This window comes from Comamonas sp. Tr-654 (genome assembly GCF_011752915.1).
Lineage (GTDB): Bacteria > Pseudomonadota > Gammaproteobacteria > Burkholderiales > Burkholderiaceae_C > Comamonas.
In genome coordinates this window covers 575,923-631,925 of record NZ_VWWQ01000001.1, presented here as the reverse complement: position 1 = coordinate 631,925, position 56,003 = coordinate 575,923, and the positions used below count along the sequence as shown (strand labels likewise).

At 62.2% G+C, this 56,003-nt stretch carries 53 protein-coding genes and 1 tRNA gene (1 of these 54 running past the window's edge); 36 read left to right on the top strand and 18 right to left on the bottom strand.

Going from position 1 to position 56,003, the window contains the following annotated elements; translation table 11 throughout:
- The 14 genes from F3J24_RS02770 to F3J24_RS02705 form a co-directional block, all read left to right on the top strand.
- On the top strand, window positions 1–815 hold the 3' portion of the coding sequence (locus F3J24_RS02770; RefSeq protein ID WP_240154219.1) for a capsule biosynthesis protein. Its footprint begins 622 nt before the window's first position; only the last 815 of its 1,437 coding nucleotides appear in the window; its start codon lies beyond the left edge, outside the window; it ends in the stop codon at window positions 813–815.
- A gap of 21 nt (window positions 816–836) precedes the next feature.
- The gene (locus F3J24_RS02765) at window positions 837–2,147 is read left to right on the top strand and encodes a hypothetical protein (protein ID WP_167002504.1); all 1,311 of its coding nucleotides are present in this window, start codon (window positions 837–839) and stop codon (window positions 2,145–2,147) included.
- Window positions 2,144–3,529: a cytochrome P450 gene (locus tag F3J24_RS02760; RefSeq protein ID WP_167002502.1), complete on the top strand. Its 1,386-nt coding sequence runs from the start codon at window positions 2,144–2,146 to the stop codon at window positions 3,527–3,529. Before F3J24_RS02765 ends, F3J24_RS02760 begins: the two co-directional genes overlap by 4 nt.
- The gene (locus tag F3J24_RS02755) at window positions 3,526–3,873 is read left to right on the top strand and encodes a hypothetical protein (protein ID WP_003054158.1); all 348 of its coding nucleotides are present in this window, start codon (window positions 3,526–3,528) and stop codon (window positions 3,871–3,873) included. The genes F3J24_RS02760 and F3J24_RS02755 overlap by 4 nt, the downstream gene beginning before the upstream one ends.
- A 176-nt stretch (window positions 3,874–4,049) precedes the next feature.
- Window positions 4,050–4,547 carry a hypothetical protein gene (locus F3J24_RS02750; RefSeq protein ID WP_167002500.1) on the top strand — a complete coding sequence of 166 codons (498 nt, stop codon included), beginning with the start codon at window positions 4,050–4,052 and terminating at the stop codon, window positions 4,545–4,547.
- A gap of 385 nt (window positions 4,548–4,932) precedes the next feature.
- On the top strand, window positions 4,933–5,625 hold the full coding sequence (locus tag F3J24_RS02745; protein WP_205244576.1) for a substrate-binding domain-containing protein: 693 nt from the start codon (window positions 4,933–4,935) through the stop codon (window positions 5,623–5,625).
- A gap of 162 nt (window positions 5,626–5,787) precedes the next feature.
- The gene (locus F3J24_RS02740) at window positions 5,788–7,185 is read left to right on the top strand and encodes an MFS transporter (protein WP_167002498.1); all 1,398 of its coding nucleotides are present in this window, start codon (window positions 5,788–5,790) and stop codon (window positions 7,183–7,185) included.
- 40 nt (window positions 7,186–7,225) lie between these two features.
- Window positions 7,226–8,254, top strand: a complete 1,029-nt coding sequence (locus tag F3J24_RS02735; RefSeq protein WP_148729526.1) for an amidohydrolase family protein — start codon at window positions 7,226–7,228, stop codon at window positions 8,252–8,254.
- Window positions 8,255–8,387: 133 nt separating this feature from the next.
- Entirely contained in the window at window positions 8,388–9,071 is a 684-nt protein-coding gene (gene ligK / locus F3J24_RS02730; RefSeq protein ID WP_003067555.1) for a 4-carboxy-4-hydroxy-2-oxoadipate aldolase/oxaloacetate decarboxylase, read from the top strand.
- A 44-nt stretch (window positions 9,072–9,115) separates the two neighbouring features.
- Window positions 9,116–10,105 carry an MBL fold metallo-hydrolase gene (locus tag F3J24_RS02725; RefSeq protein WP_167002496.1) on the top strand — a complete coding sequence of 330 codons (990 nt, stop codon included), beginning with the start codon at window positions 9,116–9,118 and terminating at the stop codon, window positions 10,103–10,105.
- A 30-nt stretch (window positions 10,106–10,135) separates the two neighbouring features.
- Window positions 10,136–11,053: an amidohydrolase family protein gene (locus F3J24_RS02720; RefSeq protein WP_167002494.1), complete on the top strand. Its 918-nt coding sequence runs from the start codon at window positions 10,136–10,138 to the stop codon at window positions 11,051–11,053.
- A gap of 82 nt (window positions 11,054–11,135) precedes the next feature.
- Window positions 11,136–11,594: a protocatechuate 4,5-dioxygenase subunit alpha gene (gene ligA, locus F3J24_RS02715; protein ID WP_043003743.1), complete on the top strand. Its 459-nt coding sequence runs from the start codon at window positions 11,136–11,138 to the stop codon at window positions 11,592–11,594.
- Window positions 11,595–11,597: 3 nt separating this feature from the next.
- Window positions 11,598–12,467 carry a class III extradiol dioxygenase subunit beta gene (locus F3J24_RS02710; protein ID WP_003054198.1) on the top strand — a complete coding sequence of 290 codons (870 nt, stop codon included), beginning with the start codon at window positions 11,598–11,600 and terminating at the stop codon, window positions 12,465–12,467.
- 88 nt (window positions 12,468–12,555) lie between these two features.
- The gene (locus F3J24_RS02705; RefSeq protein WP_167002492.1) at window positions 12,556–13,515 is read left to right on the top strand and encodes a Gfo/Idh/MocA family oxidoreductase; all 960 of its coding nucleotides are present in this window, start codon (window positions 12,556–12,558) and stop codon (window positions 13,513–13,515) included.
- Between the two features lie 154 nt (window positions 13,516–13,669).
- Here the strand turns inward: F3J24_RS02705 and F3J24_RS02700 are convergent, their stop codons facing one another.
- On the bottom strand, window positions 13,670–14,677 hold the full coding sequence (locus F3J24_RS02700) for an AraC family transcriptional regulator (protein ID WP_240154218.1): 1,008 nt from the start codon (window positions 14,675–14,677) through the stop codon (window positions 13,670–13,672).
- A gap of 230 nt (window positions 14,678–14,907) precedes the next feature.
- Here F3J24_RS02700 and F3J24_RS02695 point away from each other — a divergent pair, with 230 nt between their 5' ends.
- The 4 genes from F3J24_RS02695 (at window position 14,908) to F3J24_RS02680 (ending at window position 19,606) form a co-directional block, all read left to right on the top strand.
- A complete protein-coding gene (locus F3J24_RS02695) occupies window positions 14,908–16,368 on the top strand; it encodes an NAD(P)/FAD-dependent oxidoreductase (RefSeq protein ID WP_167002488.1) in 1,461 nt (486 codons plus the stop codon).
- A gap of 52 nt (window positions 16,369–16,420) precedes the next feature.
- Complete coding sequence (locus F3J24_RS02690) at window positions 16,421–17,368, top strand: alpha/beta hydrolase (protein WP_167002485.1); 948 nt, start codon at window positions 16,421–16,423, stop codon at window positions 17,366–17,368.
- 10 nt (window positions 17,369–17,378) lie between these two features.
- On the top strand, window positions 17,379–18,335 hold the full coding sequence (locus tag F3J24_RS02685) for a 3-hydroxyacyl-CoA dehydrogenase (RefSeq protein ID WP_167002483.1): 957 nt from the start codon (window positions 17,379–17,381) through the stop codon (window positions 18,333–18,335).
- 248 nt (window positions 18,336–18,583) lie between these two features.
- Entirely contained in the window at window positions 18,584–19,606 is a 1,023-nt protein-coding gene (locus tag F3J24_RS02680; protein WP_167002481.1) for an aldo/keto reductase, read from the top strand.
- 36 nt (window positions 19,607–19,642) lie between these two features.
- Here the strand turns inward: F3J24_RS02680 and F3J24_RS02675 are convergent, their stop codons facing one another.
- Window positions 19,643–20,533 (bottom strand): CoA transferase, encoded by an 891-nt coding sequence (locus F3J24_RS02675; protein ID WP_167002480.1) that lies wholly within the window; start codon window positions 20,531–20,533, stop codon window positions 19,643–19,645.
- A gap of 260 nt (window positions 20,534–20,793) precedes the next feature.
- Here F3J24_RS02675 and ygiD point away from each other — a divergent pair, with 260 nt between their 5' ends.
- Entirely contained in the window at window positions 20,794–21,720 is a 927-nt protein-coding gene (ygiD, locus tag F3J24_RS02670; protein WP_167003417.1) for a 4,5-DOPA dioxygenase extradiol, read from the top strand.
- Window positions 21,721–21,910: 190 nt separating this feature from the next.
- On the opposite strand, the gene F3J24_RS02665 is transcribed toward ygiD, so the two are convergent.
- Entirely contained in the window at window positions 21,911–23,107 is a 1,197-nt protein-coding gene (locus tag F3J24_RS02665) for an amino acid aminotransferase (protein ID WP_167002478.1), read from the bottom strand.
- Window positions 23,108–23,281: 174 nt separating this feature from the next.
- Here F3J24_RS02665 and uvrB point away from each other — a divergent pair, with 174 nt between their 5' ends.
- From uvrB to F3J24_RS02615, 10 genes are all read left to right on the top strand, one after another.
- Entirely contained in the window at window positions 23,282–25,348 is a 2,067-nt protein-coding gene (uvrB, locus tag F3J24_RS02660) for an excinuclease ABC subunit UvrB (protein WP_167002476.1), read from the top strand.
- A gap of 228 nt (window positions 25,349–25,576) precedes the next feature.
- Window positions 25,577–26,113 (top strand): Fe-S cluster assembly transcriptional regulator IscR, encoded by a 537-nt coding sequence (iscR, locus tag F3J24_RS02655; protein ID WP_003054211.1) that lies wholly within the window; start codon window positions 25,577–25,579, stop codon window positions 26,111–26,113.
- 173 nt (window positions 26,114–26,286) lie between these two features.
- On the top strand, window positions 26,287–27,507 hold the full coding sequence (locus F3J24_RS02650; protein ID WP_029158470.1) for an IscS subfamily cysteine desulfurase: 1,221 nt from the start codon (window positions 26,287–26,289) through the stop codon (window positions 27,505–27,507).
- Window positions 27,508–27,541: 34 nt separating this feature from the next.
- Window positions 27,542–27,937, top strand: coding sequence for a Fe-S cluster assembly scaffold IscU (gene iscU, locus F3J24_RS02645; RefSeq protein ID WP_167002474.1), 396 nt, complete (start codon window positions 27,542–27,544; stop codon window positions 27,935–27,937).
- Between the two features lie 4 nt (window positions 27,938–27,941).
- Window positions 27,942–28,265: an iron-sulfur cluster assembly protein IscA gene (iscA, locus tag F3J24_RS02640; protein WP_003054214.1), complete on the top strand. Its 324-nt coding sequence runs from the start codon at window positions 27,942–27,944 to the stop codon at window positions 28,263–28,265.
- Window positions 28,266–28,412: 147 nt separating this feature from the next.
- Window positions 28,413–28,931 carry a Fe-S protein assembly co-chaperone HscB gene (gene hscB, locus F3J24_RS02635; RefSeq protein ID WP_167002472.1) on the top strand — a complete coding sequence of 173 codons (519 nt, stop codon included), beginning with the start codon at window positions 28,413–28,415 and terminating at the stop codon, window positions 28,929–28,931.
- Window positions 28,932–29,026: 95 nt separating this feature from the next.
- Window positions 29,027–30,886: a Fe-S protein assembly chaperone HscA gene (gene hscA, locus F3J24_RS02630; RefSeq protein WP_167002470.1), complete on the top strand. Its 1,860-nt coding sequence runs from the start codon at window positions 29,027–29,029 to the stop codon at window positions 30,884–30,886.
- A gap of 15 nt (window positions 30,887–30,901) precedes the next feature.
- On the top strand, window positions 30,902–31,240 hold the full coding sequence (gene fdx / locus F3J24_RS02625) for an ISC system 2Fe-2S type ferredoxin (RefSeq protein ID WP_003054218.1): 339 nt from the start codon (window positions 30,902–30,904) through the stop codon (window positions 31,238–31,240).
- A 173-nt stretch (window positions 31,241–31,413) separates the two neighbouring features.
- Complete coding sequence (gene dnaQ / locus F3J24_RS02620; RefSeq protein ID WP_167002468.1) at window positions 31,414–32,145, top strand: DNA polymerase III subunit epsilon; 732 nt, start codon at window positions 31,414–31,416, stop codon at window positions 32,143–32,145.
- Window positions 32,146–32,161: 16 nt separating this feature from the next.
- Window positions 32,162–32,236 (top strand) — tRNA-Val (locus tag F3J24_RS02615).
- A gap of 177 nt (window positions 32,237–32,413) precedes the next feature.
- On the opposite strand, the gene F3J24_RS02610 is transcribed toward F3J24_RS02615, so the two are convergent.
- The 7 genes from F3J24_RS02610 to F3J24_RS02580 are packed head-to-tail and all read right to left on the bottom strand — an operon-like array spanning window position 32,414 to window position 39,020.
- Complete coding sequence (locus tag F3J24_RS02610) at window positions 32,414–33,205, bottom strand: SDR family oxidoreductase (RefSeq protein WP_167002466.1); 792 nt, start codon at window positions 33,203–33,205, stop codon at window positions 32,414–32,416.
- Between the two features lie 5 nt (window positions 33,206–33,210).
- A complete protein-coding gene (locus tag F3J24_RS02605; protein ID WP_167002464.1) occupies window positions 33,211–33,771 on the bottom strand; it encodes a DUF3833 domain-containing protein in 561 nt (186 codons plus the stop codon).
- Window positions 33,768–35,057, bottom strand: coding sequence for an MFS transporter (locus tag F3J24_RS02600; RefSeq protein WP_167002462.1), 1,290 nt, complete (start codon window positions 35,055–35,057; stop codon window positions 33,768–33,770). Before F3J24_RS02600 ends, F3J24_RS02605 begins: the two co-directional genes overlap by 4 nt.
- Window positions 35,058–35,075: 18 nt before the next feature.
- Window positions 35,076–35,666, bottom strand: a complete 591-nt coding sequence (locus F3J24_RS02595; RefSeq protein WP_167002460.1) for a hypothetical protein — start codon at window positions 35,664–35,666, stop codon at window positions 35,076–35,078.
- On the bottom strand, window positions 35,663–36,937 hold the full coding sequence (locus F3J24_RS02590) for a cyclopropane-fatty-acyl-phospholipid synthase family protein (RefSeq protein ID WP_167002458.1): 1,275 nt from the start codon (window positions 36,935–36,937) through the stop codon (window positions 35,663–35,665). Before F3J24_RS02590 ends, F3J24_RS02595 begins: the two co-directional genes overlap by 4 nt.
- The gene (locus tag F3J24_RS02585; protein ID WP_167002456.1) at window positions 36,934–37,686 is read right to left on the bottom strand and encodes a DUF1365 domain-containing protein; all 753 of its coding nucleotides are present in this window, start codon (window positions 37,684–37,686) and stop codon (window positions 36,934–36,936) included. Before F3J24_RS02585 ends, F3J24_RS02590 begins: the two co-directional genes overlap by 4 nt.
- The gene (locus tag F3J24_RS02580; protein WP_167002454.1) at window positions 37,683–39,020 is read right to left on the bottom strand and encodes an NAD(P)/FAD-dependent oxidoreductase; all 1,338 of its coding nucleotides are present in this window, start codon (window positions 39,018–39,020) and stop codon (window positions 37,683–37,685) included. Before F3J24_RS02580 ends, F3J24_RS02585 begins: the two co-directional genes overlap by 4 nt.
- Window positions 39,021–39,160: 140 nt before the next feature.
- On the opposite strand from F3J24_RS02580, the gene F3J24_RS02575 reads away from it, so the two are divergent.
- On the top strand, window positions 39,161–39,799 hold the full coding sequence (locus F3J24_RS02575; RefSeq protein WP_167002452.1) for a TetR/AcrR family transcriptional regulator: 639 nt from the start codon (window positions 39,161–39,163) through the stop codon (window positions 39,797–39,799).
- 71 nt (window positions 39,800–39,870) lie between these two features.
- Here F3J24_RS02575 and F3J24_RS02570 read toward each other — a convergent pair whose 3' ends face one another.
- The 5 genes from F3J24_RS02570 to msrB form a co-directional block, all read right to left on the bottom strand.
- Window positions 39,871–40,560, bottom strand: coding sequence for a glutathione S-transferase family protein (locus F3J24_RS02570; protein ID WP_167002450.1), 690 nt, complete (start codon window positions 40,558–40,560; stop codon window positions 39,871–39,873).
- Window positions 40,538–41,032, bottom strand: coding sequence for a nuclear transport factor 2 family protein (locus tag F3J24_RS02565; protein ID WP_167002448.1), 495 nt, complete (start codon window positions 41,030–41,032; stop codon window positions 40,538–40,540). The genes F3J24_RS02570 and F3J24_RS02565 overlap by 23 nt, the downstream gene beginning before the upstream one ends.
- 97 nt (window positions 41,033–41,129) lie before the next feature.
- Window positions 41,130–41,894, bottom strand: a complete 765-nt coding sequence (msrA, locus tag F3J24_RS02560; RefSeq protein ID WP_205244575.1) for a peptide-methionine (S)-S-oxide reductase MsrA — start codon at window positions 41,892–41,894, stop codon at window positions 41,130–41,132.
- Window positions 41,891–43,723, bottom strand: a complete 1,833-nt coding sequence (locus F3J24_RS02555; RefSeq protein ID WP_167002444.1) for a cytochrome c biogenesis protein DipZ — start codon at window positions 43,721–43,723, stop codon at window positions 41,891–41,893. Before F3J24_RS02555 ends, msrA begins: the two co-directional genes overlap by 4 nt.
- A 13-nt stretch (window positions 43,724–43,736) precedes the next feature.
- Window positions 43,737–44,228, bottom strand: a complete 492-nt coding sequence (gene msrB, locus F3J24_RS02550; protein ID WP_167002442.1) for a peptide-methionine (R)-S-oxide reductase MsrB — start codon at window positions 44,226–44,228, stop codon at window positions 43,737–43,739.
- A 173-nt stretch (window positions 44,229–44,401) separates the two neighbouring features.
- Here msrB and F3J24_RS02545 point away from each other — a divergent pair, with 173 nt between their 5' ends.
- The 6 genes from F3J24_RS02545 (at window position 44,402) to F3J24_RS02520 (ending at window position 51,732) form a co-directional block, all read left to right on the top strand.
- Window positions 44,402–45,118 (top strand): response regulator transcription factor, encoded by a 717-nt coding sequence (locus F3J24_RS02545; RefSeq protein ID WP_167002440.1) that lies wholly within the window; start codon window positions 44,402–44,404, stop codon window positions 45,116–45,118.
- Window positions 45,115–46,584: a HAMP domain-containing sensor histidine kinase gene (locus F3J24_RS02540; RefSeq protein ID WP_167002438.1), complete on the top strand. Its 1,470-nt coding sequence runs from the start codon at window positions 45,115–45,117 to the stop codon at window positions 46,582–46,584. The genes F3J24_RS02545 and F3J24_RS02540 overlap by 4 nt, the downstream gene beginning before the upstream one ends.
- A gap of 458 nt (window positions 46,585–47,042) precedes the next feature.
- Entirely contained in the window at window positions 47,043–47,741 is a 699-nt protein-coding gene (locus F3J24_RS02535) for a gluconate 2-dehydrogenase subunit 3 family protein (protein ID WP_003054241.1), read from the top strand.
- 3 nt (window positions 47,742–47,744) lie between these two features.
- Complete coding sequence (locus F3J24_RS02530) at window positions 47,745–49,514, top strand: GMC family oxidoreductase (RefSeq protein WP_167002436.1); 1,770 nt, start codon at window positions 47,745–47,747, stop codon at window positions 49,512–49,514.
- Window positions 49,515–49,526: 12 nt separating this feature from the next.
- On the top strand, window positions 49,527–50,906 hold the full coding sequence (locus F3J24_RS02525; RefSeq protein WP_167002434.1) for a cytochrome c: 1,380 nt from the start codon (window positions 49,527–49,529) through the stop codon (window positions 50,904–50,906).
- A 370-nt stretch (window positions 50,907–51,276) separates the two neighbouring features.
- On the top strand, window positions 51,277–51,732 hold the full coding sequence (locus F3J24_RS02520; protein ID WP_167002432.1) for an Lrp/AsnC family transcriptional regulator: 456 nt from the start codon (window positions 51,277–51,279) through the stop codon (window positions 51,730–51,732).
- 178 nt (window positions 51,733–51,910) lie between these two features.
- On the opposite strand, the gene phnE is transcribed toward F3J24_RS02520, so the two are convergent.
- The 3 genes from phnE to F3J24_RS02505 form a co-directional block, all read right to left on the bottom strand.
- A complete protein-coding gene (phnE, locus tag F3J24_RS02515; RefSeq protein WP_167002430.1) occupies window positions 51,911–53,485 on the bottom strand; it encodes a phosphonate ABC transporter, permease protein PhnE in 1,575 nt (524 codons plus the stop codon).
- The gene (locus tag F3J24_RS02510; protein WP_167002428.1) at window positions 53,476–54,318 is read right to left on the bottom strand and encodes a phosphonate ABC transporter ATP-binding protein; all 843 of its coding nucleotides are present in this window, start codon (window positions 54,316–54,318) and stop codon (window positions 53,476–53,478) included. Before F3J24_RS02510 ends, phnE begins: the two co-directional genes overlap by 10 nt.
- A gap of 73 nt (window positions 54,319–54,391) precedes the next feature.
- The gene (locus F3J24_RS02505) at window positions 54,392–55,273 is read right to left on the bottom strand and encodes a putative selenate ABC transporter substrate-binding protein (protein ID WP_003075949.1); all 882 of its coding nucleotides are present in this window, start codon (window positions 55,271–55,273) and stop codon (window positions 54,392–54,394) included.
- Between the last annotated feature and the right edge of the window lie 730 nt (window positions 55,274–56,003).

Sequence of the window (56,003 nt, the reverse complement as noted above, 5' to 3'; positions counted from 1 at the left end):
TGAGCTATCTGCGCAAGTTCTGGTATCGGCGCACGGAAAAAGAGATAGAAAATCTGCTGCTCGGTGATCTGCGCAAGAAGTTTTTTCTGGCTCCCCTGCAGGTCTATAACGATGCTCAGATCGTGGTTCACTCGAACTATGATTTCGTGACAGATTTCATCAATCACGTGCTGCATTCGTTTTCCAGGGCCCAGGCCTTGGAGCGCACGAACGGCGTGCCCGAAGGTGGGAAGTCGATTGCGGACGACGTGGTGGTTTTCAAGCACCACCCCATGGACCGGGGGCACCGGAATTACGCCAATATCATCCGCTTGCTGGCGCGGCGCCATGGATTGCAGGGCAAGGTGTTCTATATCCATGATCAACACCTGCCTTCCTTGCTCAAGAGCGCCAAGGGCGTGGTGCTGGTCAACAGCACGACGGGGCTTTCGGCATTGGGTCATGGCGCTCCCGTCAAGGTCTGCGGCAATGCCTTGTATGACCTGCAAGGTTTGACCTATCAGGGCAAGATGCGGGACTTCTGGTTCAGGGCCCATCAGGCCATTCCTGATCAGGAAATGCTTTCGCGCTTTCGCAAGGCCTTGATAGAGTGCACGCAGATCAACGGCAGCTTCTATCGCCGGCTTCCTGCTGTCTCATGGCGTTGCGGGGCTTCACTGGATGGTCAGATGGCCCAGCGCCTGTGGGGTGGCGGCCTGTCGGTGGATCCTGTGCTCTGGCCCGAAGAGGATGCGGAGCCATTACTTGTTTCCAGGCCGGCCAATCAGGTCAATGCCATGCCTTCCATGCTGCAGGGGGTCGCCTCTGTCGAATAAGCCTTGGTATGAAGGGGGCCAGTGACTAGCAGCGAAAAGAATATCTCAGTCGAGTCTTCAAAGAAGGCGGAGGATTGCGAACGCCTGGTGATTTTCATGGGTGGCTTTGATCCGCGCGGTGCAAGGCACTATCACCAGTTGATGCGCGCAGAGTCGCAAAAGCAGCCAGTGGCTTCCGCGGGTCGAAAATACGCGATTGGCAGCAGAGAAAAATGGAATGAGGGTGAAACGGCGCAAGGAAAATCGCTGCATTCCCGCTGGAAAGTCTCTCAGACGGACTCCGGAAACTCGGCTAGCGCCGATTTTGTTTTTTTCGACTGGCATGATCAGGTCCGTCTGCACTGGCCTTCGAGCCGGGCAGAGGTTTTTCGTCAAGCCGTGGGCACCTATGCCTCCATCTGGAACTTGAAGCAGTGGCTCAAACCCGTTCGGGAGCAGGCGCGCTTTACCTTGTGGGCGCTGATGTATCCGCTGGTTTATATGCTGCTTGTGCTGCTGGCCGGATTGGGTATGGGCTCTATGCTTGTGAGTGCCTGGGACGGCTTGGCGCCACTGGGCGCAGCCGCTTTGATGCTGGTGGTGGTCGCTGCTGTCGGCTGGGGTGGCCTGGTGCTGGACGGTTATCTGCATATCAGCTGGCTTCTGAGAATTCTGAACTTTGCCCATATCAGTTCCCGAAAGTCCTTTCCCGTGCTGGACGCGCGCATCGAGGCAATGGCCACCGAGGTAGCACAGGCCATACAGAAGCAGCGCTGGCGAGAAGTGGTAGTGGTCGGCTTTAGCGTCGGCAGCGTACAGGCTTTGAAGCTGGCTCAGACACTTCGCCGCAAGCTGGCCGAAAGTCCCTTATCCTTGCAGCCTTCGCGCGCGCCGCTGGTGAACTTGGTTACCCTGGGCAATTGCATTCCGCTGTTCGGGCTGTTTCCAGGTGCTGGCGCTTTGCGGCAGACCTTGCGCGAGATCGCCATGGACGAAGCGGTGTACTGGGCGGATATTTCCTCTCCCAGCGACAGCGTGTGCTTCGGCATGTGTGATGTGGTGGGGCTGTCATTGCGCGAGGATGGGCGCAAGGATGAGACCCTGGCCGCCAGCTCCTTTACCGATGCCGGCAAGCGCCGGGCTCAGTGGGGGCTCAATCCGCAAGCCGTGTGTTCACCGCGTTTTCACAAGCTGTTTTTGCCGGCAACTTACCGTTGGTTGCGTAGGAACAAGATGCGCATGCATTTTCAGTATCTGATGGCCGGCGAAGTTGCCGGTGCCTATGACTATTTCGAGTTGCTCACCAGCGCCGGTCCGATGCGTGACTACATAGAGAGGAAATTGGTGCGATGAGTCGTTTCTGCCCCGCCTATCCCAAACCCCATCCCGAGCAGACATCGAAGCTGCGCATGTTCTGGCATGCGCGGCGTTCCTGGATGGACGCACTGTTCGAGCGCAGCTACAGCATGCAGATGGGCGAGGTCCATCTGCCCGGCGTGGATCTCTACATGCTCAATGACATTGCGGAAGTCAAGCGAGTCATGCAGAGCGAGGCGCAGCAGTTTCCCAAGAGTCATCTGCTTCATGAGTCGCTGGAGCCTTTGCTGGGCGACAGCATCTTCACGACCAATGGCGAGCAGTGGCAGCGTCAGCGCACCATGATGAACCCGGCCTTTGCCCAGGCCCGTGTGAACGTCGCTTTCCCGCGCATGCTGGGTGCCGCGCAAGCCATGCTGGAGCGCCTGGATAAGGTGGATGAAGCGCAGCCCTACGACATCGAGATCGAGATGACTCATGTCACTGCCGATATCATTTTCCGCACGATTTTTTCCACGCCCTTGCAGGGGCCCGATGCGCACCGCATCTTCGAGGCCTTTGCCCGCTACCAGGCACTGGCTCCCAAGCTCATGTTGCCGGCTCTGTTCGGCGTTCGCTGGCTGACCATGCCCTGGTATCGCTGGCAGAGCAACCAGGCCGCCACGGAGATTCGCGGCCTGCTGCACGCAATGATCAAGCCGCGCTATGAAGCGCATCTGAGGGGCGAGGCCGAGGAGCAGGAGGATATTCTTGCCGCCTTCATGCAGGCCAAGGATCCGAATACGGGCGAGCCTTTCAATGAGGAAGAGCTGGTCAATCAGGTCGCCATGCTGTTTCTGGCGGGGCATGAAACCTCTGCCAGCGCACTGACCTGGGCCAGCTATCTGCTGTCCCAATCGCCCGACGTGCAGCAGCGAGCCTATGAGCAGGTGCTGGAGGTGGCCGGTGAGCGTCTGCCGCAGCAGGCGGATATGAAAAGCTTCTCGCAGGTCTGGAATATCTTTCGTGAGACCTTGCGCCTGTTTCCGCCAGTGGGCTTCTTTGCGCGGGAGAACGTTCAATCCTGTCCCATCCGGGGCAAGCAATTGAAGGAGCGCAGCACGGTGGTGGTGGCACCCTGGCTGCTGCAACGTCACCGCAAATGGTGGCAGAACCCCGATGCCTTCGACCCTGATCGCTTTGACCGTGAGGAAGACAAGGAGGCGATCAAGCATGCCTACATGCCTTTCAGCATGGGACCGCGCGTGTGTCTGGGGGCAGCCTTTGCCCTGCAGGAAGCGGTCCTGATTCTGGCCTGCCTGCTGCAGCGCTACGAAATCCTGTCCGCGCCGGGTCATGTGCCGCAGCCCGTGGGGCGGTTGACGATTCGCTCCGAAAATGGTGTTCGTATCAAGTTGCGCAAGAGAGAGGATGCATGAAGGAGCGCCTGGCAGGTTTCGTGCTGATGTGTGCAGTGGTCCCGCTCGCGGTCGTGGGCTGGCTGATTCTTTGCTGGGTCGGCCTGTTCGGCAAGACGGAGCGGGGCAGGGCCGGAGTGCGGGCGCTGGACCACTTTGTCAATGCCGCCGTGCTCAACGGCTATGCCTGGGAAAGCGTTTCATCGCATGCCTGGCGCGAACGCGAGAACAAGCGCTGGGCGCGCTGGGTGATCAGGGTCACCGACCACTTCCAGAAGGATCACTGCATGCGCGCCAACAAGCGTGAGCAGCCCGTGGTGGATCTGATCCTGAAAAAAGGCCTGCAGGGTCAGACGATCAAATGAGTGGGTGGCCGGCCCGTTCAGCCGATTGAGCTGAATCGGCGCATTACGCCTCTTTACGCTTCGAGATGGATCTGGGTCAGCGGGAATCGGCCCTGGCGCGTTAAGGGCTTAAGCGTTTCCGGGTTGAAGCGCGATCTCGCCGCCCCAACGGTGATCTATATCGAGCATGGAGATATATGTCCAATCGCACTTCAATCATCCGCAGCCTGGCAGCCTTGGCGCTGGTTTGCGCAGCGGGTGCAGCCCAGGCCCAGGCCTATATCAGCGGCTCCATTTCCGGGCAGCTGTCGCCAGGGGTCTACGGTCAGGTCAATATCGGCAATGCGCCGCCGCAGCTGCTTTATGCACAGCCGATGTGGGGCGGCCCGGTAGTGCCGCAGGTGCAGCCCATCTATATGTGGGTGCCGCCGGGCCATTCGCGCAACTGGCGCCGTTACTGCGGTCGCTACCATGCGTGCGGCCAGCCGGTCTATTTCCTGCGCAATCCGCCACCTCATTGGCGTGCAGGACCTCCGCCTCATCACCATCACGACAGGCGCGACTGGCGTGATGATCGTCGCGATCATCGTCACTGGGACAGAGGCGATCGCCACGACCGACGTGACTGGGACAGACATGATCGTGACGACCGGGGGCGCGGCCATGGTCGCGGACATGGACGCCATGGCGACTGAATTAGGGGTTAACCACTAAATTTACTGTTGCTTATGCACAGCAATGAAGGCTGGATGCTATTGAAAAAATAGCATCTAGCCTTTTCTCTTTATTGGCTTTGTGGTTTGTTTGTAGGTATTTATACGTGATATGAGCAAGCACTTTGCTATGCCTTTATGGCATAGCTGCTAGCGGAGGGCTTGCCTAGTAGGGGCGCTCAGGGCTATCGACAATAGTCTCATTCGTTTTGACTAGATGGTTGCCCTGACGCAAGCCCTGTTCGAGCGTCCCAGTCCTGCCGATGCCGTGTGCCCGCAGCATGAGGGAGTAGCTCGCAAAGCCTTGAAGGCTGGGTTGCGGAATCTGGCAGGGCAGCCACTGCATCCACTTCAGGAGTCTTTCGGCATGAGCGCAGCACTCAAGGGCATTTCTTCCATGGCAACCCGCCAGGTCCTCGCCGATCTGGCCGCAGCCTGGCAGGAGCAGGGCGGCGAGCCGGTGCAGATCGAATCCGTGGGCGGTGTGGATGCCGCGCAGCGCGTGCAGTCCGGTGCAGAGTCCTTCGATGTGGTCTTCCTGGCCTCCAACGCCATCGACAAGCTGCAGGCCGCCGGTCGTGTGGTTGCAGGCAGCAAGGTGGATCTGGTGCTCTCCAGCACCGCTGTCGCCGTGCCTGCCGATGCGGCCCAGCCCGATATCGGCTCGGAAGAGGCCGTGCGCGCTGCCGTGCTGGCTGCGCCCAGCATCGGTTATTCCACCGGTCCCAGCGGTGTGGCGCTGCAAAAGCTGTTCGAGCGCTGGGGCATTGCCGACGAGATCAAGTCCCGCATCGTGCAGGCCAGGCCCGGCGTTCCCGTGGGCTCCATGATTGCTTCGGGAGAAGTGGCGCTGGGCTTTCAACAGCTGAGCGAGCTGATCCACGTCGAAGGCATTCGCATCGTGGGCGGCCTGCCTGCCGCGATTGCCATCGACACGGTGTTTTCGGCCGGCCTGGTGGCGGGCTCGGCCCATGCCGATGCCGTGCAGCGTCTGCTGGCCTTCATGGCTTCGCCTGAGGCCGCAGCGGCCAAGCGTCGCCAGGGCATGGAGCCCGCTTGAATTGATTTCGTGTCCAGGCGGGGGCCTGGGCACTGCACCCCATCCAGCAAAAGGGCAGTCATAGCCCTTTCGTGACGGACGTACCAGATGCCTTTGAGGCTTTGGCGCCAGCCGCGAGACAGGAGATAGAGGCGACAAAGAGAGGCAACTGAGATACCAAATATGACTTCGCAAACTAGCAAACAGAACACCGACCCGACGGTCGTCAACGTGCAGACCGTGCTCAACGAGAGCCCGTTCTCGGGCTTTCAATGGGGGATCTTCTTCCTCTGCTTTTTGATTGTTCTGCTCGACGGTTTTGATACCGCCGCCATCGGCTTCATCGCGCCTTCGCTGCTTGGCGAATGGGGCATCGACAAGTCCCATCTGGGCCCGGTGCTGAGCGCTGCCCTGTTCGGCCTGGCGTTCGGCGCGCTGGGCGCGGGCCCGCTAGCGGACCGCGTGGGCCGCAAGACCGTGCTGATCATCGCCGCGGTGGTGATGGGCGGTGCATCGATTGCTTCCGGCCTGGTGCACGATCTGCAGGCTCTGACCATCTGGCGCTTCATTACCGGCCTGGGTCTTGGCGCCGCCATGCCCAACGCCATCACGCTGATGAACGAATACTGCCCTGACAGCAAGCGTTCCTTCATTACCAACTGCATGTTCTGCGGTTTCCCCATCGGCTCGGCCTTCGGCGGCTTTATCGCAGCCTGGATGATTCCGCATTTCGGCTGGCGCAGCCTGCTGATCGTGGGCGGCGTGGTGCCCCTGATCCTGGCAGTGCTGATGATCGTGATGCTGCCCGAGTCGGTGCGTTTCATGGTGCTCAAGAACTACTCGGCCGACCGCGTACGCAAGGTGATGGTGCGCATCGCCGCAGGCACGCGCAATGCCGCGCGCTTCGTTCTGAACGACGGCGGCGAGGCTGCCGCCCAGGCACAGCAAGGTCCCCAGGGCCTGCGTCTGGTGTTCTCGCAGAAATATCTGGTCGGCACGCTGGCCCTGTGGGTGACGTATTTCATGGGTCTGGTGATTGTCTATGGCCTGGTCAACTGGATGCCTGTGCTGTTCAAGGAAGCGGGCGTGCCCGCCAGCCAGGCGGCCGTAATTGCCGCGCTGTTCCAGCTCGGCGGCGTGGGCGCGATCTTTGTCGGCCTGCTGATGGACCGCTGGAATGCCAATCTGATCATTGCGGCCGGCTACTTCCTGACCAGCCTGGGCGTGGCCTTCATTGGCCAGGTGCTCGGCGGCGGCGTGGGCATGCTGGTGGCTTCGGTCTTCATTGCCGGTTTGCTGATGAATGCGGCACAGTCGTCCATGCAGGCGCTGGCTGCCGAGTACTACCCCACGGAATGCCGCGCCAGCGGTGTGTCCTGGATGCTGGGCATTGGCCGCTTTGGCGGCATTGCAGGCTCCTTCCTGGTGGCCGAGCTGTCGCGCCGTCACCTGGAGTTGCCGCAGGTCTTCATGGTGGTTGCCATTCCCGGTGTCATCGCTGCGCTGGCGCTGCTGGTCAAGAACCGCTATGCCGGCGGCGCACCGCGCACCTCCATGCTGGGCCTGGGCGGCGCGCACTGAACTTTTTGATAGACGAATTATTTTTTAACGGAGCTTGAAGATGATCATTGACGTACACGGTCACTACACCACGGCGCCAGCGGCCCTGGGCGCATGGCGCGATTTGCAGATCGCCGGCCTCAAGGACCCGAGCAAGACCCCGTCGGTGGCCGATCTGAAGATCAGCGACGATGAAATCCGCGAGACCATCGAAACCAACCAGCTGCGCCTGATGAAGGAGCGTGGTTCCGATCTGACCATCTTCAGCCCCCGTGCCTCGTTCATGGCGCACCACATCGGTGACTTCCAGACCTCCAGCACCTGGGCCGCCATCTGCAACGAGCTGTGCTTCCGCGTCAGCGAGCTGTTCCCCGATCACTTCATTCCCGCCGCCATGCTGCCCCAGTCGCCCGGCGTGGACCCTGCAACCTGCATTCCCGAGCTGGTCAAGTGCGTGGAGCAGTACGGCAACGTGGGCCTGAACCTGAACCCCGATCCCTCGGGCGGTCACTGGACTTCGCCTCCGCTGTATGACAAGAGCTGGTACCCCATCTACGAAAAGATGGTGGAGTACGACATCCCCGCGATGATCCACGTCTCCACCAGCTGCAACAGCTGCTTCCACACCACGGGCAGCCACTATCTGAATGCCGACACCACGGCCTTCATGCAGTGTCTGACTTCGGATCTGTTCAAGGACTTCCCGACGCTGAAGTTCCTGATCCCCCATGGCGGCGGCGCCGTGCCCTACCACTGGGGCCGTTTCCGCGGTCTGGCGCAGGAGATGAAGAAGCCGCTGCTGGAAGAGCATCTGCTGAACAACATCTACTTCGACACCTGTGTCTACCACCAGCCCGGCATCAACCTGCTGACGGAAGTGATTCCGACCAAGAACATTCTGTTCGCCAGCGAAATGATCGGCGCTGTGCGCGGCATCGATCCGCAGACTGGTCATTACTACGACGACACCAAGCGCTACATCGAAGCCACGCAGAACCTGACGGCCGATGAAAAGCACGCCGTCTATGAAGGCAATGCCCGCCGCGTGTTCACGCGCCTGGACAAGGCGCTTAAGGCCAAGGGTCTGTAAATTCTCAAAAAGAAGAGCTGCTGGCGCATGCCATGAAAGGCTTTCAATAAGAAAGCTAATTGAATGTGATGAATCACAGGCGCTAGCAGCTCACTTTTTTGATTCAATAACGTCAAAGCAAAGAGGTATTTCCATGTACGAACTGGGAGTTGTCTACCGCAATATCCAGCGCGCCGACCGCGCTGCTGCTGACGGCCTGGCCGCCCTGGGCTCCGCCACCGTGCACGAGGCCATGGGTCGCGTCGGTCTGCTTAAGCCCTATATGCGCCCCATCTATGCCGGCAAGCAGGTCTCTGGTACGGCCGTCACGGTGCTGCTGCAGCCCGGCGACAACTGGATGATGCATGTGGCTGCCGAGCAGATTCAGCCCGGCGACATCGTGGTCGCTGCAGTCACCGCCGAGTGCACCGACGGCTACTTCGGCGACCTGCTGGCCACGAGCTTTCAGGCGCGCGGCGCACGTGCCCTGATCATCGATGCCGGCGTGCGCGACGTGAAGACGCTGCAGGAGATGGACTTCCCGGTCTGGAGCAAGGCCATCTCTTCCAAGGGCACGATCAAGGCGACCCTGGGCTCGGTCAACATCCCCATCGTCTGCGCCGGCATGCTGGTCACGCCCGGTGACGTGATCGTGGCCGACGACGACGGCGTGGTCTGCGTGCCCGCCGCGCGTGCCGTGGAAGTGCTAGCCGCTGCCCAGAAGCGCGAAAGCTTCGAAGGCGAAAAGCGCGCCAAGCTGGCCTCGGGCGTCCTCGGCCTGGATATGTACAAGATGCGCGAGCCTCTGGAAAAGGCCGGTCTCAAGTACATCGACTAATCGGAACATCGGTCCTCAAAAATCATTACAACAGGAGCAACCGCATGTTCTCTTCCTTCAAATCCTCCGTGAACCTCTCGCGCCGTAACTGTCTCGCCGCAGCGGCCAGCCTGGCTGGCGCCGGCGCACTGGGTCTGGGCACTGCCGGCAATGCATTGGCGCAGGCCGTCAAGGCTGCAGCCGGGAACAAGGGCACGCAGCTCGTGCTGCTGGGTACCAAGGGTGGCCCGCGCGTGGGCGGCGAGCGCTCAAACCCGGCCAGCGTGCTGCTGATTGATGGCGAGCCGTTTGTCGTCGACTGCGCCTATGGCGTGGCGGCCCAGCTGGTCAAGGCCGGCATTGCGCTGCCGCGTCTGAGCAAGGTGTTCATCACCCATATGCACTCGGACCACAACCTGGAATACGGTCCCTTGCTGTATTCGGCCTGGGCTGCCGGCCTGCGCAACCAGGTCGATGTCTGGGGGCCGCCGACGCTGGATGCGATGACCAAGGCCTTCATGGAGTCCATGAAGTTCGACATCGATATCCGCATCCCCGACGAGAGCAAGCCCGATCTGCGCAAGATGGTGAACACGCACGAGTTCTCCAAGCCCGGCGTGATTCTGGAGAACGACAAGGTCAAGGTGACGGCGGTGCGCAATATTCATCCGCCCATCGCGGACTCGTTTGCGTTGCGCTTCGACACCAAGGACCGCTCGGTAGTCTTCTCGGGCGACACGACCTACTGCCCGGCCGTGGCCGAGCTGGCCAAGGGCGCCGATGTGCTGGTGCACGAGGTGATCTATGTGCCCGCCGTGGACGCCATGGTCAAGCGCGTGCCCAATGCCGCCACGCTCAAGGAGCATCTGCTGGCCTGTCACACCACCTCGGTGGATGTGGGCCGCATCGCTGCGGCCGCCGGCGTCAAGAAGCTGGTGCTCTCGCACATCGTGCCGGGCGACGACCCCAGCATTACCGACGAAATGCTGCTGTCCGATGTGCGCCAGCATTTCAAGGGCGATGCCGTGGTGGGCAAGGATTTGATGGTGATCTGATCACTTTTTCAAGATAAGGACTGGATTGATATGAGCCAATTTGAAAAGACCCCCGGCTGGCTGGACTGGTATGCCAACCCCAGCAAGCCCCAGTTCAAGCTGCCTGCCGGCGCTGTGGATGCGCACTGCCATGTGTTCGGCCCCGGCAACGAGTTTCCCTTTGCCCCCGAGCGCAAGTACACCCCCTGCGACGCCAGCAAGGCCCAGCTGTATGCACTGCGCGACCATCTGGGTTTTGCACGCAATGTGGTGGTGCAGGCCACCTGTCACGGTGCGGACAACCGCGCCATGGTCGATGCCTGCAAGTCCTCGGGCGGCAAGGCCCGTGGCGTGGCCACGGTCAAGCGCTCCATCAGCGATGCCGAGCTGCAGGAGTTGCATGACGCCGGCGTGCGCGGCGTGCGCTTCAACTTCGTCAAGCGCCTGGTGGACTTCACGCCCAAGGACGAGCTGATGGAGATCGCCGGCCGCATCGCCAAGCTGGGCTGGCATGTGGTGATCTATTTCGAAGCCGTGGATCTGCCCGAGCTCTGGGACTTCTTCACCGCGCTGCCCACCACCGTGGTGGTCGATCACATGGGTCGCCCCGACGTCACCAAGGGCGTGGACAGCGAAGAGTTCGCCCTGTTCCTGAAGTTCATGCGCGAGCACCAGAACGTGTGGAGCAAGGTGTCCTGCCCCGAACGTCTGTCCGTCACCGGCCCCAAGGCCCTTCATGGTGAGCAGAATGCCTACCAGGACGTGGTGCCTTTCGCGCGCCGCGTGGTCGAAGAGTTCCCCGATCGCGTCCTCTGGGGCACGGACTGGCCGCACCCCAACCTGAAGGACCATATGCCCGACGATGGCCTGCTGGTGGACTTCATTCCCCATATCGCTCCCACCGCTGAGCTGCAGCAAAAGCTGCTGGTGGACAACCCCATGCGTCTGTACTGGCCCGAAGAGGCCTGACGGAGTTCCGGCGACACATACACCCGGAAACAGGCCGCAGCCTTGTCGCATGGGCTGCGCCATCCGTAAACGAGGAGAATTTATGGCTTTGGAAAAACCGTATCTGGACGTGCCCGGCACCATCATTTTCGATGCCGAGCAGTCTCGCAAGGGCTACTGGCTCAACCAGTTCTGCATGAGCCTGATGAAGGCCGAGAACCGCGATCGCTTTCGCGCCAACGAGCGTGCCTATCTCGACGAGTGGGCGATGACCGAGGAGCAGAAGCAGGCCGTGCTGGCGCGGGATCTGAACTGGTGCATGCGCACCGGCGGCAATATCTACTTCCTGGCCAAGATCGGCGCCACCGACGGCAAGAGCTTCCAGCAGATGGCCGGCTCCATGACCGGCATGACCGAAGAAGAGTATCGCGCCATGATGATGGGCGGCGGTCGCTCTGCCGAAGGCAACCGCTACGTGGGTGAGGACGGTGATGCGCAGGCACACCATCAGCCACAAGGAAGTGCTCGCAGCGCAGGCAACCAGAACCAGGAAGGCAACTAAGACATGGCACGCATCACCGCATCCGTTTTCACCTCGCACGTGCCTGCCATCGGCGCTGCCATGGACATGGGCAAGACCCAGGAAGCCTATTGGGCGCCCCTGTTCAAGGGTTATGACTTCTCCCGCCAGTGGATGAAGGACAACAAGCCCGACGTGATCTTCCTGGTCTACAACGACCATGCCACGGCCTTCAGCCTGGACTGCATTCCCACCTTTGCCATCGGCACGGCTGCGGAATTCCAGCCCGCCGACGAAGGCTGGGGTCCGCGCCCCGTGCCCAAGGTGGTCGGCCATCCCGATCTGGCCAGCCACATTGCCCAGTCCGTGATTCAGCAGGACTTCGACCTGACCATCGTCAACAAGATGGACGTGGACCACGGCCTCACGGTGCCGCTGTCGCTGATGTGCGGCGAGCAGGACCCCAAGACCGGCTCCTGGCCCTGCCCGGTGATCCCCTTCGCCGTGAACGTGGTGCAGTATCCCGTGCCCACCGGCCAGCGCTGCTTCAACCTGGGCCGCGCCATCCGCAAGGCCGTGGAGAGCTACGACCAGGACATCAATGTGCATATCTGGGGCACGGGCGGCATGAGCCACCAGTTGCAGGGTGCGCGCGCGGGCCTGATCAATAAGGAATGGGACAACCAGTTCCTGGACCTGCTGGTCGAGAACCCGCATGGACTGGCGCAGATGCCGCATATCGACTATGTGCGCGAAGCCGGCTCGGAAGGCATCGAGCTGGTGATGTGGCTGATCGCGCGTGGCGCCATGTCCGATGTGGACGGTCCCGCACCGCTGCCCAAGGTGGCACACCGCTTCTACCATGTGCCCGCATCGAACACCGCAGTGGGCCATCTGATCCTCGAGAATCAGTAAACGTTTCCCCACGTTCGCTGCTTCGCATATTCACTGCCCCCTGTGGGGGGCTTCGCCTCCCTGAGGCGGCTCTACGGAGATCCCAATCATGAGCAAGACCATCAAAGTAGCGCTGGCTGGTGCGGGTGCCTTCGGCATCAAACACCTGGACGGCATCAAGAACATCGACGGCGTGGAAGTCGTCTCCCTGGTTGGTCGCCGCTTTGACCAGACCAAGGAAGTGGCCGACAAGTACGGTATCGCACATGTGGCAACCGATCTGGCCGAAAGCCTGGCGCTGCCCGAAGTCGATGCCGTGATCCTGTGCACGCCCACGCAGATGCACGCCGAGCAGGCCATCGCCTGCATGAAGGCCGGCAAGCACGTACAGGTCGAGATTCCTCTGGCCGATGCTCTGAAGGACGCCCAGGAAGTGGCTGAGCTGCAAAAGCAGACTGGTCTCGTTGCCATGGTGGGCCATACCCGCCGCTTCAACCCCAGCCACCAGTGGGTGCACAAGAAGATCGAGGCCGGCGAGTTCAACATCCAGCAGATGGATGTGCAAACCTATTTCTTCCGCCGCACCAATATGAATGCGCTGGGCCAGGCCCGCAGCTGGACAGACCACCTGCTGTGGCACCATGCTGCTCACACCGTGGACCTGTTCGCCTACCAGGCCGGCAGCCCCATCGTCAAGGCCAACGCCGTGCAAGGCCCGATTCACAAGGATCTGGGCATCGCCATGGACATGAGCATCCAGCTCAAGGCTGCCAACGGCGCGATCTGCACGCTGAGCCTGTCGTTCAACAACGACGGCCCTCTGGGCACCTTCTTCCGCTACATCGGTGACACCGGCACCTATCTGGCCCGCTACGACGATCTGTTCAACGGCAAGGACGAAAAGATCGATGTGTCCAAGGTCGACGTGTCCATGAACGGCATCGAGCTGCAGGACCGCGAATTCTTCGCCGCCATCCGCGAAGGCCGCGAGCCCAACTCCAGCGTGCAGCAGGTCTTCAACTGCTACAAGGTCCTGCACGACCTGGAGCAGCAACTGAACGCGGATTGACCAGCGCGGACTGATTGCCTGGCGCATCTCCGCACGAAAGCCCCCCGCAGCCTGTGGCTGCGGGGGGCTTGTTTCGTTGCGCAAAGTCTCTGTCGCTGCGCGAGGAGATCGTGGTCGCATTCTTGTGTGGCCGAACCCAGAACCTATACCGAGGCTATCCCTCCCAAGAACCATGGCGCAGCTGACGGGGGGATTGGCCAAACCAGCGTTGGCACGCTCGGGTGAGCACGGCTTGGTCTGAATACCCCAGCAATTGCGCGATATGGCCCAGGCTCAGCCCGGGCTGTGCCAGCAATTGGGCTACCCAGGTCTTGCGTGCACTATCGCGCAGTTCCTCGAAGGCTGCGCCTTCCGCCTGCAGGCGTCGCTGCAGGGTGCGCGGGTGCTGGCTCAGGGCGCGTGCCGCCGAGGGCAGGTCGGCCATGCCCATGCGAACCAGATTGGCCAGCGCGTTGCGCACCTGGTCCGTCACACTGGTATCCCTGCCTGGCGCGGCTCCCAGCAGGAATCGTTCGACAAACTGCTGCAGCAGCCGGTTGTGCCGAGGCATGGGCTGACGCCAGGCCAGCGGGTCGACGGCAATGCCGTCAAAGCTGGAGCCAAAGCGCGGCAACTGGCCCAGGTGCCGCCGGTATTGCGCGCTGCTGCCCACAGGGGCATGGCGCAGATGGATGGCGGAGGGGCGTAGCGCCCCTTCGGACAGCACATGGATCAGGCGGCACATATAGGCCACGCAGATTTCCGTGCCCTGGGGCATGGGGGCGTGGGAGGGCAGGCGTGACAGCACTTCCACGCATTCCAGCCCCTCGTCAGGCGCCATGAAGGTTCTGTAGCTCAGGGTGGGGTTGTGAAAGTGGACGTACTTTCCACCCTGCATCATGCCCTCGCGCACGGTGGGCGCTGACTGTATGACAAGCCCCAGCAGGCCCAGGGTTTCGACACCTTGCCGGGCGCACAGGCGCAGCCCGAAATCCTGCACGCCCAGCACGCAGGCGGCTTCCTCTATGGCCAGGGCCACGGCGTGACTGGGCAGGTAGCGCTCGGGGTCGGCCAGATCGTCAGGCACCAGGCCGCAGGCGCGCAGAATGGCGGCGGGGTCGCCGCCCTGTGCGCGTACCAATTCTTCGAAGCCCGCGAGCGAGGCGGCGCGGACACTGGTCATGACGGCGGAATCAGCAGGCTTGGCAGGCATTGGGGTATGTACTGCATGTCGTTCAACATCAAAATCCTGTCGCGCAAACACAAGTTTTGCCATAGGGCTAGACCTAGCATGGCTGCGTGACAGACACGATTGACGCAAGTTGGGCCTAGGCAGGAGCTTCACCTCAAGGCCGCGATCCCTGCACATTCCTGTCGGCTCACGCCCCAGCAGACAAGCAGGAGACAACCGGTATGGCACAGCATTTCGACTTTCTCATCATCGGCGCCGGTATTTCCGGCATTGGCGCGGCCCGCCATCTGCGTGAGCAGTTCTCGGACCGCAGCCTCGCCATCCTCGAAGCCATGGACGGCTTTGGCGGCACCTGGTGGACGCACCGCTACCCGGGGGCGCGCTCGGACAGCGACCTGTTCACCTACGGCTATGGCTTCAAGCCCTGGACAGGCAATGCCATCGCCACGGCGGACGAGATTCGCCACTACCTGGCCGAGACCATCGAGGAGAACAGTCTGGCCCCGCTGATCCGCTACGGCCACAAGGTGCAATCGGCCCGCTGGTCGTCCGAAGGCAGGCTCTGGACGCTGGAAGTCACCCACAGCGGCTCGGACGAGGTGCAGACCTTCACCACGGGGTTTCTTTGGGTCTGCGCCGGCTATTACGACCACGGCCAGGGCTATACGCCACAGTGGCCGACGCTCAAGGACTTCAAGGGGCAGGTCATTCACCCCCAGCATTGGCCGCAGGACCTGGATTACGCGGGTAAGCGCATCGTGGTCATAGGCTCGGGTGCCACGGCGGCCACGCTGATCCCCAGTCTGGCGCCGGATGCGGGCCATGTGACCATGCTGCAGCGCTCGCCCACCTTCTTCCTGCCCGCATCCGAGCATCCGCTGGTGCCGCTGCTCAAGCCTTTGAACCTGCCCGAGGACTGGTACCACGAGATCATGCGCCGCGCCTTTATCGCGCGCACCGACGAGATCGTGCAAACCTCGAGGCAACACCCCGAAGCGATGCGCGCCTTTCTGCTTGGCGAGATCCGTTCGCACCTGCCCGAGGGCTTTGACATCGACAAGCACTTCAACCCCAGCTACCGCCCCTGGCAGCAGCGCATTGCCGTGGTGCCCAATGGCGACTTCTTCCAGGCCATGCGCGAGGGCAAGGCTTCGGTGGTGACGGACACCATAGAGAACTTCGACGCTGACGGCATCCAACTGACCAGCGGCGGGCATCTGGACGCCGACATCATCGTCACCGCCACGGGCTTCAACCTCAAGCTGCTGGGTGGTATTCCGTTCAGTGTGGATGGCGCGCCGGTGGACTTCCGCGAGCGCATCTCCTACCGGGGTGTGATGGTCGAGGGTCTGCCCAACATGGCCTACACCCAGGGCTACTTCCGCTCCAGCTGGACGCTGCGCTGTGATCTGGTATGCGACTGGGTGTGCCGCCTGCTCGCCCACATGCAGGAGCACGGCCACGCAGAGGTGCGGCCCACCGTGCCCGCAACTGATTCCGATATGCAGCGCCGGTCGTGGATAGAGGCCGACAACTTCAACGCCGGCTACGTCCTGCGCGCGCAGGACATGATGTACGGCCAGGGTGATCGCCATCCCTGGAAAAGCGACATGGAGTACGCAGAAGAGCGCGTGGTTCTGTCTGCCGCATCGCTGCAGGATGCTGCCTTGGCCTATCGCTAGGTCCTCCCCCGTATCCGTTCCCTCATTCTTTACAACGACAGGAGACTTCAACATGGCTCTCGATCCACATCTGGCCGGCGTCCTGCAGCAACTGGCCGCTGCCAACAGGAAAGCCACCGCGGACGGCACGCCCGAAGAAGGCCGTGCCGGCTATCTGGCGCTGACCCGTGGCTCGCTCACACCGGAGCAGATCGTGCCCGTGGCCAGCGTTCAGGACATCTCTGTGCCCGGTGGCGCGGGCCCTGTGGCCGCGCGCATCTATCGGCCCGAGGGCACGGGGCCATTTCCCACCGTGGCTTATTTCCACGGCGGGGGCTATGTCATCGGCAACCTGGACACGCATGACAACATGTGCCGTGAAATCTGCCGTGGCGCGCAGGCCGTGGTGGTGTCGGTGGACTATCGCCTTGCACCCGAGCATCCGTTTCCCGCAGGCATAGAAGACGCCGTGGCCTCTGCGAAATGGGTGGTTGCCAACGCACATGAACTCGGTGGCAGCAACGTTGTGGCCGTGGCGGGCGACAGCGCGGGCGGCAACTTCTGCGCCGTGGTGGCGCAGCAGTTGCGCGATGAGGGCATTCCTCTGGCTGCGCAGTTCCTCATCTATCCAGCGGTGGACCATGCTGCCGCCGAGTACGCCAGCGCCGAGCAGAACGGCAGGGGCTACTTCCTCGAAGCCGAAACCATGGCCTGGTTCTACAACCACTACGCGGGCGGCTACGCCGATACGCTGGACCCGCGCCTGGCACCGCTACAGGCCCAAAGCCTGGCCAACCTGCCGCCTGCCGTGATCGTGAATGCCGAATTCGATCCGCTGCGGGACCAGGGCGCGGCCTATGCCCATGCGCTGCGCGCCGCAGGTGGCCGGGCCGAACTGATCGAAGGGGCGGGCATGATCCATGGCTTCTTCGACATGGGCCGTTGGTCGCCGAGCGCGCAGGCCGTCATCACGCGCAGCATCGAGCGCTTTGCCGCGCTGCTGAAATCGCAAACCCGTTAAGGAAACCAATATGACCCATGTGAATCATTTGACCGTCCTGGGTTCGGGCGTGCTGGGCGGGCAGATCGCCTGGCACAGCGCGTTCAAGGGCAAAACCGTGGTTGTCTACGACATCTCGGAAGAAGCGCTGGAGCGCTGCCACGCAGCACAGGCGCAGTACGCCGCCATCTATCTGGCCGAAATGGGCGCCAGTGAAGCCGACATCGAAGCCACGCGCCAGCGCCTGAGCTTCACCACGGACATGGCACAGGCCGTGGCCAAGGCCGATCTGGTCATTGAAGCCGTGCCGGAGATCCCGGATGTCAAGACCGGTGTCTACCAACAGATGGCGCCGCTGCTGCAGGCCCATACCGTGGTCGCCACCAATTCGTCCACCTTTTTGCCCAGCGATTTCGCGGCTGCCACGGGCCGGCCCGAAAAGTTCTGTGCGCTGCACTACGCCAACTACATCTGGTCGGCCAATGTCGTGGAAATCATGCCGCACGCGGTGACGGCCCGGGCCACGTTGGAGACTGTCACCCGCTTCGGCATTGAGACCGGCATGGTGCCGATTCCCATCGCCGTGGAGCACAACGGTTATGTCATCAACACCTGGTTCCCCGCACTGCTCAAGGCGGCCCAGACGCTGGTGACCAACGGCATCGCCACGCCCGAGGATGTGGACCGCACTTTCCTGATTGCCAACCGCGGTGCCCGCATGGGGCCGTTCGGCATGATGGATATCGTCGGCATGAAGACTTGCTACGACGTGTCCTCCTACTGGGGCCGGCTGCAGGGCGATGCGCAGCAGCTGGCCAATGCCGAATACGTCAAGACCCAGTTGATGGACAAGGGCCGTACCGGCATGCTTGCGGGCAACGGCTATTACGACTACCCGAATCCGGCTTATGCAGCAGCGGACTTTCTCGCGGTGCCGACGCTGTCGCAGCTAGCCGACATCGTCGACCGCTGTACTTCAAGAGCCTGAGCCTTTGGTGCACCTATACGGCGACGGCACATGCGGCCCTGCCTCTGCGGCTGTGCCTGGCGCTGAAGTAAGGCGGTGCCGGGCAGGCACCTGACGAGCACAGATTTTGATGCGGACATTATTTTGGCTTGGCATCGGCCATACACGAACCGGAAGGCAGCTGCTGGAATAATATTGCTCCAGCTTGTATAGCGGCCTGCGCCCGCGCTTGGTTCGGTTGAAGGCCTTTGGATGCATAAGGAAAGTTAATGGAAAACCGCAAAATCGGCCCATTCAGCGTGGCCAATGTGGCGCTGGGCTGCATGAATTTCTGCCATGCCTACGGCAACCCCGTTTCCACCGAGCAGTCGCACGCCGTGCTGCATGCTGCGCTGGATGCGGGCGTGACGCTGTTCGACACCGCTGCGCTCTATGGCTTTGGCGCCAGCGAATCGCTGATCGGCCCCGTGCTCAAGCCTCATCGCAACCACATCACCCTGGCCAGCAAATGTGGCATGGCCGGCGTGCGCGGCGAAGACGGCGTGATGCGCCGCGTCATCGACGGTCGTCCCAAAACCCTGCGCCAGAACTGCGAAGACAGTCTCAAGCGTCTGGGCACCGATGTGATCGATCTCTACTATCTGCATCGCTGGGATAAGAACGTGCCCATTGAGGAGTCGGTGGGCGAGATGGCGCGCCTGAAGGAAGAGGGCAAGGTTCGCGCCCTGGGCCTGTCGGAAGTGGGGGCCGATGCGCTGCGCCGCGCGCACAAGGAGCACCCGATTGCCGCGCTGCAAAGCGAATATTCGCTGTGGTCGCGCAATGCAGAGCTGGGCACGCTTGCCACCTGCAAGGAACTGGGCATTGCCTATGTGGCCTTCAGCCCCATGGGCCGCGCCTTCTTCAGCGGCAAGCTGCAGCAGGTGGACAACCTGGTCAAGGGCGATATCCGCGCCGCCATGCCGCGCTTTGCCGGCGAGGCCTATGCGCAGAATCTGCGCCTGCTGGCGCCCATGCAGGCCGTGGCGGAAAAGGCCGGCTGCACGCTGGCCGAGCTGGCCATCGCCTGGGTGCTGCACCAGGGCGAGCATGTGATTGCCTTGCCCGGCACCACCAGTGTGGAGCATCTTCACGAAGACATTCGCGGTGGCCGCGTCCATCTCGACGCCGAGCTGCTGGCCGAGCTCGATGACATCTTCAAGCCTGAAGCGATTGCCGGCGACCGCTATGCACTGCAAGGCCAGGGCGAGGTGGATACCGAGAAATACGCGTTTGAAAAGCGGCCCGCCTGAGGCTGAACGCAGATTGTGCTGGCGGGCTCTGACCGCTTAGGCGGGCAGGGCATGCAGGGGAATATCCCTGTCCTGGGCTAGCTGCATCAGCTCCTCGCAGTTGCGCGCGGCCAGAAACAGTGCAACGCCCTGATGAATCTCGGGCTTGCGCATATCGGTGGGATGGCTGAACACCAGGTCTGCCGCTTCGCACAGGCGCTGTGCAAAGTGGGGCTCCAGCGCGGCCACGGCTACGATGCCGTCGGCACAGGGATAGATGCGGTAGCCTGCGTGGGCGCCGCCGACATCGCCCGCGGGCTGGGTCAGGCCCCAGTGCCAGGGCAGGGCCAGCCATTGCGCGGCCTGGGCCAGTCCGACTTCGCGCAGGATGCCGCGTCCGCTGCGGCTGCTGACGAGCACGGCCTGGAGCACGGCCTCGCTGGCCATCAGCGCTCCCGCCATATCGGCAAACAGGCTGGGGGGCAGGGCGGTGCTGTGCACAAGGCCCGCTTCAGCCTGATAGGTGAGGTCATGGCCGGGGACATCGGCCAGCTCGCCCGCGCTGCCGACCACGCGCACCAGTGATAGCCGCGGGTAGCGCTGCTGCAGGGCTTCCCAGCCCAGGCCCAGCTTGTTCAAGGCCGAGGGACGGAACGAGGTCAGCAGTACATCGGTTTGCGCCAGTTGCGCATGCAGGCTGGCCTGGCCTTCGGCGGTCTTGAGATCGGCCTGCAGGGTTTGCACTTTGTCATGCATCTGCGCATAGGCATCGGGACAGTAGAGGCCCATGGGGTCGGCGCCGCGGCCTGCGCTGGGGGCTGGAGGTTCGAGCTTGCGGCAATCGGCTCCCATGCCGGCGCAACGCCACAGGGCGGCGGGGCCGGGCAGGTTCAGAGCCAGGCTGAGTATGCGAATTCCTTGCAGGGGTTGAATGGCGGTGCTGGACATGAGTGGGAGCATTCCTTGTCTGGACTTGTGCAAGCCAGGGGGCATCAGGATCGAAGCCCTTGACTGAGCCTGATTGGCCTGCATCGTGCTTGTGCAACTGCGGTTGTAGTGCAAGCCAGGCCTTGACCCTGGCACTTTCAGGACAGTCTGTTGCGGTGGCGGTGCTTTCAGGCGCTGTTGCACTGTGGCAAGCTTGCCCCATCTGTATAAAGCGCCCCTAGTGGCGCATTCGATTGACCGAGATGCGTAGACGTACGCTTTTGTCCCTGGGTGCAGCCTCCGTGCTGGCCGCCGCCGGGGGCTGGAAGGCTTTTTCCATGAACTCCACTTCTTCTTCCCTGTTGCCCGAGCAGCTGCTGCAGCAGCTCAAGCCTTCGCCGCGCATGCCGGTGATGTTCCTGGGGCACGGCAGCCCCATGAATGTGATCGAGGACACGCACTGGCGCCAGAGCTGGAAGGCGCTGGGCCAGGAGCTGACGGCCAAGGGCATTGCGCCGCAGCTGATTCTCTGCGTTTCGGCCCACTGGCTGACCGAGTCCGACTGGGCGCTGACCGGCATGGCCCAGCCGCGCACGATTCATGACTTTGGCGGCTTTCCGCAAGAGCTGTTCGATCAGCAATATCCGGCGCCCGGTGCGCCCGAAGTGGCCAGACAGCTCGCAGCAGAGCTGCATTCGCCGCTGGACGGATCGGCCCTGCTGGTGGACCAGAAATGGGGTTTTGACCATGGCACCTGGTCGGTGCTTCTGCCCATGTTTCCCGATGCGAAGATTCCCGTCATGCAGCTGAGCATGCCTTACGGGCTGGCTCCCGAAAAGCATTTCGAGATGGGACGTCAGCTGCGTGCGCTGCGCGAGCGCGGCGTGCTCATCGTGGGCAGCGGCAATGTCGTGCACAACCTGCGCGCCATGCAGCGCGGAGCCAGCGACAACCAGGCCTATGACTGGACGATTCAGTTCGACACCGAAGTGCAGCAGCGCCTGGACAGCGGCAATCTGGTCGATCTGAGCACCTTTCTGGACTGGGGTCCGCAGGCCCGTCTGGCCCATCCCACACACGACCACTATCTGCCCCTGCTGTATGCGGCGGGTGCCGTGCAGGAGGGTGAAGCGCCGCGTGTATTCAACACGGCCTACCAGTATGCGGCGCTGTCCATGCGCTCGGCCATCTGGGGGCTGAGCGCTTGATTAAGATTTTGATAGCTTGCTGCGCTTGATTCAAAAGGTTTTCAGATACTTTTCTATCTAAAAACAATATGAGTAAGGCGCTAGCAGCTATCGAATATTGAACCGGAACTGAGGCAACCAAATAAAAAGAGCAACGGATTAAAAGTCCGTTGCTCTTTTGCTTTCAGGGATCAGGCCCCGAATCGTGAACTTAGATCACAGCGGCGATGGCCTTGCAGACATAGTCGATGTTCTTGCTGTTCAGCGCAGCCACGCACATGCGGCCGGTGTCGGTGCCGTACACGCCGAACTCGGAGCGCAGGCGCACCATCTGGTCCTTGGACAGGCCGGAGTACGAGAACATGCCGATCTGGGTGGTGATGAAGGACATGTCTTGTTGCACGCCGGCAGCCTTCAGGCCGTCGACCAGCTTCTGGCGCATGGCCTTGATGCGCACGCGCATCTCGCCCAGTTCCTTTTCCCACAGAGCGCGCAGCTCGGGGTTGTTGAGCACGGCTGCCACCACGGCGCCGCCGTGTGTGGGTGGGTTGGAGTAGTTGGTGCGAATGACGATCTTCAGCTGCGACAGCACGCGAGCGGCTTCGTCCTTGTCGGAAGCCACCACGGACAGGGCACCCACGCGCTCGCCGTACAGGCTGAAGCTCTTGGAGAAGGAAGTCGACACGAAGATGTTCAGGCCGGCGGCCACGAACTTGCCGATCACGGCGCCGTCTTCGGCGATGCCGTGGCCAAAGCCCTGGTAGGCCATGTCCAGGAAGGCGACCAGGCCCTTGGCCTTGACGACGGCAATGACTTCATCCCATTGGGCGGCAGTGATGTCGTAGCCGGTGGGGTTGTGGCAGCAGGCGTGCAGCACGACCACGGTGCCGGCGGCGGCAGCGTTCAGGTCGGCCAGCATGCCGGCGAAGTCGATGGAGCGGGTGGCTGCATCGTAGTAAGCGTAGGAGCCGACTTCAAAACCTGCGTTGGTGAAGATGGCCTTGTGGTTTTCCCAGCTGGGGTTGGAGATCAGGACCTTGGCGTTGGGGTTGAGCTTCTTCAGGAAGTCGGCGCCGATCTTCAGACCGCCGGTGCCGCCGATGGCCTGTACGGTGGCCACGCGGCCGGACTTGACCACGTCGGACTCGGCACCGAACACCAGGGCCTTGACGCCGTTGTCATAGGCGGCGATACCGTCGATGGGCAGGTAGCCACGGGCGGTGGGCTTTTCCATCATGGCCTTCTCGGCGGCCTGCACGCACTCCAGCAAGGGCAGCTTGCCGTTGTCGTCGAAGTACACGCCCACGCCCAGATTCACTTTGTTGGGGTTTGCGTCAGCAGCAAATTGCTCGTTCAGACCCAGGATGGGGTCGCGGGGGGCCATTTCGACGGCGGTAAACAGAGACATGAAAAAATCCTTGAGGGATGGAAATAAGTCAGGTCACCCCCAGCTATTGCTCCGAGCGCGTTTGACGGACAGGGCATTGCCCGGTGCTCGAAAAAACGCATCAGCCTAGGTTAGGCTTGAGGGTTGGGCTGCCATTCTACTCGCGCTTACCCTATGCGTCATGGACATGAGATCATGCAAGAACAAAATATGACTGCCGAGCCGCAAGGCCGTTTCGTGCAATATCCGGACTCGCCGTTCGAGCTGTTCCAGCCCTATCCGCCCGCCGGAGATCAGCCCGCGGCCATTGAAAAACTGGTCGAAGGCGTCAATGACGGCGAGTCCTTCCAGACGCTGCTGGGCGTGACGGGCTCGGGCAAGACCTTCACCATGGCCAACGTGATCGCGCGTCTGGGCAAACCGGCCATCGTGTTCGCGCCCAACAAGACGCTAGCGGCACAGCTGTACTCAGAGTTCAGGGAGTTTTTCCCGAAAAACGCGGTCGAGTACTTCGTCAGCTACTACGACTACTACCAGCCAGAAGCCTATGTGCCCCAGCGCGACCTGTTCATCGAAAAGGACAGCGCCATCAACGAGCACATCGAGCAGATGCGCCTGTCCTGCACCAAGAGCATCATGGAGCGGCGCGACGTGGTGATCGTGGCCACCGTCTCGGCCATCTACGGCATCGGCGAGCCCGAGAGCTACCACCGCATGATCATGACGCTGCGCGCGGGCGACACGCTCAATCAGCGCGACGCGATCGCGCAGCTGATTCGCATGCAGTACCAGCGCAACGACCAGGATTTCTCGCGCGGCACCTTCCGCGTGCGCGGCGACACCATCGACGTGTTCCCGGCCGAGCATTCGGAGTTGGCCGTTCGCATCGAGCTGTTCGATGACGAGGTGGAGAGCCTGCAACTGTTCGATCCGCTCACGGGCCGGGTGCGCCAGAACATTCCGCGCTTCACCATCTATCCCAGCAGCCACTATGTGACGCCGCGCGACAAGGTGCTGGCGGCCGTGGAGACCATCAAGGAAGAGCTGGCCGAGCGCCTCAAGCAACTCGTGGGCATGGGCAAGCTGGTGGAGGCGCAGCGCCTGGAGCAGCGCACGCGCTTCGATCTGGAAATGCTCAGCGAAGTGGGGCACTGCAAGGGCATCGAGAACTACACGCGCCACCTTTCGGCTTCGCAGCCCGGCGATCCGCCCAGCACGCTGACCGACTATCTGCCGCGCGACTCCATCATGTTCCTTGACGAGAGCCATCAGATGATCGGCCAGCTCAACGCCATGTATAACGGCGACCGGGCGCGTAAGACCACGCTGGTGGAATATGGCTTTCGCCTGCCGTCGGCGCTGGACAACCGCCCGCTCAAGTTCGAGGAGTTCGAGCAGCGCATGCGCCAGGTGGTCTTTGTCTCGGCCACACCCGCCGAATACGAAAAGACCCATGCGGGGCAGGTGGTGGAGCAGGTGGTGCGCCCCACCGGCCTGGTCGATCCCGAGATCGAAGTGCGGCCGGCCATCCACCAGGTCGACGACGTGCTGCAGGAAATCCGCCAGCGCGTGGAGCTGGAGGAGCGTGTGCTCATCACCACGCTGACCAAGCGCATGGCCGAGCAGCTGACCGAATATCTGACCGACAACGGTGTGAAGGTGCGCTATCTGCACTCCGATGTGGACACGGTGGAGCGCGTGGAAATCATCCGCGACCTGCGTCTGGGGGCCTTCGATGTGCTGGTCGGCATCAACCTGCTGCGCGAAGGCCTGGATATTCCCGAGGTCTCGTTGGTGGCGATCCTGGATGCCGACAAGGAAGGTTTTCTGCGTGCCGAGCGTAGCCTGATCCAGACCATCGGTCGCGCGGCGCGCAACGTCAACGGCAAGGCGATTCTCTATGCGGACCGCATTACCGAGTCCATGAAGAAAGCCATCGGCGAAACCGAAAGACGCCGCGAAAAACAGATGGCTTTCAATGAAGCCAACGGAATCGTGCCCAGGCAGATTGTCAAGAGGGTGAAAGACCTGATTGATGGTGTCTACAGCGAAAAGAGCGGCAAAGAGGCCGAACGTCTGCAGGAGCAGGCTCTACAGCAGGCACGTGTCGAGGATATGTCAGAGAAAGACATTGCCAAGGAGATCAAGCGTCTGGAGAAGCAAATGCTGGAGCACGCGAGGAACCTGGAATTCGAGCAGGCAGCGCGTGTGCGAGACCAGCTCTCGCTTCTCAAGCAGCAATTGTTCGGCGCGGCGCCGTAGGAATATTCCTTCGCAAACCCCAGGGTTATTACGTGAGTGCACGCTGTTACCCGACAAAATTGATGGGGAATGTGATATACTCGCGTCAAACACTCAACAACAAACTTCCCTCACAGAAGGGCTCTGAACCTAATCACAGGACGGAGTAAGGGCGGAGACTGTGCTCGTCTAGGTACTGTGACCAGGCGTGCGTTTCTGTAACGAACAATCCTGACTGAAGGAGCTCGTATGCGTCTTACGACCAAAGGCCGCTTTGCGGTTACCGCGATGATCGACCTGGCACTGCGCCAGAACAATGGCCCTGTAACCCTGGCTGCCATCAGCCAGCGTCAGCAGATTTCGCTATCCTATCTGGAACAGCTGTTTGGCAAGCTGCGTCGCCATGAACTGGTGGAATCCACCCGTGGCCCCGGCGGCGGCTACACGCTGGCCCGCAAGGCAACAGACATCACCGTGGCTGACATCATCGTCTCGGTGGATGAACCCATTGATGCGACCCAGTGTGGTGGCAAGGAAAACTGTCTGGGCGAAGCCGGCCGCTGCATGACCCACGAACTGTGGGCCGCGCTGAATCAGCGCATGGTGGAATTCCTGGACTCCGTCACCCTGCAAAAGCTGGTCGACGAACAACTGGCCAAGGGCATCCAGATCGAGGACAAGCCCGTGGTGCGCCGCGCCATCTCCACTGCGCCCGTGGTCAAGCCCATCCGTGTGAACGCACCGAACTCGGTGTTCGCCCTGGGTAACGCCTTCGCGAAATCCTGATCCGCAGCCGCTCGAGCAGTGCTCGCGCGGCGACCAGATCACTCTGAAGCCCGACTCCGATAGTCAGGGCCTGGATACATGCATGGCTGTGCGGCATGTTTTCTCGCCCTGATGGCACCACAAGGTGCATCGATTCCTCACGATTTGTCAGCCAAAAACAAGACGAGCCAGTCATGGACATGACCCCGCACTTTCCCATTTATCTCGACTACGGTGCAACCACTCCGGTGGATCCCCGCGTGGCGGACGCCATGATCCCCTGGCTGCGTGAACATTTCGGCAATGCCGCATCGCGCAGCCATGCCTGGGGCTGGGAAGCCGAAGAAGCCGTCGAGAAGGCCCGCAAGCAGGTCGCCGATCTGATTGGCGCCGACCCGCGCGAAATCGTCTGGACCAGCGGTGCGACCGAGTCCGACAACCTGGCCATCAAGGGTGCAGCGCATTTCTACCAAGGCAAGGGCAAGCACCTGATCACCGTGAAGACCGAGCACAAAGCTGTGCTTGACACCATGCGTGAACTGGAGCGCCAGGGCTTTGAGGTCAGCTATCTGGACGTGCAGGAAAACGGTCTGCTGGACATCGAGGTGTTCAAGGCGGCGATCCGTCCCGACACCATCCTCGCCAGCGTGATGGCCGTGAACAACGAGATCGGTGTGGTTCAGGACCTGAACACCATTGGCGCTCTGTGCCGTGAAAAGGGCATCATCTTCCACGTCGACGCCGCCCAGGCTTCGGGCAAGATGGATCTGGACATGCAAACCATGCCCATCGACCTGATGAGTCTGGCTTCGCACAAGACCTACGGCCCCAAGGGCATCGGTGCACTGTATGTGCGCCGCAAGCCGCGTGTGCGCCTGGAAGCTCAGATGCACGGTGGCGGTCATGAGCGCGGCATGCGCTCGGGCACGCTGGCAACCCACCAGATCGTGGGCATGGGTGAGGCCTTCCGCATCGCCAAGGAAGAGATGGCCAAGGATATGGCGCACGCCCGTGCATTGCGCCAGCGTCTGCTCGACGGTCTGAAGGATCTGGAGCAGGTGTTCGTGAACGGCGATATGGACAACGGTGTTCCCCATTACCTGAACATGAGCTTCAACTTCGTCGAAGGCGAGTCGCTGATCATGGGTATCAAGGGTCTGGCCGTGTCCTCGGGTTCTGCCTGCACATCCGCCAGCCTGGAGCCCAGCTATGTGCTGCGTGCCCTGGGCCGCAGCGACGAGCTGGCGCACAGCTCTCTGCGCATGACCTTTGGTCGCTTCACGACGGAGGAGGAGATCGACTACGCGATCAAGTCGATCCGCGAAAACGTGCTGAAGCTGCGCGAGCTGAGCCCGCTGTGGGAGATGTACAAAGACGGCATCGACCTCAGCACTATTCAATGGGCTGCACACTAAGCACAGATTACAAAGAGTTCAAGAGGTAGACACCATGGCTTACTCCGAAAAAGTTGTTGACCACTACGAAAACCCCCGCAACGTTGGTTCGTTCGACAAGAGCGATGACTCCGTGGGCACGGGTATGGTGGGTGCTCCCGCCTGTGGCGACGTGATGAAGCTGCAGATCAAGGTCAATCCCGCCACTGGCGTGATTGAGGACGCACGTTTCAAGACCTATGGCTGCGGCTCTGCCATTGCCTCGTCTTCGCTGGTGACCGAGTGGGTCAAGGGCAAGACGCTGGAAGAGGCTGCGGCCCTGAAGAACAGCCAGATCGCCGAAGAGCTGGCGCTGCCCCCGGTCAAGGTTCACTGCTCCATCCTGGCCGAAGACGCCATCAAGGCAGCCGTGAACGACTACCGCGCAAAGCGCACTGCAACGGAAGCCTGAGGCCATGGCCATCTCAATGACCGAGGCGGCTGCCCGTCATGTGAACCGCTATCTTTCACGTCGCGGCAAGGGGATTGGCGTGCGCCTCGGCGTGAAGACCACTGGCTGCTCCGGTCTGGCTTACAAGCTGGAGTATGTGGATGAGGTTCAGCCCGATGACGTGGTGTTCGAAGACCACGGCATCAAGGTGCTGATCGACCCCAAGAGCCTGGCCTATATCGACGGCACGGAGTTGGATTTCGTGCGCGAGGGCCTGAACGAAGGCTTCAAGTTCCACAACCCCAACGAGCGTGATCGCTGCGGTTGTGGTGAGAGCTTCAGGATTTGATTTCCCCCCTGAGTCGCTTCGCGCCTTCCCCCAAGGGGACGACACCTTCGCTGCGAGGCGGCTCTTGCTCGGTGTCCCTGGCGTGTGTAGCGCCCAAGCGTAAGAACAGAACCGCCTCAGCGCTGCTGTAGGCGGTTTTTTAATGCCATGAATCTGCAATCTGACGACTTTGAATTGTTTGGCCTGCTGCGCAAGTTTGCGCAAGAGCGCAGCCAGATCGACGCACGCTGGAAAGAGCTGCAGCGCGAGGCGCATCCCGATCGTTTTGCGGCGCAGGGCGCGGCCGCGCAGCGCGTGGCCATGCAATGGTCGGTTCGCATCAACGAGGCCTATCAGCGCCTCAAGGACCCGCTCAAGCGCGCGGCCTATCTGTGCGAGCTGGCCGGCGCTCCGGTGCGGGCCGAAGACAACACTGCCATGCCGGCGGCATTCCTGATGCAGCAGATGGAGTGGCGCGAAGCGCTGGAAGACGCTGCCAGCGAGCGGGAGCTCGATGCGCTGGAGGCCGAGATGCTCGCTGCCAAAAAGCAGATGCTTGCCGAATGCGGCCGTTTGCTGGACGAGGCTGGCGATGCGGTCGCTGCCGTGCAGCAGGTGAGAGCCCTCATGTTTGTTGCGCGATTTGCGCAAGATGTGGATCGCCGTCGCGATCAACTGGGACAATAAGACCCAGAACAACGCTTTGTGCCCCATGGCACATGGCGTATCCATCTTGAGCGGGCCAGCCACGCTGGCCTCTGACGTTTCAAAAGAAGAATTTCATGGCGCTTTTGCAGATTTCCGAGCCCGGCCAATCCCCCGATCCCCATCAGCGACGCATTGCCGTGGGCATAGATCTGGGCACCACGCACTCTCTGGTTGCCGCTGTGCGCAACGGCGTGGCCGAATGCCTGCCTGACGATCAGGGGCGCGTGCTGCTGCCTTCGGTAGTGCGCTACATGGAAATGGGCCGCCGCCAGATTGGTTTCGATGCCAAGGCTGCTCAGGCACAGGATGCCGTCAACACCATCAGTTCGGCAAAGCGCTTCATGGGTCGCAGCCTGGCCGATATCGAGTCGCCCGAGAAGCTGCCTTATCGGTTCAAGGCCGAGGACGGCGGTGTTATCTCCATCGAGACTGTGGACGGCGCCAAGACGCCCGTGGAAATCAGCGCCGAAATTCTGGCGACCTTGCGCTTCCGCGCCGAAGACACGTTTGATGACGAGCTCCATGGTGCGGTCATCACCGTGCCCGCGTACTTTGACGACGCCCAGCGTCAGGCCACCAAGGATGCGGCCAAGCTGGCCGGCATCAATCTGCTGCGCCTGATCAACGAGCCCACGGCGGCGGCCATTGCCTATGGCCTGGATAATGCAGCAGAGGGCGTCTACGCCGTCTACGACCTGGGTGGCGGCACTTTCGATATCTCGGTGCTGCGTCTTGCACAGGGCGTGTTCGAAGTGATCGCCACCGGCGGCGACTCGGCACTGGGCGGTGACGACTACGATGACGCGCTGGCAGCCTGGGTGGCGGAGAAGACCGGAACGCAGCTGGAGTCGGCAGCAGACAAGACCGCCTGGCGCATTGCCGCGCGCCATTGCAAGCAGACCTTGACTGATTCTGAAACTGTAGCGTTTACCGCTGATATTTCCTCGGGTTCAGTGTCGTTTGATGTCAAGCGTGAGGAATTCATTGCGCTGACTGCTCACTTAACCAGTAAGAGCCTTGCGGCCGTGCGCCGCGCGCTCAAGGATGCAGACCTGGGCCGCGACGAGGTGCAGGGCGTGGTCATGGTCGGCGGCTCCACCCGCATGCCCCAGATTCGTCAGGCCGTGGCCGACTTCTTCGGCAGCGAGCCGCTGACCAATCTCAATCCCGATGAAGTGGTGGCGCTCGGCGCTGCCATTCAGGCCAATCAGCTGGCCGGCAACAATACCGCCGGCGATCTGCTGTTGCTGGACGTGATCCCGCTATCGCTGGGCGTGGAAACCATGGGCGGCCTGTCCGAGCGCATCATCACGCGCAACGAGACCATTCCCACGGCCCGCGCACAGGACTTCACGACCTACAAGGACGGCCAGACCGCGCTGGCCATTCACGTGGTGCAAGGCGAGCGCGACCTGGTGGCAGACTGCCGTAGCTTGGCGCGTTTCGAGCTGCGCGGCATTCCGCCCATGGCTGCCGGTGCGGCGCGCATCCGCGTCACCTTCACGGTCGATGCGGACGGTCTGCTGTCCGTCAGCGCCAAGGAGCAACTCAGCGGCGTCGAAGCCCATATCAATGTCAAGCCTTCGTATGGTCTCTCCGACGACCAGATTGCGCAGATGCTGCAGGACGGCTTTGCCACGGCCCAGGAGGACATGAAGGCCCGCGCGTTGGTCGAGGCCCGCGTGGATGCCGATCGCATGCTGCTGGCCACGCAAAGCGCGCTGGATCTGGATGGCGATGTGCTCGGCTCCGAACAGCGCGACAGCATCGACGCCCTGATGGCCGCGCTGCGCGTGGCCGTCGCCAGTGATGATCCTGTCGTCGTGGAAGGCGCGACGCAGGCCTTGGCCAAGGGAACCGAGTCGTTTGCGGCCGAACGCATGAATCGCAGCATCCAGCAGGCGCTGGCTGGCAAGAGTGTCAACACCATTTAATTCATAAACAGAACAATGCCCATCATCAAAATTCTTCCTCACGCCGAATACTGCCCCAATGGAACGGAAATCGAAGCGCCTGTCGGCACGTCGATCTGCGAAGCCATGCTGGACAACGGCATCAATATCGAGCATGCCTGCGACATGAGCTGCGCCTGCACGACCTGCCATGTCATCGTCAAGGAGGGCTTCAACTCCCTGAACGAGGCGGAGGAAGAGGAAGAAGATCTGCTCGACAAGGCATGGGGCCTGCAGCCTCAGTCGCGCCTGTCCTGCCAGGCCATTCTGGCGCGCGAGAATGTGACGGTGGAGATCCCCAAGTACTCCATCAATCACGCCAAGGAAAATCACTGAGCCCCCCCCCTGAGGCGCTTTGCGCCTTCCCTCTCTCTACGCGCTTCGCGCTAGGGGTGGGGGACGACACCCTCGGTGCGCGGCGGAGCTTCCTCGGTGTCCTGGCTTTGGTGCGCGCTTGTTTTAGAAATTGTTGGGCGATGTGAGCGCCGCAGGTAATTGGGAGAAATTGAATGTCGCGTCAAATTGTTCTGGATACGGAAACCACGGGTCTGTCTCCCATTGACGGCGATCGCCTGATCGAGCTGGGCTGTGTTGAGCTGGTCAACCGCAAGCTCACCGGAAACAATCTGCACCTGTACTTCAATGCAGGTCGCGACAGCCACCCCGATGCCTTGCGCGTGCACGGAATCACCACGGAGTTCCTCAAGGACAAGCCGCGCTTCGAGGAGAAGATCGACGAGATCTGGGAGTATCTGCAAGGCGCAGAACTCATCATCCACAATGCGCCGTTCGACCTTGGCTTTCTGAACAACGAGCTCAAGCTGGCCAAGCGCCCGCCGCTCAAGCAGTGCGTGGGCGGTGTCCTCGACACCCTGGTCATGGCCAAGGAGATGTACCCGGGCAAGCGCAACTCGCTGGACTCGCTGTGCGATCGCCTGGGAGTCGACAATTCCAACCGCACGCTGCACGGCGCCTTGCTGGATGCGGAGCTGCTGGCGGATGTCTACATCAATCTGACGCGCGGGCAGGATGCCTTGCTCATGACAGAGGAGCCTGCGGATGCTCCGGCTGCCGGGGCCATGATCGTGGCCTCGGTGGACCTGAGCAGCTTCAGGTTGCCGGTGCTGCGTGCCAACGAGCAGGAGCAGTCGGCTCACGACGATGTGCTCAAGCAGATGGATAAATCCAGTGGTGGCAAGACCGCTTGGCGCAACTTTGAAAATGTGAGCGCCAATCCCTGATACAATAACGTTCATCGGGTGATTAGCTCAGCGGTAGAGCACTGCCTTCACACGGCAGGGGTCACATGTTCGATCCATGTATCACCCACCAGATAGCAAACCCTCTTGAGTCATTGAATCAAGAGGGTTTTTGTTTTGGGCTGCCGGTCAGCAGTCCCATCTGTCGTTGCATTCCGAGCTGCTGCAAGCCTGCGGTGTTCGGCGTGCGCTTGAGGTCATGCTGGGCCTGATGTGCTCAAGAGCATGGCATCGTCGCGGGGCCAGGCAGTCAGTTGCCTGTGATGCGGCGCACGGCTGAGAAATACCAGGCATCGGGCAGGCAGCGCAACAGACGCATCCAGCGCGTGAAGCGTCGCGGAAAATTCATCTCGAAACGTCCTTGGGACCAGCCTTGCAGCATATGCCGGGCGGCCTCGTCCGCATCGATCAGGGCGGGCATGCTGAAATGGTTCTGAGCCGTCAGCGGCGTATCGACAAAGCCGGGGTTGATGATGGACACACCCAGGCCCCGGTCGTGCAGGTCCAGATAGAGGTTTTCGGCCAGGTTGTTGAGTGCTGCCTTGGTAGGGCCGTAGGCCAGGGACATCGGTAGCCCGCGATAGCCGGCCACCGAGCCTACCAGTGCCAGATGGCCTTGCCCCGCCGCAAGCAGCATCGGAAGCACGGCATCGAGCAAATGCAGGGCGCCGCCATAGTTCACGGCCAGGTGGCGCTGCATTTCGGATAGGTCGAACTCCGTAGCGCGCTGGGGCTTGTAGCGGCCTGCGCAATAGAGAATCAGGTCGGGAGCCTTGCCGCAATGAGCCTGCACCGTCCGGGCTGCTGCAGCCAAGGCAGCGGCATCGGTCACGTCCAGCGGCAGTGCCAGACAGCCATCGTGGCTGCGCACGAAATCTTGCAGGGCGTCGCCCTGGCGCGCGGAAACGATCACCCTGGCTCCCTGCCTGTGCAGCGCGTCGGCTGTGGCGCGGCCTATGCCCGAAGAGGCTCCCAGAATCCAGGCCGATCGTCCCTGCCAGTCGCGCAGTGGCGGGTTCAGCCGTGCAAAGAGCAGCGACATGGTCATCACTCCTTGACGATGGCAAGTGTCACATCGCCCAGATGCAGGCCCAGCTTGCTCATGGCGGTGCGGTTGAGCAGGGTGCGTCCGTCGATCAGGTACATCCAGTCATCCATGCTGACATTCCAGACTCTTCCATTCACGGGCAGGGCCAGCACATAGCTCCAGCGGATGGCATTGCCTGCGCTCTCGCCCTGGGCTTCGCCCACCACGTCGTTGGCGCGGCCGCTGTAGCGTCCGTCGCCGAGATGGCGGATATGCCAGACGCGTTGCTGCGTGCTGCCGTCGCTGTAGACAAAGTGCTCGTCCAGCGTGCCCACGTCACCCTTCCAGCTCCCTGTCATGCGCACGGTGAAGCGCTTGACCACCTTGCCCGAGCGGTCCGTGAACATGCCGTGCGCGGTCAGCGGCCCGTTGAAGTACTGGCGCAGGTCCAGTTGCGGCTGCTCCTTGGCATAGTCCTGCACGGAAGGGCCGGCGCAGCCCGCAAGGCTCAGCGCCAATGCCGCGCCCAGGCAGGCACGCCGCAGCGGCGAAAACGAGGTGGATTGGATGATGTGGCTCATGTGTGCCTCCAGGAAGAATGCAGACGCTCGGCGCGCCAGAGCAGGGCCGCTGCTGCGAGCTTGAGCAGGCAGGGCAGGCCGCCATAGGCCCAGGCCAGCGCCTGAAGGCCTGCGGGCTCGCTGGCACCGCTGCGATAGCCGGCTGCCGACAGCAGGGGCAGGGTCAGGCCCGCCGCCAGGGCCAGGTTGAGCTTGGTGGCGCAGGTCCACCAGCCCAGGTAGCGGCCCTCGCTGCGGCCGCCTTCGCCGGATTCGTGAATCACGCCTGTGAGCAACGCTCCCGGCAGGGCCAGATCTGCGCCCAGGGCAAGACCGCTGGCCAGGCAGATCACGGCAAAAGCCATGCCGTCGCCTTCGCCCAGCCAGGGCGTGAAGCCGAAGGCCAGCACGCTGGCCAGCATGCCGGCCCGCCAGCTGGGTGCCAGACCCCAGCGTGCAACGGCTTTAACCCACAGTGGCAGGCCCAGGGCCGCAGCGCCGAAGAAGCACAGCAGCAGCACGGGTTGCAGTTCCGAGGCCTGCAGCCGGTCTGCCACGAAAAAAGGAAGCAGGGTGGCGGGAATGGCGGCAGCTACCCCGTTGACCATGAAGATGGCCAATAGCCGCCTGAAGCCTGCATTGGTCCATGGCGAGTTGGCAGGCCCGATCACGGACTGCTGCTGTTGCTGCGGTGGAACCGGAGTCTTGAGCCGCAACAGGCCGGTCAGGCCCAGTGCCAGACCCAGGGCGAGAAAGCCTGTGGTCGCATCCAGTCCCAGCCAGGTCGGCAGCATGCTGGCCAGCAGCACACCCGTCAGGCTGGCTCCTTCGCGCCAGGTCGTGACACGCGCACGCCAGGCGGGCTCTCCGCCCCACCGGGTGCCCCAGGCCTGGTGGAGAATGACGAGCACGCTATAGGCCAGCGTGCACACCAGCAGGCTGCAGGCAAGCCAGCCCAGCAGGCCCGCCGTGTCCTGCGCATCGAAAGGCGGATGCCAGAGGGCACCGAAGCCCAGAGCCATCAGCAGACTGGCCAGGACCGCCGCACTGGCGGCACGAAACACGCCCTGGCGCAGAAGGCGGTCGACCCAGCGGCCGATGGCCGGGTCGACCAGCGCGTCGAAGGCTCGTGTGGCCAGCAGCACGGCGCCCAGTCCCGCCAGCGGGGCGCCCGCCACGCTGGCGTAGTGGTAGGGCAGGTTCACATACAGCGGCAAAGAGGCGAAGGCCAGCGGCGCGGCCAGAGCGCCATAGGCCAGGCCCGTGCGCCAAGGCAGGAGGTGGGCGGTGGCCGTATGTGAAGGCATGGGGTGCTCCGCTGGTGCTCAGCCCAGGCCCAGCAGCGAACTGCGCATGGCAGGGGCCGAAGTCCGGGGCGACAGCCAGATGCCGAAGAACAGGCGTACATACTCTGCATCGCGTAGCTGCGCGGTCTGGCGGCCGTTGTGGAAGAAGCGCACCTCGCCCTGGCCGTCGTTCAGGCCCAGCAGCCTGTCCTGGGCCTGCACGTTGGGGAAGGCCTGTTTCATCAGCTCCAGCCATTGGCGGGCCTGCTCCTCGGTGAAGCTGCCGACCCTGCGCATTTCGGCGATGGAGCGCTCGGCAATGGCCATGCCTTCGAGCTTGCGGTCATAGACCAGCTCCAGTGCAAACGGATGTCGGGCGTAGTCTTCGGCTGGGAAGCCGGCAGCGGCCCACAGCCTTGCCTCGTAGACACGCAGACCGAAAAACCGCAGCACGCCTTTGCCGATCAGGCGTCCGGTAGGCAGGGTGCTGCGCAGTTCGGTGGGGAGATCTGCTGTCGGGGTCATGGCGTGGGTCAGGTTGGACATGGCGGTCAGTGAAAGGGCAAGAGCGCAGGCAGCGCCCCAGGCCAAGGCCTGGCGGCGGTGCGCGCGGAGTTGAGGGGCAGTCATGGCAGTGGCCTGCGCAGGGTGAACTGGACGACGTCGGTGTTGCCGGTGTCGAAGGCCGCTTCGCAATAGGCAAGATAGAAGCGCCAGATGCGCACAAAGCGCTCGTCAAAGCCCAGGGAGCGAACGGCGTTTAGCTGGTGCTCGAAGGACTGGCGCCAGCGGCGCAGCGTTTCCGCATAGTCGCGGCCGAAGGCCAGGTGATGCTCGACCACCAGGCCGGCACGCCGTGCTTCCTGCTCGAAGGCGGAAATGCTGGGCAGCAGCCCGCCCGGGAAAATGTACTGCTGTATGAAGTCGGTGGAGCGCAGATAGCGCGCGAATAGGTCTTCGCGCAGCGTGATGGTCTGTATGCAGGCCAGGCCTCCGGGCTTGAGACAGTCGCGCAGTGTCTGGAAGTAGCCACACCAGTATTCACGTCCCACGGCCTCGAACATTTCGATGGATACGATGGCATCGAAGGGCTGGCGGGCATGCAGGGCAGGCAGGTCGCGGTAGTCCTGGTAACGCAGCTCTACGGCATCGTCCAGGCCCGACTGCAGCATGCGTTGCTGTCCCCAGTTCAGCTGCTCGCGCGACAGCGTCACGCCTGTGACCTGGGCACCGAATTCGCGGGCCGCAGTCTCGGCCAGGCCACCCCAGCCGCAGCCGATCTCCAGCAGGCGCTGGCCGGGCTGCAGCTGCACCTCGTCCAGCGTGCGTCTGAGCTTGGCCTGCTGGGCCGCCTGCAGGTCGGCTTGCTGCAGCGACTCGCCCGTGCGCCCCTCAAACCAGGCTGCGCTATAGCTCATGCCGGGGTCCAGCCACAACTGGTAGAAGTCATTGCCCAGGTCGTAATGGGCATGGATGTTTCTGGCGCTGCCGGCTCGCGTATTGCGTTGTAGCAGGTGACGCAGGCGGTAGCCCAACCGGCCCCACCAGCTGCCGTAGATCAGGCTTTGCACATGATCGCGGTTGGCCATGCACAGCCGCAGCAGCGCAGCCAGGTCGGGACTGTCCCATTCACCGGCGATATAGCCTTCGGCCAGGCCGATGTCGCCCGATTTCAGGGTGCGTTCCAGCGCCTGCCAGTCACGTAGCACGCAATGTGCGTCGGCGAGGCTGGACGCAGAGCGCAGCTGAGGTAGGTGCAGCAGGCGACCGTCGGGCTGCTCCAGGTCCAGTTGCCCGCGGGGCAGACGTTCGAGCAGGTTCAGCACACGGCGTGCCCGCGCAGGCGTGCGGCGCGGTGCTGCTGCGGCGGGGCTCAGCAAGGGGGCGGCGGTGGTGTTCATCGTGTGACGAAGCGCTCGGGCTCGGTGGGTTTGCCATGGAAGGGCAGGCGCTTGGCCCAGAGGCGTAGCGCCTGCCAGTGGATGCGGGCGATGACGCCCAGCGTCATCAAGGGAGTACCGAAGAAGGCGCGGCGCACGTTGGTCGCATCCAGCGGATACAGCGTGCCGCCCACGCTGGTCTGCAGCAGAGGGCCGTCTTCGTCATGCAGATCCACGCGCGCCAGGGTGTGTTTCTCGCTGCGCTCGAAGCGGAAGCGGTACTCGCCCCGCACTTCGCAGAACGGCGAGACATGGAACTGCTTGCGTGTCATCTGCTCGCTGCCCCAGGCCAGCTCAGGGCCGGCCAGCAGATAGGCATGGCGCTCGCCAAAGGTGTTGTTGACTTCCGCCAGCACGGCGGCCAGCGAGCCATCGCTGCGGTGGGCATACCAGAAGCTCACGGGTTTGAACACATAGCCCAGCACGCGCGGAAAGGTGTGCAGCCAGACTTCACCGTCAGCATCGTCAATGCCTTCGCTGTGCAGCAGTTGCTCGAACCAGTCCAGGGCATCGGCTCCGCCCTCGCCGTGGTCACTGTCGTTAAAGCTGATCCAGCCGCGCCTGTTGCGCCGCAGCACGGTGTCGGGCTGTATGCGCAAGCTGCGCATTGGCAGCATGAGGAAGTAGCCCGAATATCGGAAGGCATGCTCGACGGGCCGCAGACGCCGATGCCAGACATGGCCGAAGCCGATGAGGGGCCGGGCGTTCATGCTGCCCCCCTGATGGCTGGGTTGACAGTTAGCCTGGGCAAGGCGTCCAGCAGGCCATCTGCCGCGTCGAGTCCCGAGCGCAGACCATCTTCGTGAAAGCCGTAGCCACACCAGGCACCGCAGAACCAGGTACGGCTCTGGCCTTGCAGAGCCGCGACCTGACTCTGGGCTTCGATGGCCGCCAGGTCGAAGACCGGATGGCTGTATGCAATGCGCGCGTGAACCTTGCTATCGTCGATGGGACGCACCGGATTCAATGAGACCATTACGGGCTGCTGCCACGGCAGAGGCTGGAGGCGGTTGATCAGATAGTGCAGGCAGACGCCAGTCCGGTTGCGCCCCGCATCGACCGCACGTTCGTAGTTCCAGGCCGCCCAGGCGGCCTCGCGGCTGGGCAATACGCTGGCATCGGTGTGCAGCACGGCCTGATTGGGCTGGTAGCGTATGGCTCCCAGCACGCTGCGCTCCTGCGGCGTGGCGTCGAAACCCAGCAGGCGTAGGGCCTGGTCGCTGTGGCAGGCCAGTAACACGGCATCGAAGTGCTCCGTGCCATGCGCCATCTGCAGCAACACGCCATGTTCCACGCGGCGCAGGCTCAGCACGGGCGCGTTCAGACGGGCCTCGTGGCGGCCATCGTGCTGCAGCGAGGCCAACATGCGCCGCACATACTGGCGCGAGCCGCCCCGCACGGTGTACCACTGGGGCCGGTCGGAGACCTGGATCAGGCCATGGTTGTGACAAAAGCGGATCAGCGTGGCCACGGGAAAGCGCAGCATCTGGTCTGTCGGGCATGACCAGATGCAACCCATCATGGGCAGCAGGTAGTCCTGCCGGAAGGCGGTGCCGAAGCCGTGCTCATCCAGAAACGCTTCGATGGAGCTGCGCAGGCCGGCCTCGTCGCCTTCCCGGGCGATGCGTGTGGCTAGACGATTGAAGCGCAGGATCTCGGCCAGCATCTTCAGAAAACGGGGGCGCAGCAGGTTGCTGCGCTGCGCGAAGACTGCTCCCAGTGAGCTGCCGCTCCACTCGAGGCCGGCACGCCCGTCGGCAAGAGGAACCTGCACCGAAAACGACATCTCGGCGGCCGCCGTAGGCACTTGCAGCTCTTCGAACAGCTGAGTCAAAAGCGGATAGGTTCGGTGATTGAAAACCAGAAAGCCTGTGTCCACACCCTGGCTCACGCCATTCAGCGTCATATCGACGGTGTTGGCATGCCCGCCGAAATGGTGGCCCGCTTCCAGCAATGTCACGCGATGCTGGCCAGGCGCGCTTGCCAGACGCCGGGCAGCGGCCAGACCCGCAACCCCAGACCCTATGACTGCAATGCGATGCATGGGAACGCCTTTCCTGGTTTATCAGTCCGTTTGCACCAGGAAGGTCAAATCGTGAACTGATGAGTTCAAACTATAAACCAAACATTTCCACTTTGCACTATCTAGTATGGGGTGTGGCCTATCAGGTCTAAAATAAGTCCATGACAAGCCGTTCCTCCATCAAGCAACAGATACAGCGCGTGCGTGAGCAGGCCATCGTGGTGGCCGTCAACCGGCTGCTGGCCACCAAGGGCTATGACGCCATGACGGTGGATGAGGTCGCTGCCGAAGCCGGCATGGCCAAGGCCAGCCTCTACAAGCTGTTCACCTCCAAGGAGGAACTGGCGGGAGCCGCCATGGTCGGCGTGCTGGACCGTGCACTGGCTTTCGTGGACGGCCTGCGCGACGAAGCAAGCCAGGCGGCTGAGGCCGGTGTGCTCATGCGCCCGCTGGATCAGCTCAAGGCTGTGACGCGCTGGGCCATGCAGACCCAGCTGGAGGGCGAAATGCCTTCGCTACCGGCACAGAACTCGAATCTCAGCGCGTCTTTGCAATCCAACGATGCCTATATGGACCGGCTGATTGCCCTGAGCAACCGGCTCAGCATCTGGATCACCGAAGCCCAGACCAGCGGCCAGTTGCAGGCCGCGCTGCCCCCCGAGCTGGTGCTGTACACGCTGTTTGCACGGGCTTGCGATCCCGTCGTGGCTCTGCTCAAGGAATCGGGCCAGTACACGCATGTGCAGATCATGGACTGGGTGACGAGCACCACGTTTGACGGGCTGGCGGCGGCGAGCTGAGGAGCTGGTACCGGCTCCTCAGCGCTGCTCTGGCAAGAGTTCGATCCGGCTTGCGGAAGTCTGCCGCAGTCTCAGGATTGCATGATCACCGGCCCGCCCTTGCTCAAGGCTCGCTGGTATGCCGCACGCTTGTGCATGCGCTGGCGATAGGCGATCAGATGGGGCCAGGCGTTCTCGTTTTCGCTGCGGATCAGGGCTGCTTCAACGGCAAAGCTCATCTGGAAGTCGGCCATGCTCAGATGCTCGCCGGCAAACCAGCGATGTTCTGCCAAATGCGCTTCCATGAAGGCCAGCGCTGTCTGCACATTGGGCGCAACGAGTTTTTGCTGCACCCGCTTGCACAGGGCGCGGGCGATGGGGCGCACGAAAAAAGGCATGGGCTGGCGCGGGATGGTGTCGAAAACCAGTTTCATCACCAGCCAGTTCATCAGTGAACCCTCGGCATAGTGCATCCAGAAGCGGCACTCACGGTGTTCTTGGGTGCCGCGCAGGGGCTCAAGGTGTGAAAGTTCCGAAGGCGCCTGATGAGCGTAGCGCTCAACCAGATACTCGATGATCGCGCCTGATTCGGCGACAACAATGCCCGCATCGGTGATCACCGGCGATTTGCCCAGCGGATGCACGCGCTTGAGCTCCGGTGGCGCCAGGCGTGTTCCGGGATCGCGCTGGTAGCGGCGCAGTTCGTAAGGCACACCAAGCTCCTCGAGCAGCCAGAGTATGCGTTGCGAGCGCGAAGTTTCAAGGTGATGAACGGTGAGCATGGGGCGTTTTCCTGGAAGCGGAACCTGCGCTGCGCAGCCAGCGCATCAAGATTCCAAGCAAAGGCAGTTTCTCGTAGAGTTCTTCAGCCGCATCCCAGTAATCGCGATGCTGGCAGACCAGACCTTGAGCATCAAAGCGCAGCAGGCTGGCCCCCCGAATGCATTGCTCGGAACCGGGTCGCCAGCGTCGCAAGCGAAAGCGAAATTCCCAGGCCAGAAAGGCCTGACTGTCCTGCACCAGCCGCTCGATGACGACAAAGCGCGGCTCTTGCAGCGTGTCGAACATATGGGCGAAGATGCCGGCGATGGCGGTCACGCCGCGCACTTCATTGAACGGATCCTTGAAGTGCGCATCGCTGGCGTAATAGCTGTCGAGTTGCTGCAGATGGCCAGGGGCCAGTTGTTCGTACAGCTGGACAAGCCGCTCCACTGCGGCACCCGTATCGCTTGAGGAGGAGGGGCTTTGCTGCATGCATCAAATTGTAGGCAAAACTGCTCCGCATCCCCGTGGCTGCCACGCCACGGCTATTCTTCCGGCCAGGCCTTGTCAGGCTTCCAGTGTCGGACTGCTACGGGTGCGTTTTCTTGGTCAGCACCGGTTCGCTCCGGTAGCGGTCTGGGAAGAGGCGCTTGAGGTTGCTCACCTTGGGCAGATCATTGAAGACGATATAGGGGTGACGCGGGTTATCGGTCATGAAATCCTGGTGGTAGAGCTCAGCCGGATAGAAGCTTGCCCTGTCCTCAAGGCGGGTGACGATGGGCTTCGGATACAGATGTGCCGCGTCAAGCTGCGAGACATAGGCCTGTGCAGTCTTGAGCTGGGTGGGGTTGGTCGCAAAAATGGCCGAGCGGTACTGCGTACCGGTGTCCGGCCCCTGCCGGTTGAGTTGGGTGGGATCATGAACCACAGAGAAAAATATCTGCAGCAGCTGTCCATAGCTCACCAGTGACGGATCGAAGGTGACCTCTACCGATTCTGCATGTCCGGTATTGCCGCGGCTGACCTGCTCATAGGAGGCGGTGGATGCTGTGCCTCCGCTATAGCCCGAGACGGCACGCTGCACGCCTTTGACATGCTGGAATACGCCCTGTACTCCCCAGAAACAGCCGCCGGCAAAGATGGCGCGCTGCGGTGCGGGACCGGTGGCCGGCATGTCAATGGCAGGGGCAGGGATGCGGACAGCCTCGTCGGCAGAGAAGGCCGTTGATTGCCACAGCAGTCCGCTGCCCAGTAAAACCAGGCCGCCAGTCAAGGTCTGGAGCAGGCCGCGCCTATGCAGGCCGCGCCGGTTGGAAATGGCACCCAGTGTGATACGTGTTTTCATGATGGTCATCCAAAGGTGAAGGCATAGGCGGAAACGCCGCTGTCAAGAAACTCGATGCTGAAGGTCCGCTCGGCAACGGCGCCGGACTGGCGCACCAGCTGATAGAGACGTTGTCCGGTGACGGTGCCGCTGCCGTCGGCTGCCACGTCCACGCCGTGGGCATCGCCGGGTGGTTTGCCGTCGACGCTGACCTTGAAGCGCACGGGTTTGCCGCCGGCGCCGGGGCTCAGCACCAGGTGCAGATCACGCGCCTTGAAGCGGTAGACGATGCGACCCGAGGTGCCGGCCAGCGTGGCGCTTTCCGCCCCCACCATCCATTGACCGGCGAGGCCCCAGGCGTTCAGCCTGGTCTCTTGCGGCTCCAGATATGTGGTCGTCCTGTCGTGCACTGCTTTGGGGGTGGAGGCGAAGTTCTCGGCACGCTCGTAGCCCAGATAGGTTTCGGGCGAGGAGACCTCATCCATGTTGGCGGCCAACTGCACACCCTCTGCATCCACCTGAGTCAGGCCCATGGCCGAACGGGTGCTGCCCGCTTCTTTGAGAAGCTGCTGTATTACCCGTTCAGATTCTGCATAGCCGCCTTCGCCGAAGTGGTGGTGGCGTATGCGTCCCGTGGCATCGATGAAGTAATGGGCAGGCCAGTACTGGTTGCGGAAGGCGCGCCAGATCGCATACTGGTTGTCCACGGCCACCGGATAGCTGATGCCCAGATCTTTCATGGCCTTGCTCACGTTGCCGATGTCGCGTTCAAAGGCGAACTCGGGTGCGTGCACGCCGATCACGACCAGTCCCTGGTCGCGGTATTTTTCGGCCCAGGCCTTCACATAGGGAAGAGTGCGCAGGCAGTTGATGCAGGAGTAGGTCCAGAAATCCACCAACACCACCTTGCCTCGCAGGTCCTGCTCACCCAGCGGCTTGGAGTTGAGCCATTGGGTCGCACCGTTCAGGGGCGGCGCGATGCCCTCATCGGGCAGGGCCTGGGCTGTGCTGGACGGCCCGCTCATGCGCATTGCAGCTCCCGCGGCCATCATGGCAGCCCCATCAGCAGGTGAAAGGGATGGTGCCTGCATCATCATGCCCGGGTTGCCACGCATGGCGAACTGGTTGTCGCTCTGCGGCTGGTTCAGGCGCTCGACCAGTTTCTGCTCCAGACTGCCGGTGGATGCCGTTGACAGTCGGGCCAGCACGCCGGTGTCGATTCCCAGTGCAATGGCTGCAACGCCTGCGAGCATGGCTGCTCCGAGGGCGCGTCGCACCCATTCACCGGCACCCAGCGAGCGCTTGAGCGCGGCAAATACCCGGCCCCCCAGCAGCAAAGCCGCAGCCATGGAGGTCGCTGCCCCGGCGGCATAGGCCAGCAGCAGCAAGCTTGAGGTCGTGTTGGCCCCCTGCAAGGCGGCGCCGGTCAGTATCAGTCCCAGAATGGGCCCGGCGCATGGAGCCCACAGCAGCCCCGTCGCGACTCCCAGCAACACGGAGGAGGCCACCTTCGGCGTACCGTCTTGCTGTACCGACTCGGACAGGCGCGATCCGGCGGTCACCAATGGACGGGTCAGCCGCTCCGACAGATGCGGCAGCAACAGGGTCAGCCCGAAAACGGCCACCAGTGCCAAGGCCAGCCAGCGGCCATATTGATTGGCAGCCACCACCCAGCCGCCGCCTACGGCTGCGAGAGAGGCAACGACCGCAAAGGTCAGCGCCATGCCTGCCAGCAATGGCAGGCCACTGCGCACAAAGGGCTGATTCGCGCGAGAGAATACGAAGGGCAGCACGGGCAGGATGCAGGGACTGACGATGGTCAGCACGCCACCCAGATAGGCAAGGACGATCAGCAACATGGCCTGTTTCTCCTCAAGCGGGCTTGGGCGCGAAAGCCAGTGCAAGACCGTTCATGCAGTAGCGCAGACCTGTCGGAGGCGGCCCGTCCTCAAAGACGTGGCCAAGGTGACCGCCGCAGCGCCGGCAGTGGGCCTCGATGCGCACCATGCCGTAGCTTCGATCCTTGCGGGTGGCGACGGCATTGTCCAGTGGCTTCCAGAAGCTCGGCCAGCCGGTGCCGCTTTCGAACTTGGTGCTGGAGGCAAACAAGGGCAATGAGCAGCCGGCGCAGGAAAAGGTGCCTGGGCGATGCTCCTTGTTGAGCGGACTGCTGCCCGGAGGCTCTGTGGCCTCCTGTCGAAGCACGGCATATTGCTGAGGGCTGAGCCGGGCGCGCCACTGGGCGTCGGTGTAGCTGATTTCGAAGGACTCGGTCGCCGCAGTGGCTCGGCGGTGGAACGTTGCGGCGCAGAGCGCAGCGGCGGAGGCTGCAGTGCCCAGCAGCATGTGGCGTCGGGTAGTCATGGCATCGGCTTTCAGGGTTCGATGGCTTCGAGCTTAGGAAGTGCGGGTCCCGAAGTCCTCACGCAAAGTTAAAAAAAACGTGATAACTCCCCGCCAGCAGTTTGAGCACAATGTGAAATCAGGCGGCCCTGTGCCGCCGTGCTGCACCAACTGCCCCGGAGACCTGAATACCCATGACCATTGCCCGTCGCATTCTGCTGGTCGAGGACGACGCCCATATCGCCGATCTGCTTTCGCTTCACCTTCGGGACGAGGGGCTGGAGGTTGTACATTGCGCCCGCGGTGACGACGGGCTGGCGCATCTGGAGCGTGGCGGCTGGGATGCGCTGGTACTGGATCTGATGCTGCCTGGGGTGGACGGCCTTGAGATCTGCAGACGTGCGCGCGCCATGACGCGCTACACGCCGATCATCATCATCAGTGCCCGCTCCAGCGAGGTGCATCGCATTCTGGGACTGGAGATCGGCGCGGACGACTATCTGGCCAAGCCGTTTTCGGTGCTGGAGCTGGTGGCCAGGGTGAAGGCCCTGCTGCGCCGGGTCGACGCGCTGGCTCAGAGCGCGCGCCTAGAGTCGGGCAGCCTGTCGGTCAATGGGCTGGTCATGGACCCGGTCGCCAGGGATGCCAGCCTGAACGGACGCCATCTCGACCTCACGCCCCGGGAATTCGATCTTCTGTATTTCTTTGCCCGCCAGTCGGGCAAGGTGTTTTCGCGCATGGACCTGCTCAACGCGGTCTGGGGCTATCAGCATGAGGGCTACGAGCACACCGTCAACACCCATATCAACCGGCTGCGTGCCAAGGTGGAGCTCAACCCTGCACAGCCCACGCGAATCCTCACGGTCTGGGGACGTGGCTACAAGTTTGCCGAAGCCGGGGCGCGCGAATGAACCTGACCCTGACTCAGCGGCTGGCGATCGTGTTTGCCCTGCTGCTGCTGGTCTGCAGCGGCACTTCCGCCTGGCTGCAGCTTCGCTCCAACCGCATGCATGAACTGGAGGTGGTGCAGGCCTTGTCCCGCGACGTTGCCGAGAGCATTGCCCGCGACGCCCAATTGACTGATGCGAACGGCTTGATGCCGAACGCGGTACGCAATCTGTTCAACCAGCTGATGATGGTGAACCCGAGTGTCGAGGTCTATCTGCTGGAGCCTGATGGGCACATTGCCGGTCATGCGGCTCCCGAAGGGCGCTTGCGCCGCGACCGGGTCGATCTGGAGCCGGTCCACCGATTTATCGATGGTCATATGCTGCCCATCCTGGGTGACGATCCGCGCAGCCGCGATGGCCGCAAGGTCTTCAGTGCGGCGCCCTTGAGCGTGAACGGGCGGGAGGTCGGCTTCATCTATGTGGTGTTGCTGGGCGAGGCCCATGATCTGCTTGCCGCCAGAGGCTCCGCAGATGCGGTGCTGAAGACCGCATTGCTGTCGATCGGCATGGTGGGGCTGCTATGCCTGGCCGCCGGGCTTGTCGCCTTCACCTTGATCACACGCCCCTTGCGGCGCTTGACTGAGTCGGTGCGGCAGTTCGATATGCATGGCGTTCCGCCTGAGATGCCGGCGCGTGCTTCGGAGGTGGCAGGTCACAGCCGTGACGAGATGGCCGTGCTGGACTCGGCCTATAGGCAGATGGTGTTGCGCATCAGCGAGCAATGGCAGGCGCTGAGGCAACAGGATCAGGAGCGCCGCGAGTTGATCGCCAATGTTTCCCACGATCTGCGCACGCCGCTGTCGTCCTTGCATGGGTATCTGGAGACCCTGCTGCTCAAGGATGCAAGCCTGGACCCCGCAGAGCGCAGGCGCTATCTGGGCATTGCTCTCGACCAAAGCCAGAGGGTGGGGGCTCTGTCCCAAAGTCTGTTCGAGCTGGCGAGGCTGGAGTATGGCTTTGTGCAGCCCGAGCCCGAGTCATTCTCGCTGAGGGACCTGGTGCAGGACGTGTTTCAGAAGTTCGAGCTTGCTGCAGAGTCGCGCCATATCGCCCTGCAGGCGGATCTGGCCCCGCAGTTGCCGGCGGTTCATGCAGACTTGGGAATGATGGAACGAGTCCTGAGCAACCTGCTCGACAACGCCTTGCGCTACACCCCTGAAGGCGGGTCGATCAGGATAGGCATCAGAAGCGTGGGCTCGGAGCTGGAGCTGACGGTCAGCGACACCGGCCCTGGCATTCCGCTAGAGCTGCGCGAAGGCCTGTTCAGGCGTCCGTTCACGGTCGGCGGCGCCCGCCGCGACGGCGGGCTTGGCTTGAGAATCGTGCATCAGATGCTGGAGTTGCACGGGGTCAGCATTCATCTGGTCGAGGGCGGCGGCGGGGGCGCTGCGTTCCGGTTTTCTCTGCCACGGGCTCCGGATGCCTGATGTGCAGCAGGGCTGCAAGCTCGCGTTTCACGGACGATGGAGCCCTGCCCACAGGAAGATCGGGGCCACCACCGGCCGTCGATATCGCCATGAGCCTGGCGCCGCTGCGGGCGGTGTTTTGCCAAGTGTCAGCCGCCTGTAGATTGATAGCAGTCTTATGTCTTATATCTAAGTGAAAACCCCAGTTGTTCGCTCCAATAAAAGACCATTGCCTACTAGCAGTCAAGGCGGTCGTCTGACACAAATAGTTGCCAGCGCAACTATTATTAAATTGTTAAGGCGGTTTGGGCCGGCTTGAAAAATGCTTTGGCTCTGCGTACGAGTGCCCGCTTTGCGGGCATTTTCTTTGGGGCGTGCAGCTTTCGGTCGGAACCACCGCTGATTCAAAAAACTTGAACACTTGCCCAACGCACAACTGGCTGTGCATGAGCGGGTTCACACGATGTAGGAATCGCAAAATGTCCAACTTTTCCCCACCCAGCCGCAGATCCTTTCTGTTCGCCTCCGGTGCTGGCGTCGCACTGGCCGGAACGGCCGTGACCATGCACGCCAACTCCAAGGAGCCTGCGCTCAAACTGGATGCATACAAGCCCGAGTATTTCAATGCGGATGAGTGGGCTTTCGTTCTGGCAGCGACAGCGCGCCTGATCCCGTCCGAAGGCGACGGTCCCGGAGCGATAGAAGCCCATGTGCCGGTGTTCATCGACCGTCAGCTCAAGGGCTACTACGGCACTGCGGATATCTGGTACATGGAGGGGCCGCACGATCCCACGGCCAAGCCCGATCGCGGCTGGCAAACGCCTTTGACGCCTGCACAGCTCTATCGCAAGGCGATTCCTGCCTTCAACGCCGAGTGCAAGACACGCTACGGCAAGGAATTCAAGGATCTGTCACATGAGCAGCAGGATGAAGCGCTGACGGCTTTGCAAAAAGGCGAGATCAAGCTGGACCCCGAGCTGAGCATCTTCTTTACCACCTTGCTGGCCAACACCAAGGAAGGCTATTTCGCCGACCCCATGCATGGCGGCAACCACGGCATGCAGTCCTGGAAGTACATCGGCTTTCCTGGCGCCCGTGCCAGCTATGCCGAATGGGTCGACCAACACAACAAGAAGTACCCGCTGGGTCCGGTTTCCATCAAGGGCGAAAGGGCATAAACCATGGCACGCATTGAAAAAAAGAAAGACGTGGTCATCGTGGGCCTGGGCTGGACCGGCTCGATTGCCGGCATGGAGTTGGCGGCCGAAGGCCTGGAAATCGTGGCGCTGGAGCGTGGTGGCGACCAGAACACGGTGCCCGAGTTCAAGTACCCCAACCAGATCGACGAGTTGACCTGGGGCGTGCGCCTGAAGAACATGCAGCATCCGCGCCAGCAGACAGTGACCATCCGCCGCAATGACGGCGAAATCGCGCTGCCATACCGTGCGATGGGTTCGTTCCTGCCTGCCAACGGCGTTGGTGGCGCGGGCACCCACTGGAACGGGCTGCTGTGGCGCCCGCAAGCTGAAGAAATTCAGCTGCGCAGCTATGTGAAGCAGCACTGGGGTGAGTCCATCATTCCTGAAGGCATGAACCTCATGGACTACCCCGTCACTTACGATGAGCTGGAGCCCTTCTTCACGCAGTTTGACGAAGTGGCGGGCATCTCCGGCAAGGCTGGCAATCTCAACGGCAAGATTCAGCCCGGCGGCAATCCTTTCGAAGGCTGGCGCTCCAAGGACTACCCCATGCCCCCGCTGCCTGCGACCTACGACGCAACCTTGTTCGAGGCGACGGCCAAGCAAATGGGCTATCACACCTTCCCGGCGCCCGCCGGTATTGCCTCCACCGCCTATGTGAACCCCTATGGCATGCAGATGGGGCCTTGCAATTTCTGCGGTTTCTGCGAGCGCTACGGCTGCTACCAGTATTCCAAGTCGTCGCCCCAGACGGCCGTTCTGGACGCGCTCAAGCGCAAGAAGAATTTCAGCTACCGCACGCACTGCGAAGTGCTGCGCGTGGAAAGCTCGGAAGACGGCAAGACCGCCACCGGCGTGACCTACTTCGACTCCAACACCAACGAAGAAGTGTTCCAGCCAGCGGATCTGGTGATCCTCTCTTCCTTCCAGCTCAACAACGTGCACTTGCTGCTGGTTTCCGGCATCGGCAAGCCCTACGACCCCAAGACCAACGAAGGGGTGACCGGCAAGAACTACGCCTATCAGATGAACGGTGGCGTGACGATGTTCTACAAGGAGGCGAACTTCAACCCCTTCATCGGTCACGGCTCCAACGGTATCTGTATCGATGACTTCAGCGTCAACCAGAACGATTTCGGCAAGCTGGGCTTCATCGGTGGTGCTTACTGGCGTTCAGGGACCTTCAATGGCCAGCCCATCCGCTCCATGCCGCTGCCCAAGGGCACGCCGGGCTGGGGTGCCGGCTGGAAGAAGGGTATCGGCGAGTGGTATGGCCACTCCATGTCCATCGGCACGCACGGCTCGCATATGTCCTACCGCGCCAATCACCTGGATCTGGACCCCACCTACAGGGATCCACACGGCCGTCCGCTGATGCGCATGACCTTCAACTGGCAGGACAACGACCTGAAGATGAACCAGTACCAGAAGCTCAAGGCGGCAGAAGTTGGCAACAACATGAAGCCTGATCAGATCCAGCTGGGTTTCAAGGACGTCGGTGCGCAGTTCGACGTGCGTCCCTACCAGACCACACACACCACTGGCGGTCACATCATGTCCGACAAGCCCACGGAAGGTGTGGTAAATCGCTACTGCCAGGCCTGGGACAAGCACAACGTGTTCGTCTTCGGCGCCGGCAACTTCGTGCAGAACACCCAGTACAACCCCACCGGCATGGTCGGCGGCCTGGCGTACTGGACGCTGCATGCAATTCGCACCATGTATCTGAAAAACCCACGTCCGCTGGTCTGAGGAGAGCAAGACATGAAGAAAATCCTCAGCATTCTGATTGCGCTGATCGTTCTGGGAGTTCTGGCGGCGCTGGCGCTGATCTACCTGCCATTCCAGCCGACACCGGCGAATGAGGCGCTGGCCGCCGACTGGAAGGCAGAAGCCGGTCGTGGCGAATATGTCATGCGCGCCAGTGACTGCATGGCCTGTCACACCGCCAAGGGTGGCGAGCCCATGGCCGGCGGTCGTGGCATTGAGAGCCCCATGGGCACCATCTGGTCCTCCAACATCACGCCGGACAAGGAAACCGGCATCGGCAGCTGGACTCTGGACCAGTTCCGTGCCGCGATGGTGGACGGTATCGGTGGCCACGGCCAGCAGCTGTACCCGGCCATGCCCTACGAGAACTATCGCTTCATGAAGGAAAGCGATATCCGCGCGCTGTTCGACTACCTCCAGACCGAGGTCAAGCCCGTCAGGAACGAGGTGCAGGCCACCAGCCTGAGCTTCCCGTTCAATATGCGCTTCGGCATCCGTGCCTGGAACTGGCTGGCGCTGTCGGGTGAAGCAGAGTTCAAGCCCATGGCCGGTGACGACCAGCAGATTCGTGGTCAGTATCTGGTCGAAGGCGCCGGTCACTGCGCAGCCTGCCACAGCCCTCGCACTGCCTTCATGGCGCAGAACGGCACACGCCTGTCCGACTCCAGCTTCCTGACCGGCGGCATGGTGGACGACTGGTCTGCTCCTGCACTGCGCGGCAAGGACTCGCGTGTTCCGCAATGGACGACCGAGCAGGTAGCCGCCTATCTGGCAACCGGCCGCAATGCCCATGCGGTGGCTAACGGAGAAATGGCGCTGGTGGTCGAGCACTCCATGCAGTACATGACCGATGCGGATCTGAACGCCATGGCCAAGTTCCTCAAGACCATGGACGGCCAGGCCGCAGATGCAGCCCCTGAAAAAGTGGCCACGCCAGGCCCTCGCAGCACTGCGGTTGCCAAGGCGGATGGAGCCGGCGAGGCCACGGCCAAACTGCTGAAATCCGCGTCTCCCGACATGCCTTTGGGTGCTCGCCTGTATCTCGACAACTGCGCAGCCTGCCACTTTGTCAGCGGCAAGGGCGCTCCCGAGATCTTCCCCGAGCTGCAAGGCAATGCCATGGTGCTGGGCAAGGATGCCAGCCCGCTGGTGTCGGTGATTCTGAAGGGCGCTTCCTCGCCCGCTACGGATCGCCGTCCCATGCATCTGGTGATGCAGGGCTATGCCGACCGCCTTACCGACGGTGAAGTGGCCGCACTGGCCAGCTTCGTGCGCAAAGGCTGGGGCAACCAGGCTTCGGATGTGAGCGAAAGCCAGGTCAGCAAGGTGCGTCAGCATGTGCAAGCCGATGCTGCTCCGCAGCGAGCCCAGTAAATAGCACGCGTATCTGCCAGGTGCTTTGCGCGCCAGGCAGACTCCCGTCACCCAGCCCGATGGAAATCCGGCTGGGTTTTTTTATGCAGCAGTTGCTGGCCCGGACGATGGAGCCCTCCAAAAATCAACAGGCCGCACCACTGTGCTTAAGTGATGCGGCCTGTTGCGTAGGCGTGTTGCGGATCAACCAACCGGATGCTGACGGTAAACGGCGCGGTATGTTGAATGGTTTTGCTGCGTCGGTAAACGTGCTTCCATGGACTCAAGTGTGCATGTTGCGCTGCAGAAAATGTTGCTTTAAATTCCGTGAATCTAGTGTTGCTACAGAAAAATTTTTTGTTCTCGAGTATTTGGCGGTAAATTCCAGGGTATGGATACCTTAGATAAAAAGATTCTTGCTGCCTTGCAGGCCAATGCGCGCACCAGCCTGCAGGACATTGGCGCGGCCGTGGGCCTGAGCGCATCGCCATGCTGGGCGCGCATCAAGAAGATGGAAGAGGCCGGAGTGATTGAGGGCTATACCGTGCGTTTGAACCCCCAGGCGCTGGGACTGGCCGATTCGGTTCTGGTGATGGTCACGCTGGACAGCCATTCGGACAACACGCTGGAAAAGTTTGGCGAGGTGCTGGCCACCATTCCCGAAGTCGTGGAAGCGCATCTGGTATCGGGCGAGTATGACTATCTGCTGCGTATCGTCGTCAAGGACACGCGCGACTACGAGCGCCTGCTGCGCGAGAAGCTCTACAAGATCAAGGGCATACGCCACAGCCAGTCCAGCTTTGTGCTGCGCACGCTGAAGAAAGCTGACCTGCCTCTTGGGGTCTGAAGCGGCATCGCTCTTCGCGGTGCGATCAGTTGCTGCGCGGAGCCGGTGTGGCTGAAATCATTCAGACTTCAGCTCTCATCGAACCTGGATGCGGGCCAGGTCGGGCCGCTGCCAGCGCTGGCCCATCGGATGCGTAGTGGATTGGCGGTGGAGCTGATGAAGCTGGCGCGTAGCCGTCTCAACGCATGGCGCGGCGCAAGGCAGCGCTGCTCCAGTCTACGGCAATGCTCAGCAAAAGCATGGCCATGATCACGGTGCTGGCCTGGGCATAGTGGAACAGCGAAAGCTCGAAGTACAGCAGCTGGCCCAGCCCGCCTGCTCCTACAAAGCCCAGAATCGCCGCCATGCGGATATTCACCTCCCAGCGGTACAGCGTGTACGCCAGCAGTTGCGGCGCAGCGCCAGGAAGGGTGCCATAGCAAAATGCCAGCAGGCGATTGCTGCCGCTGAGCTTGAGCGCATTCGCGGGAGCGGCCGGGGTGTTCTGCAAGGCCTCGGCAAACAGGCGGCCCAGCACGCCGGTGGTATGCAGGGCCAGGGCCAGCGCACCTGCAAACGGGCCAAGGCCCACGGCCAGCGCAGTGATCGTGGCCCAGACCAGCTCGGGCACGGAGCGCAGCACATTTAGCAGCACATTCCATGGTGCACGCCAGCGCGGCAGGGCCAGCAGCAGGCCAGCGATCGCGGCCAGCAAGGTGCCGACGATGGAGATGGCCAGAGTCTCCCAGATGCCTTGCAGCACCTTGAGCAGCCAGGGCTGGCTTAGATCGGGCGGAAAAAAGCCGCGTACAAAGTCGCCCATGCTGGCGGCCGCATCCGCCGTGAACAGTGCCGAGAAATCAATATCCAGAAGCTGCAGGCTGGCCCATAGCGCCGCGCAGGCAGTCAGCACAAATGTGCCGGTGCGCCAGCCGAAGGGCAGTGCGCGCGCGGCAGGCGCGGCGTCGAGTGCGCGACGCAGCCACCAGGAAAGCAGATCGGCCGCAGCCACCAGCAGCATGAAGGCCAGCAAAATGCTGGCGGCTTCGCCGCCGTTGAGCATTTTCATGGCCTGGTCCATGAGCTGGCCCAGGCCTCCCGCACCGACAAAGCCCATGACTACCGAGGCACGGATCGCGCATTCCCAACGGTAGACGGTGTAGGAGGTCAGTTCCGTGGCCGCCTGCGGCAGCAGGCCGTAGAGCAGGGCCTGGATACGGCCGGCGCCGCTGGCACGCAGGGCGCGGGCCGGAGCAGGGTTGGTAGATTCGAGAATTTCGGCATAGACCTTGGCGAGCATGCCGCCGTAGGTCAGGCCCAGGGCCAGCACACCGGCTGCTGGACCCAGGCCGAAGACACGCACAAACACCAGGGCCCAGACCAGTTCGGGAATGCCGCGCAGGATGGTGAGCACGCTGCGGGCGATGGGGTTGAGTGTGACCCTCTCGCGTGCCGCGCCCGTGGACAGATAGGCCATGGGTACGGCAATCACGAAGGCCAGCGCCATGCCGGCCGTGGCGATGGCCAGGGTCTCCAGCGTGGCCTGAGCCAGATAGGCCAGAAACTCTCCACTGGTATCAGGCGGCAGAAACTGCGCGAGAAAGCCGCCGATGACTTTGAGATTGTCGGCGTCGAATAGTGGCTTAAGCGAAAAGCCCGAGGTCTGCAGCATGGGCCAGAGCACGACCAGGGTCAGGATCAGGCCGCTCAGGCGGCGGCGAGCGGAGGGGTCGCGGTGCGATGGCTGGGCGGGCTCGGCCATTTCTACCGGCATGCGTTCACCTGGATGGGAGCGGGCGCGGTGCTGGCGGGATCGCGCTGAGTCAGGCGGTTGTGCAGCGTGGGCAGCTCGGCCGCTCTGCCATCGGCATGGGCATAGAGCGCTTGCAACTGGGCTTCGCTGACTTGCGCGGCGGGCAGGTCAAAGGCCAGGCGGCCATTGCGTACGCCGACGATGCGGGAAAAGTTGGCCAGAGCCAGATCGACGGCATGCAGGCTGGCTACCAGCGTGGCCTTGCGCGCGGCAGCTTCCTGCACCAGCAATTGCACCGTGGCCTGCGAGAGTGCAGGGTCCAGGGCCGAGACCGGCTCATCGGCCAGAATCAGGCCGGCTTGCTGGTAGAGCACGCGGGCAATGCCCACGCGCTGCAACTGGCCGCCTGAGAGCTGGTCGCAGCGTGCAAACAGCTTGTCCTCAAGCTGCACGCGGGCCAGGGCCTCGCGCGCGCCCGCAATGTCCTGCGGATAGGCCAGCGATGCCAGCGCCTTCCACAGCGGCCACTGGCCCAGCTTGCCGGCCAGCACGGCCGTGACCACACGTTGACGCAGCGGAATGGGGGCGGCCTGGTACACGGTGCCGATGCGGCTGCGCAAAGCCTTGAGTTCGCGGACGGAGGATTGCGCAGACGCGGTTTGGCCCAGCACCTGCATGCGACCTGCCGTGGGCAGGTAGGCGGTGCCTATGGTGCTGAGCAGCGAAGTCTTGCCGGCACCGGAGGGGCCGATGAGCGCAATGCTCTCGCCCTGGGTGGCGGACAAAGAAATATGGGACAGGGCGGTAAAGCCGTTGCTGTGGGTCAGGCCCACATCGTCCAGCATGAAGCTCATGAGACGAATACTCTGAAAACAATAGCTGTCAACGCTTGATAAATAAGCGTTGACAGTCAAAAAAGCTGAATTTTTACTTCAGCAGACCGGCGGACTTGGCGGCAGCTTCGATGCCGTCGTAGTTCTTGGAGTCGGTGGCGATGAACTTGGAGGCGCGCTGCAGGTCCATGATGGCCTTGTGCTCTGGCTTGCTGGGGTCCAGTGCCAGGAAGGCCGCGGTCAGCTTCTTGACGATGGCCGGGTCCAGGTCGCCGCGTACCGTCCAGTTGTAGTCAAAGTAGGTGGGCGTCGTGGCAAACACGCGCACCTTGCTGGTGTCCACCTTCTTGGATTCGACCAGCTTGTCCCACACCGAAGTGTTGAGCACGCCGGCCTCGGCCTTGCCTGCAGCCACAAAGGCCACGGTGGCGTCATGCGCGCCCGAGTAGGCCACGGTCTTGAAGTCTTTTTCGGGGTTCAGGCCATCCTGCTGCAGGAAGAAGCGCGGCATCAGGCTGCCCGAAGTGGAGGAGGGGGCGCCGAAGGCAAAGGTCTTGCCCTTGAGATCGGCCAAGGTCTTGATGGCGGGGTCGGCCGTGATGAACTTGCTGGTGAAGACCGCATCCTCGGCCCGCTGCACGATGGGGATGGCCGTGCCGTTGGTGCGGATCTTGGCTTGGACATAGGTGAAACCGCCCAGCCAGGCCAGATCCAGCTTGCGGGTGGCCAGGGACTCGACCACGGCCGCGTAGTCGGATACGGGGGTGAACACCACTTTCATGCCGGTGGCCTGCGAGAGGTATTCGCCCAGTGGCTTGAACTTGCGCTGCAGCTCGGTCGGTGCCTCGTCGGGAATGGCCGAGACGCGCAGCACCGCAGGGGTGTCTGCATGCGCTGCGGACAGCAAGGAGGAGGAAGCGAGAGCTGCCACGGCCAAGCCGCGCAGCGCCTGGCGGCGAGCGAAAGAGTGCTTCATTAAGTGCTCCGTTCAAAAAGCCACCGCCGTCCGGATACACGGCGGTTTAGTAGGTCACAAGCGTTTGGCTTGCGGCGAATGGAAACCCATGGGCGGTACACCGACCGCTGGTGCTTATTGTTACGTAATTGAGAAACCCTCGGCGCAGTCTTTGCGTGATTTGAATAGCAAAAAGCCCCGTCGGGACGGGGCTTGGCATGAAAGCGACTGCTTGTCTGCAGGTTTCAATATTGCAGATGCAGCAGGTAGACGGCTGTGGCTGCGCTGGCCTTGTTGTCAACCATCAGCAAGGGCTTGCCATGATGCCCGATTGATAGCTACCGATCTTCTCAAGCAGGAGCGCGGCAGGCGTTTGCCCGGATTCGGGAGCTGGTGCCGGGACCTTGGGGGCTGGCACTGGGGTGTTGCTGTTCGTGTTGTTGTCCTCACCGCAGCAGGCGGCCAGGGGGCGGCTGCAATCATGGAAATCAGAAAGAGCTTGGCGCAAGCCCTGTGCGGATGTCATTGAGAGCTTGGCTGATGCAGGAGGAAAAATTCGCTGTCTCACCAGCCTGCATCTCATCTCTGTGAAGCCGATTCGTGGTCTTTGCACCACAGGCGCTGCAAACCGCTTGGCAGTTGCCACCCCAAGCCAATAAACTCGCCAGCCTTTACCCCACTTGCGTTATCCGCTCTCATTTTCGAGGTGCATCATGTCCTGCCAGATTCGTTTGCGCTAAACGACTTCGCC

Excerpts from the sequence above, each read along its gene's own strand:
- F3J24_RS02760 (WP_167002502.1), top strand. The coding sequence starts at position 2,144 with ATGAGTCGTTTCTGCCCCGCCTATCCCAAACCCCATCCCGAGCAGACA.
- F3J24_RS02755 (WP_003054158.1), top strand. The coding sequence starts at position 3,526 with ATGAAGGAGCGCCTGGCAGGTTTCGTGCTGATGTGTGCAGTGGTCCCG.
- F3J24_RS02750 (WP_167002500.1), top strand. The coding sequence starts at position 4,050 with ATGTCCAATCGCACTTCAATCATCCGCAGCCTGGCAGCCTTGGCGCTG.
- F3J24_RS02745 (WP_205244576.1), top strand. The coding sequence starts at position 4,933 with ATGAGCGCAGCACTCAAGGGCATTTCTTCCATGGCAACCCGCCAGGTC.
- F3J24_RS02740 (WP_167002498.1), top strand. The coding sequence starts at position 5,788 with ATGACTTCGCAAACTAGCAAACAGAACACCGACCCGACGGTCGTCAAC.
- F3J24_RS02735 (WP_148729526.1), top strand. The coding sequence starts at position 7,226 with ATGATCATTGACGTACACGGTCACTACACCACGGCGCCAGCGGCCCTG.
- ligK (WP_003067555.1), top strand. The coding sequence starts at position 8,388 with ATGTACGAACTGGGAGTTGTCTACCGCAATATCCAGCGCGCCGACCGC.
- F3J24_RS02725 (WP_167002496.1), top strand. The coding sequence starts at position 9,116 with ATGTTCTCTTCCTTCAAATCCTCCGTGAACCTCTCGCGCCGTAACTGT.
- F3J24_RS02720 (WP_167002494.1), top strand. The coding sequence starts at position 10,136 with ATGAGCCAATTTGAAAAGACCCCCGGCTGGCTGGACTGGTATGCCAAC.
- ligA (WP_043003743.1), top strand. The coding sequence starts at position 11,136 with ATGGCTTTGGAAAAACCGTATCTGGACGTGCCCGGCACCATCATTTTC.
- F3J24_RS02710 (WP_003054198.1), top strand. The coding sequence starts at position 11,598 with ATGGCACGCATCACCGCATCCGTTTTCACCTCGCACGTGCCTGCCATC.
- F3J24_RS02705 (WP_167002492.1), top strand. The coding sequence starts at position 12,556 with ATGAGCAAGACCATCAAAGTAGCGCTGGCTGGTGCGGGTGCCTTCGGC.
- F3J24_RS02700 (WP_240154218.1), bottom strand. The coding sequence starts at position 14,677 with ATGACCAGTGTCCGCGCCGCCTCGCTCGCGGGCTTCGAAGAATTGGTA.
- F3J24_RS02695 (WP_167002488.1), top strand. The coding sequence starts at position 14,908 with ATGGCACAGCATTTCGACTTTCTCATCATCGGCGCCGGTATTTCCGGC.
- F3J24_RS02690 (WP_167002485.1), top strand. The coding sequence starts at position 16,421 with ATGGCTCTCGATCCACATCTGGCCGGCGTCCTGCAGCAACTGGCCGCT.
- F3J24_RS02685 (WP_167002483.1), top strand. The coding sequence starts at position 17,379 with ATGACCCATGTGAATCATTTGACCGTCCTGGGTTCGGGCGTGCTGGGC.
- F3J24_RS02680 (WP_167002481.1), top strand. The coding sequence starts at position 18,584 with ATGGAAAACCGCAAAATCGGCCCATTCAGCGTGGCCAATGTGGCGCTG.
- F3J24_RS02675 (WP_167002480.1), bottom strand. The coding sequence starts at position 20,533 with ATGTCCAGCACCGCCATTCAACCCCTGCAAGGAATTCGCATACTCAGC.
- F3J24_RS02665 (WP_167002478.1), bottom strand. The coding sequence starts at position 23,107 with ATGTCTCTGTTTACCGCCGTCGAAATGGCCCCCCGCGACCCCATCCTG.
- uvrB (WP_167002476.1), top strand. The coding sequence starts at position 23,282 with ATGCAAGAACAAAATATGACTGCCGAGCCGCAAGGCCGTTTCGTGCAA.
- iscR (WP_003054211.1), top strand. The coding sequence starts at position 25,577 with ATGCGTCTTACGACCAAAGGCCGCTTTGCGGTTACCGCGATGATCGAC.
- F3J24_RS02650 (WP_029158470.1), top strand. The coding sequence starts at position 26,287 with ATGGACATGACCCCGCACTTTCCCATTTATCTCGACTACGGTGCAACC.
- iscU (WP_167002474.1), top strand. The coding sequence starts at position 27,542 with ATGGCTTACTCCGAAAAAGTTGTTGACCACTACGAAAACCCCCGCAAC.
- iscA (WP_003054214.1), top strand. The coding sequence starts at position 27,942 with ATGGCCATCTCAATGACCGAGGCGGCTGCCCGTCATGTGAACCGCTAT.
- hscB (WP_167002472.1), top strand. The coding sequence starts at position 28,413 with ATGAATCTGCAATCTGACGACTTTGAATTGTTTGGCCTGCTGCGCAAG.
- hscA (WP_167002470.1), top strand. The coding sequence starts at position 29,027 with ATGGCGCTTTTGCAGATTTCCGAGCCCGGCCAATCCCCCGATCCCCAT.
- fdx (WP_003054218.1), top strand. The coding sequence starts at position 30,902 with ATGCCCATCATCAAAATTCTTCCTCACGCCGAATACTGCCCCAATGGA.
- dnaQ (WP_167002468.1), top strand. The coding sequence starts at position 31,414 with ATGTCGCGTCAAATTGTTCTGGATACGGAAACCACGGGTCTGTCTCCC.
- F3J24_RS02610 (WP_167002466.1), bottom strand. The coding sequence starts at position 33,205 with ATGTCGCTGCTCTTTGCACGGCTGAACCCGCCACTGCGCGACTGGCAG.
- F3J24_RS02605 (WP_167002464.1), bottom strand. The coding sequence starts at position 33,771 with ATGAGCCACATCATCCAATCCACCTCGTTTTCGCCGCTGCGGCGTGCC.
- F3J24_RS02600 (WP_167002462.1), bottom strand. The coding sequence starts at position 35,057 with ATGCCTTCACATACGGCCACCGCCCACCTCCTGCCTTGGCGCACGGGC.
- F3J24_RS02595 (WP_167002460.1), bottom strand. The coding sequence starts at position 35,666 with ATGACTGCCCCTCAACTCCGCGCGCACCGCCGCCAGGCCTTGGCCTGG.
- F3J24_RS02590 (WP_167002458.1), bottom strand. The coding sequence starts at position 36,937 with ATGAACACCACCGCCGCCCCCTTGCTGAGCCCCGCCGCAGCAGCACCG.
- F3J24_RS02585 (WP_167002456.1), bottom strand. The coding sequence starts at position 37,686 with ATGAACGCCCGGCCCCTCATCGGCTTCGGCCATGTCTGGCATCGGCGT.
- F3J24_RS02580 (WP_167002454.1), bottom strand. The coding sequence starts at position 39,020 with ATGCATCGCATTGCAGTCATAGGGTCTGGGGTTGCGGGTCTGGCCGCT.
- F3J24_RS02575 (WP_167002452.1), top strand. The coding sequence starts at position 39,161 with ATGACAAGCCGTTCCTCCATCAAGCAACAGATACAGCGCGTGCGTGAG.
- F3J24_RS02570 (WP_167002450.1), bottom strand. The coding sequence starts at position 40,560 with ATGCTCACCGTTCATCACCTTGAAACTTCGCGCTCGCAACGCATACTC.
- F3J24_RS02565 (WP_167002448.1), bottom strand. The coding sequence starts at position 41,032 with ATGCAGCAAAGCCCCTCCTCCTCAAGCGATACGGGTGCCGCAGTGGAG.
- msrA (WP_205244575.1), bottom strand. The coding sequence starts at position 41,894 with ATGACCATCATGAAAACACGTATCACACTGGGTGCCATTTCCAACCGG.
- F3J24_RS02555 (WP_167002444.1), bottom strand. The coding sequence starts at position 43,723 with ATGTTGCTGATCGTCCTTGCCTATCTGGGTGGCGTGCTGACCATCGTC.
- msrB (WP_167002442.1), bottom strand. The coding sequence starts at position 44,228 with ATGACTACCCGACGCCACATGCTGCTGGGCACTGCAGCCTCCGCCGCT.
- F3J24_RS02545 (WP_167002440.1), top strand. The coding sequence starts at position 44,402 with ATGACCATTGCCCGTCGCATTCTGCTGGTCGAGGACGACGCCCATATC.
- F3J24_RS02540 (WP_167002438.1), top strand. The coding sequence starts at position 45,115 with ATGAACCTGACCCTGACTCAGCGGCTGGCGATCGTGTTTGCCCTGCTG.
- F3J24_RS02535 (WP_003054241.1), top strand. The coding sequence starts at position 47,043 with ATGTCCAACTTTTCCCCACCCAGCCGCAGATCCTTTCTGTTCGCCTCC.
- F3J24_RS02530 (WP_167002436.1), top strand. The coding sequence starts at position 47,745 with ATGGCACGCATTGAAAAAAAGAAAGACGTGGTCATCGTGGGCCTGGGC.
- F3J24_RS02525 (WP_167002434.1), top strand. The coding sequence starts at position 49,527 with ATGAAGAAAATCCTCAGCATTCTGATTGCGCTGATCGTTCTGGGAGTT.
- F3J24_RS02520 (WP_167002432.1), top strand. The coding sequence starts at position 51,277 with ATGGATACCTTAGATAAAAAGATTCTTGCTGCCTTGCAGGCCAATGCG.
- phnE (WP_167002430.1), bottom strand. The coding sequence starts at position 53,485 with ATGCCGGTAGAAATGGCCGAGCCCGCCCAGCCATCGCACCGCGACCCC.
- F3J24_RS02510 (WP_167002428.1), bottom strand. The coding sequence starts at position 54,318 with ATGAGCTTCATGCTGGACGATGTGGGCCTGACCCACAGCAACGGCTTT.
- F3J24_RS02505 (WP_003075949.1), bottom strand. The coding sequence starts at position 55,273 with ATGAAGCACTCTTTCGCTCGCCGCCAGGCGCTGCGCGGCTTGGCCGTG.